Here is a 57671-nt window from a genome sequence, read left to right as displayed (position 1 = left end):
ATGCCTCCAAAGCAATGGCGGCCCTGGCAACCAACGAGGGGGATGTATGGGACTATATCAGCGGAGGCACCGGTAAGGGCAAGCCGCTGACAGCTGACCCCCTGCCCATCATCGCCATTACCACCACGGCGGGCACCGGCTCCGAGGTGGATGCCTGGGGCGTCATCACCAACGATGAGACCAATGAAAAGATCGGCTTCGGCGGGGATGACCGGCTCTTTCCTGTTCTGGCAATCGTGGACCCGGAACTGATGACCACCGTGCCGCCTGAGTTTACCGCCTACCAGGGCTTTGATGCACTCTTCCATTCCACCGAAGTGTATATCAGCAGCTTCCGAAACCTCATGGGTGACTTATTTGCAAAGGAAGCCATTGAGAATGTGGGCAAATATCTGAGCCGTGCCGTCAAGGACGGTAATGATATGGATGCCCGCACCGGTATGGCCTACGCCAACACTCTCTCCGGCTGGGCGATGGTAGTCAGCGTAACCACGGCACAGCATTCCATGGAGCATGCCATGAGCGCCTTTCATCAGGAACTTCCCCATGGTGCAGGCTTGATCATGCTCTCCAAAGCATTCAGCGAATTCTTTATTGAAAAGCATGCCTGCGATGACCGTTTTGTGGAAATGGCCCGGTTGTTAGGAATGAAGGATGCCGATAAACCGGAGGATTTCATCACCGCCCTGCTGAAGCTGCAGGAGGACTGCGGTGTAGGCGGCCTAAAAATGAGCGATTACGGAATCACCCGTGAAGAGCTCCCCACGTTGGCCCATAATGCCCGGGAGACTATGGGCGGCCTGTTTGCAGCCAACCCTTGTGAAATGACCCATGAGGATTGTATCACTATTTTTGAACGGGCTTATCGATAAAATATTCTGATGGCACAACAATCCTGGTAGCACAAGGAGGATAGAAATGAAAAAACGAATTGCAACTCTGTTGCTTGTATTTCTTTTGATTGCCATGGCCGGTTGCGGCAAAGCGTCCGGCCCCACTATTCCATCGGAAGATGTTCCATCCGCAGGGCCGTCCTCAGTACCATCCGTTCCGGATACCGCGCCGGACAACACAGCGGTTCCGTCTTTGCCTCCCTCTGAGGAAGCCTCCTCCCCCGGCGAAGATACCGTGGAAGCTTCCGTTATTCAGATCAGTGATGGGAAACATGTCATTTCCTTTCAGCTGAATGATTCAACTGCGGCAAAGGAGCTTTACGATCAGCTTCCCCTGTCCCTTGCGGTTGAAGATTACAGTAACAATGAAAAGATTTTCTACCCTCCGAAAGCACTGGATATCAGCGATACACCAAAGGCCGGAGGTGAGATAGGAACCCTGGCATATTATGCGCCCTGGGCCGATGTTGTCATGTTCTTCGGGAGCTATAGCCCTAATGGCAGCTTGTACGAGCTGGGGCAGGCGGTATCCGGCAGCGATCAGATTTCGTTGCTAGAGGGAACGATTACAATCGAGGCAGTCCCATGACTCGTATATATGTAAAAGGAGATGTAAATGAAGGTTAAAAAAATCCCCATGGCAGTTATTTTGATACTTCTAGGTCTGCTGTTTTCCTCAACAGTCCACGCTGCCGACCGCTTCACCGATGTAAAGCCCGGTGCATGGTACTACAATCACGTCAAATCCGCTGTAGAAAGCGGATATATGAAGGGTGCGGAAGCAAACAAGTTTAAACCCAATGACCCCATGACAAGAGCTGAGTTTGTTCAGCTTTTGACCAGGCTTACGGACGGATATGATGCGGATCAATACAAAAAAAGTCCGATTTTTAAGGATGTCAAAAAAAAGTCAAAATATGCGCCCGCTATAAATTGGGAATAGTTTCAAACCCGGGTGCCTGACACCGAATCTTTATGTGTTGACTTTTGAGAAAAGAAATGATATCATAATCCCTTATAATACATATATGACCTATATGTATTACAAGGGATTATATGAATGAAATCGAAAAGGGGACACTTCTCTATGACAATCCAAACTAAATACGAACGGTTAAAACAATATTTGCGCGAACTTGGCAGCATCGCCATCGCCTTTTCCAGCGGAGTTGATTCAACCTTTCTGCTTAAAACAGCTCATGATATTTTAGGCGATCGTGTCATCGCCGTGACCGCCCGTTCCTGTTCCTTTCCCGAACGGGAGCTGAAGGAGGCGGCTGACTTCTGTACAAAAGAAGGGATACGCCACTTTATCTGCGATTCAGAGGAATTGGACATTGAGGGCTTCTCGCAGAATCCTCTCAACCGATGTTACTTATGCAAAAACGAATTGTTTGAAAAGATATGGGCAGTGGCGCATGAACAGGGCATCGACCATGTGGCAGAGGGTTCCAACATGGACGACAACGGAGATTACCGTCCGGGACTGATCGCCGTGCGGGAGCAAAGCGTTAAAAGCCCTCTGCGCCATGCGGAGCTGAACAAACAGGAAATACGGGAGCTTTCCCGAGAGATCGGATTGTCCACATGGAATAAGCAATCTTTCGCCTGCCTCTCGTCACGGTTTCCTTATGGAGAAAGCATCACCGCCGAACGGCTTTCCATGATTGACAAGGCGGAACAATTGCTTCTGGATTCCGGTTTCCGACAGGTGCGAGTGCGCTATCACAAAGATTTAGCCCGCATCGAAACGGATCCGGATGGATTTCGGTTATTAGAGGATGACATCTTGCGCAAAAAGATTTATACTGAATTCAAGCAAATCGGGTTTACCTATATTGCTTTAGATTTACTGGGATACCGCACAGGCAGTATGAATGAAAATATAGACAAAACTCAATAAGGAGATGCAGAACATGGCACATTTAAAAAGAGTCGCAGCGATACACGATATCTCGGGAGTAGGCAAATGCTCCCTCACAGTAGCTTTGCCCATCATTTCTGCCGCAGGGGTGGAGTGCTCGGCTATGCCTACAGCGGTTTTATCCACACATACCGGCGGCTTTGAAGGCTTTACCTTCCGTGATCTGACCGATGATATGCGGCCGATTGCAGAACACTGGAAAAAAGAGAACATTAAGTTTGATTCCTTCTACAGCGGCTATCTTGGTTCTCTTGACCAGATCGATATAGTGAGGGATATTTTCGAGATGTTCCGGACGCCGGAAACCCTGATTATGGTTGATCCGGTCATGGCGGATCACGGCAAGCTGTACAGCCTCTTTACCTTAGACCATGTGAAGGGCATGGCAAAGCTCTGCGGGCATGCCGACGTCATTATCCCGAACTGCACGGAAGCCGCCTTTATGTTAGGGCGGGAATACAAGGACGGCCCCATGACAAAGGAAGAGGTGAAGGATCTTCTCTGTGCATTGGCCGGACTGGGAGCGAAGCAGGTGGTGCTGACCGGTGTATATTTCGGGGACGATGATCTGGGTGCCGCTTGCTATGACGCGAAAACCGGACAGATTGATTACATTATGAGTAAACGAATCGAAGGCATGTATCACGGAACCGGAGATGTGTTCGGCTCCTTCCTCCTGGGCGCGCTGTTGCGCGGGCGAAGCTTGTCCGATGCGGCAAGAATCGCTGTTGATTACACTTGTGAGGCGATCCGGCTGACAGCGGCTGACGGCACAGGCCCTCGCATGGGAGTTCGGTTTGAATCCATACTTGCCGATTACGGGAAGCTGTTTGACTGATAAAACTTGCGTGCCTGACACCACAGCGCGCGAGATAAAACTCACGCGCTTAACACCGTGCTTCTGACTGGTGGAAATCAATCCACCGGTCAGTGTTTTAACGGGTGTCTGACACCGCTTCTCCCGCTTCTCGATGAGCTGTAATAATGGTGTAGCTGTGAGCATTTACCGTGATCTTACATCCGTCTATATCCACGTACCAGTTCTTTCCCCTTCTGTTAATAACAGCAGATGCTTCCTGTATTTTATCACGGCAAACCTTCACTACATCCTCCGTATTTAATCTGAGATTGCTTTTGATTCGCTCCGCGCCCAGCTTTGTTGTATGCAGCTTATCTAAATTTTGCAGTAAATCGCAGGCATTCCCGTCCCATCCAGTTCTCTGCCGCTGCCATTCCTCTTTTAAAACAGCATATTCATAGGTATCCTGCCATATTGGACTATCATTTTCATCTTTAAAAAACCATATATTCTTCTTAAGATATCCTTCCCTGCGCAGTCCTAAACGTTCAAGAAGCTTCCAGGATGCCGTATTGAGGGGATTGCACATTGCAACAACCCGGTGAGCGTCATGATTTTCAAATGAATCTTCGATTAAAGCTTTGGCGGCTTCCGTTGCATAGCCATTTCCCTGGTAGTTCTTATTAAATACATAGCCTAATTCCCATGTGCCGAACTCCTGCTTTGCCAAATAAACATTGCCGATTAATCTGCCCGTATCCTGCAAGCACACTGCCCAAAAGTCCGGTCTTTCTGAACGGCGGATTGCTTCCTGCCGGGACTGCTCTTCGGTAAACACTTCATACGGCTCGTATTTTACGACCTCTTCCTGGGATAAATATTCGAATAAATCCTGCCAGTCATCCGGTAAAAACCTTCTTATTAACAAACGTTTTGTTCTCATCGTATCCCTTTCTGTTATGTTCCTTATTTACCACCTAAATACGCTGGATTTCCCCCAACATATCCGCATCAATTTTTCGTGTCATGGTATAAGAGTAGTTCGTGAAATACTTATCCCAGAAGCCGCGTGCATTGGGATTTATCGTGCCATGCGTTACAAACAGACGCCGGATACCGTCTTTCTTTAATTCATCGTTGGCAAAGCGCAGAAGCTCAGCAGCCACACCGGCGCCCCGGTAATCCGGCTTAACAAACACATCCCCCATGCACAAGGCTTTTGAAGCATTACTAAACATGGCAATGTCCACCGGCTCTGAATCAATCATTCCGACCAGCTTATCCCCCTCAAACGCAGCAAACAGCCGCAGATCTTCCGAGAGAAAATCATCAAACCGGTCTTCCACGGGAAGAAAGTATCTGCAATGATAAAACACAGGGCTGACACGCAAATGGTTTACCAGATCCCGATATAATTCTATAATGTCTGATTTGTATTTTAAGAGTTCCTTCTTTGATACCTCACGGTAAGTAAAGCCGTGAGCAGATGAGGAAACCATCGGCATGTCAGTGTCTTTTACAACCTCTGTTACATCCATGGCAAAAGAAGTCATGATATACATCCACAAAACCTTGGCATCATGGGCATACACATTGACACGAATGCTCTGAGTATAATTTCTGCACAGCTCTGCGGCAGTGTCCTGAAACAATCTCCCTATAATAACCTCCCGGTTTTCGCATCCGCCGCACCCGTGCCTGACACCGTATCCGAACAACGGGGATGTGGCGCCGTAAACACCTTCCTTGACGGGAAAGGCCTTTTCAAAAGCTAAAAATCCGGTTATCCGTCCCTTTTCTATTGCTATTCTGCCGGTTCCCGTTTCAATGATTGTGTGCAGCTGACGGCGGATATAATCCATATCGGGACTGTCGGGTAAAGCATTGCAGGATTGCCGTTCCAGATGAAAGTTTTCCAAAGCGATTTCAACAATAGTATCCAGGTCATCCATACACAGCGGTCTGATTTGCAAGGGCATATATTTGATCCTCCTTAGTCCTTCGGAGGGCTACCCATAGCTGCCCTGCTTATTTTATCTGCGGCAATTATGACAGGACCCTCATATATTTTAATCATCTGATTATAACAAATAATGCCGGGAGTTGATATGCCGGATACTATTATAATCGTTTTATCATCATGATGATGCCGAAGCGTTCCACGGTGTGCTTCAATGCTTTGGGGTTCATTATAAAATCAAATCATTTTACGAACTCAATCCCTTCTGCCATTTTAATAATTTCACTGCGTTCAATCTCTCCCTGAACAGTAAAGATATGATTTTCCCTCTCTAAAACTATAGTTGCCACAGGATCTTTTACAATTAATATCCCTTCATAACCGTTGATTTCAATCGTCTCCGCAAGGGATGCATTTTCTGTATCGATCAAAACGTCCATGCTCGCTTCATATTGTGAATAAATAATGGCGGAGTCCCCTGTCTGATTTGTAAAGACAATCTTTTTTACCGCATTCGAATAGGATATACTATCCACACCATACCCTTTCGGAACGTAGGCTGGTACATAGGCATTGGTCCAATTTATGATCAGCTTGCCATCCGCATCCTCTGTACTATTGTCATTTAATTGGAATGAAGTATATTGGGGTTCCACGCTAATCAGAAAATTTAACACTTGTCTCCGAAACGCCCGTGCCGTAACCATCGTAGCTGAAAATGCAATTACCAAAAATAATATTACAACGGAGGCACGATGTAAATTCCTCGAAAGAAAAGGAAGCTTCTTGCCTTTCTTTTTTATTTCTGCATCTAAGAGTTTTGAAAATCTTTTTATATTTTCTGAGGAAGGCAAACCGGGCATCTCTCTTTTCCCTTGTTCATTTTCCAGCTTTATTATTTCTCCCTCGTCCTTTGCCGCTTCGCTCATGGCGATACGGAAAAGAGCATCCTCGTACATCTCATTTAGTTTACTTATACTATCATAACCCTGCATCCGTCCCCTGCTCCTTTTCCATGAGTTTTTTGGCGTTACGTCTGGCCCTGGTTAAATACTGGCGGACACTGTCCGAGGAAATCCCAAATATCCCTGCAATCTCACGGTCACTCATTGCAAGCATATATTTATAATAGAGCAGATCCTTTTGATTTTGCGGTAATTGGGAAATGGCATTGCACAACGCCTTTAACTCCTCCTGCTGAACTAATTTCTCATTCATCTCCGCATCAGAATAGGACAAGTCCTCCTTTGTATCCATAGCTTCACTATAGCACACATATTTATTTTCAACCTGCTTATGTTTTATGTAATTAATTGCCACACTTTTGATTGTATAGAAAATGTAGGCAGTAATTCTTCCCTCATCAAAGGTGCGAAGCAGGCTTGTTTTCTCTATCAATTTTATAAAAACCTCGTCAATTAAATCTTCTATGTCATTGTTGCTATGCGTTATTTTGTAAATATTTTTTCTCGCCATATTATAATAATTTTTATACAAACGAAGTATGAAGGTTCTGTCATCATCGTCCAGCCGAGTAAGATAAAAAGCCAGCAATCCATTCTCTCCTTTCTTTTGTATCGATTGTTTTATATGTCCATGTTCTTCCATAATCAGTCAAATTTTATGATCCAATTATAGCATAGAAAATGAATTATATATAGTAAATTAAAGAAAGGGATTTGCCAGAGTAACGTCCGGTAATCACAAGAATTTAGTTTGGCAAATAAGAACAAATAAAGATTATGAAATTCTTTGTTGCATAACTCTTCCATGATTGTCTTTATTAGTAAGGGTATAAAACGATACAAAAAAATCATCATCATGGAGGTTTTACTATTTATGAAACAGTATTTATGCTTTATTACCGGGAGCAATGGAACAATCTATAAAAAGAGATCCTTTGGGAACGTACTGCTGGTAGCAATGTGTGTCCTTTGGCTGGCCGGATGTTCAGATAAAACCACAACACAGACAGCCGGGAAAATAAGTCCCGCAATTCCTGACAGCGCAGCAGATGAAGACCAAAGAAATACTCCTAAATCAGATTCTGTCTCCGCACCGCAGGAGGACCCTTCTATTCTTTCACACAATAACGGAAAAATCTCTACAGAGGATGGTTTCATTGTATATGATGTTATCACAAGACAGCAGGAAGACCTCAAATATGTCATTGATCTGACCTTCTATGATGATGCTTCAAACGAACTGCTGCAACAGATTTCCTATCCCCTTCGGGACGATTTTAAGCTTGAGACGGTAGAAAATGAAGCTCGGGCCGTTAATATCAATCAAATTAACGGAAAGGCTCCTGTTCCCGCTCTTATCCTTGACCTGGGCAGCTACGAAGAGACAAAGCACGCTGCTTGTTATGTCTATAATTCCGGACAGAAGGAATTTGTCCTTGTGGAGTATTTTGACGATTTACCAGCCCCTGTCTATGATAACGGAGATATCTATGAGCATTGGAAAGGCGATGAGGTGTATACTTTAAAAAAACTCTGGCTGGATGGAAAGGAGTTGTATCTGACCGCTATGCTGGACATTGACTATTCCGGCCCCGCTCCCCTTTATACAGAAGCTTTTGCTTTGATGGGGACGGCAGAACTCCTCACTTTAAAAGAAAAAGTGCCCGAAGAAGAGGTTCATATCGATAAATGGGGTACACAATGGCATGTTGTACAGGATAATATAGCTCGGGCAGAGAACTCCCAAGACACAAGCTCTGATTCAAATTATAAGGACCAGGAAAACCCCTCCTGGGCAAAAGCCACTGAAAAATATGGCATCCTTTATGAACACTTGAATCTGGACGGTGTCGGCGAAGCAGATGATACTATTTTTACCAGTACCCTTCGATGGGGCTCTCAATGTGAAGTTACCAGGGTAAGTGTAAAGCTTGGCACAGGAGAGATTTTCTCGAAACTATACGAGGGTTATTACTTTCCTTCTATATTAACAGGTCCTTTACAATCGAACAGCAGGGATACCATTGTTCTCGAACTCTTATATCGTGGCAGCAACTATCTGGGTACGCAGGTCCATTTCTTAGAGGTTATACCGGCATATAAGGATGATTTACACGAAAGCTTATTTTTAACCGATGAATTCTCTTCTGAGCCGTCACCTGCGACAAAATCCACAGATCACCTGCTTACCTCCGGAGTCGAAATCGTGGATACAGAAGGAAGTAATCTAAAAGCGCTGCGCGTTCCGCTGTTAAATCCCAATGACAGAGGTAACAATCTACATGTAACGGTAAAATGGCTCAACAATGAGTGGGTCATGGGAAATCCGGAATAAACGCTGAGAAAGGGTGCTGTTCCATTCTTTGCCTGATTATGATTATCCCTGCCATTCTTATCATAAGCCGCCTTCAAAAAAACAATGAAAAAGTCTGAATCCAGTCCTTCCGTCCAAAAAATGATAGCTTTTCTTCCCATGTTATAGTATTGTAGTAATGTTAAAGTTCGATTATTTTTGACGGAGGTTTTCTAACATGAATAAATTTACGATGGATTGGGACCGGTTCGCCCGCATTTCCAGGCAGGCGGCCGCAGAAGGCGCAGTATTGCTGAAAAATGAGGGACAGGCTCTGCCCATTCGCAAGGGCGAAGCCGTGTCGGTCTTTGGCAGAATTCAACTTGATTATTATAAAAGCGGCACCGGCTCCGGCGGTCTGGTAAATACCCGATATGTGGCAGGTATTCTGGATGCCTTGAAATCACATCCGGGTATCACTCTGGATCAGGAGCTGCTGTCCGTATACGAAGCCTGGACGAAGGAGCATCCCTTCCAGACAGGAGCCGGCTGGGCCGGGGAACCCTGGTCCCAGGAGGAAATGCCCCTAAGCGACAGCCTGGTATCGGAAGCTGCCGCACGCTCCGACCTTGCGCTGGTAATCATCGGGCGCACCGCCGGGGAGGATCGGGATAATATGGCCGAAAAGGGAAGCTATCTTCTCAGCGATCCGGAAGAAGACATGCTTCAGAAGGTTTGCCGCTATTTTAAGCGGGTTGCAGTTGTCCTCAACACCGGTAATATTATCGATATGAAATGGATGAACGTCTATCAGCCCTCCGCTGTTCTTTATGTATGGCACGGCGGGCAGGAGGGCGGCAATGCCGTCGTTGATGTTCTGACCGGCGAAGTAACTCCCTGCGGCAAGCTTACGGATACCATTGCCTTTGATATCGCGGATTATCCCTCCAGCGCCAACTTCGGCAGCAAGACCCGCAATGTGTATACAGAAGATATTTATGTAGGCTACCGGTTTTTTGAAACCTTTGCCCGGGATAAAGTGATGTATCCCTTCGGCTTCGGCCTTTCCTACACCTCCTTCCAGCTGGAGACCACCGCATTCCATATACCGGACACCGCTGATCTTACCGGGAAATCCGTTGAAATATCAGTTAAGGTGCGAAACACCGGCAGCGTCAAAGGAAAGGAAGTGGTTCAGGTCTATGTCAGCGCCCCCCAGGGGAAGCTGGGAAAGCCTGCCCGCGAGCTGAAAGCCTTTGCCAAAACCTCAGAACTGATGCCCGGCGAAAGCGAGCTTCTGACTTTGACCGTTCCTGTGGAAAGTCTGGCTTCCTATGATGACAGCGGTATCACCGGCCGCAAATCCTGTTATGTCCTGGAGGCCGGCAGCTATGTATTCTATGCCGGATCGGACGTCAGAACAGCGGTACAGGCAGGCGCCCTGGCCGTGGACAGCCTTCTTGTGACAGAACAGCTGGAAGAAGCCCTGGCCCCGGTGAGAGCCTTCCGTAGATTCCGTGCAGTGGATCAGAATGGAGCCTTGACTCTTGGAGAGGAAGATACTCCCCTTCGTTCCGTCAATCTGCAGGCCCGAATCAGGGAACGCCGTCCCACGGAGCTTCCCTTCACGGGAGATATGGGCTACCGGCTCGGAGATGTATATGACGGGAAGGTTTCCATGGAAGACTTTCTGGCACAGCTTTCCGATGAAGATTTCATCCATATGACCAGGGGTGAGGGCATGTGTTCCCCCAAGGTAACTCCCGGCACTGCCGGCGCCTTCGGCGGGCTGACGGACCGTCTGCTTCATTACGGCATTCCCGTAGGCTGCTGTGCCGACGGCCCTTCCGGAATTCGTATGGACTGCGGCTCCTATGCCTTCAGTCTGCCAAACGGCACCTGTCTGGCCTCCTCCTTCAACACGGAGCTGGTGAAGGAGCTGTATGTCATAGAAGGTCTGGAATTAAGAAAGAACCGCATTGACACCTTACTCGGGCCGGGAGTGAATATTCACCGGAATCCCTTAAACGGCCGTAATTTTGAATATTTCTCCGAAGATCCCCTTCTGACGGGCAAGATGGGCGCAGCCTGTCTTCTTGGAATGCACGAATACGGGGTGACGGGAACCGCAAAGCATTTTGCCGCCAACAACCAGGAGCTGGGCAGACACACCAGCGACAGCGTTGTTTCGGAACGGGCGCTGCGTGAAATCTATCTGAAGGGCTTTGAAATCCTGGTGAAGGAAGGAAATGCCCGCTCCATCATGTCCGCCTACGGTTCTATCAATGGAATCTGGGCCGCAGGAAATTACGATCTGATGACTACGGTTTTAAGGCGGGAATGGGGCTATAAAGGAATTGTCATGACGGACTGGTGGGCCGCGATAAATGAGGACGGCGAGAAAGTCCCCTCCACCGCCAACACCCACTATATGGTACGGGCCCAGAACGACATCTACATGGTGGTGGTGGATTCCCAGTCCAATTCTTCCGGAGATCTGACAGAGGAGGGCTTGAGAAAAGGGATCATCAGCCGCGGTGAGCTGGCCCGGAATGCCGCCAATATCTGCAATGCATTGATGAATCTCCCCGTCATGGACCGTTCCCTGGGACGGATGAGCGAGGACGAGAAGGCCGCCTCAGAGAAAGCGCAGCAGGAAGATCATCTTGCCTTTGATCTGCCTTACCAGGTTATAGGAAAGAATTCCACCCTGGATTTATCCGGCCTGAAAACGGACAAGGGGACTTCCGCGCTGTTTGCCCTGTCCTTTGCGGAGCGGGGTCATTACGATATCACCTTGAAAATGAAATGCAATGCCGGTGAGCTGGCACAAATACCCGTGACCCTTTTCCTGAACAGAAACCTCCTTGCTACCATTACCATCAACGGAACCGGCGGCAAATGGGTGGAGGAGACACGGGATCTGGGAAGGATATTCCTGCAAAACGCCTATCTTCAGCTGTATTTTGCCCAGAGCGGAATGGAAATAGAGGAAATCCGAATTTCCATGAGAGCTCCTTTTGATGAAGAGGCTTTTCGCCTGAGTATGACGGTAGCGGAGGAAGAATAAAGTTATGTCCTATCAGGATTTGCATACGTTTATAAAGCAGCTGGAGGACCGGCAGGAATTGAAGAGAATTCCTGTTCCGGTATCCTCCGACTTAGAGATCACAGAGATTGCAGACCGGGTGTCCAAGGCCCACGGGCCTGCCCTGCTGTTTGAGAAGGTGGAGGGCTCCGCCTATCCCCTGCTGATCAACGCCATGGGAAGCTACCGCCGGATGAGCCTGGGCCTGGGGGTTGGTGAGCTGGATGAGCTGGGGAAGCTGATTGCGCAGTACCTGGAGCTGGGGAATTACCTGTCGGTGAAAAAGCTGTTTCGCAGCATTCCCCGTCTGCTGAGGCTTCTCCATGCCCTGCCTGCCCGGTCCCGGAGACGGGGCAGGTGCCAGGAGGTCATAGAGCGGGAGGTGGACCTGGATACCCTGCCGGTGTTAAAATGCTGGCCCGGGGATGCGGGTAAGTTCATGACTTTGCCCCTGGTCTTTACAAAGGCTCTTGATTCCAAACGGCAGAATGTGGGCATGTACCGTTTGCAGATTCTGGATAAAACCAGCACGGGCATGCACTGGCACAAGCACAAGGACGGCTCCGAGATTTTTCAGAGCTATAAGAAGAGCGGGCAGCGGATGCCTGTCTCTGTGGCTCTGGGCTGTGACCCGGCTGTCACCTATGCGGCAACCGCCCCCCTGCCCTCCATGCTGGATGAAATGATGCTGGCGGGCTGGCTCCGCCGCTCCAGGGTGAGGCTGGTAAAATGCATTACCAATGATATCTATGTCCCTGCCAATGCGGAATTTGTTCTGGAGGGGTATGTGGACCCGACGGAAGAGCTCGTTCTGGAGGGTCCCTTTGGCGACCATACCGGCTATTATTCTCTTGCGGATTACTATCCCCGCTTCCATGTCACCTGCATCACCCACCGGAGGAATGCAATCTATCCGGCTACGGTGGTAGGAAAGCCCCCTATGGAGGACTGCTATATGGCGAAGGCTACGGAGCGGATTTTCCTTCCCATGCTGCGGATGATGATCCCGGAGCTGGTGGATGTCAACCTGCCTCTGGAGGGAGTCTTTCATAATTGCGCTATTTTATCCATTAAAGCTGCTTATCCCGGCGCCGCCGGCAAGGTTATGAACAGTGTATGGGGAATGGGGCAGATGATGTACACAAAAATGATTATTGTTGTGGATCATTCTGTGGATGTGCAGGATCTGGCCCAGGTGCGGGATGCCGTTTTGGGGAATACGGATGTGAACCGGGATCTGATTATCTCAGAAGGCCCCCTGGATGCTTTGGATCATTCCTCGAATCAGGCCCTCTACGGCAACCGCCTCGGCATTGATGCAACTGGAAGGAATATTCGGCTGGCTGGCAGGGATGAGATGCCGAAGACTGGGGCACAGAACACATCAGAGAGCGGAGCAAATAATACACCCCAGGCTGGAACACAGAACACGTCAGAGGCCGGAACAAATGATACACTCCAGGCCGGAACACAAAACACATCAGTGATCGGAACAACGGATGCACTAGAAATCAGAGCAGAGAATATACAGGGGAATCAAGCAGGGAACAAGTCGTTCGACACCACGGATACACCGCAAATCAGATCATTGAACACTCCAGAGATTAAAACAGAGAATGTATCAGCCGGTGTATCAACCAATCCGTCAGATAACAGCTCCCAGCCCTCCCCCTCTTACCATATCCTAACCGTCCAAAAGAAATTTCCTGGGCAGGCCAGGAAAGCCCTGGCTGAATACATGGAACAGCACCGTGACAAATTCGTCATCGCAGTAGATGCCGACGTATCGCCAAAGGACCTATCCACCGTGATGTGGAAGGTATTTAACAATATTGATGCCAAACGGGATCTTGTCATCTATGATGGTAAGCTGGGCATCGACGCTACAAAGAAATGGAAAGAAGAAGGTCTGACCAGGCCCTGGCCGGATGACATTGAAATGTCACCGGAAATAAAGCAGTTGGTAGAGGAAAGGTGGATACATTATGGTTTTGAAGAAAATCCTGCAAAAAATTAAGGCTTACGGTAAGCTGGTGATGTTCTCCCATACCATATTCTCCCTCAGCTTCGCCCTGGTAGCCATGCTTCTTGCCGCAGGCGGCCTCCCTAAGCTGCAGACCCTGTTCTGGATTCTGGTATGCTTTCTCGGCGCCCGGACCGGGGCAAATGCCATCAACCGGGTCATCGACGCGGAAATCGATGCCAGGAATCCCAGAACCGCCGGCCGGCAGCTTCCCCAAGGAGAGATCAAGAAAAAAGAGGTGGTTCTCTTCACCTCCCTTTGCTTCCTAGTCATGCTGGTCGGAGCCTGGAAGCTAAATCTGGTCTGCTTTCTGCTGTCTCCTGCCGCACTGTTTTTACTGATTATTTACTCTTACTGCAAGCGGTTTACCTACCTCTGCCATCTGGTTCTGGGCGTCACCTGTGCCTGTGCCCCGGTGGGCGCCTGGCTTGCCGTCACCGGCAGGCTGAGCCTAATTCCTCTGTTTATGGGAGCAGCCAATACCCTGTGGGTTGCCGGTTTTGATATTATCTACGGCTCCCAGGATTATGAATTTGACAAAGCCAACGGACTTCATTCCATTCCTGTAAAATTCGGAATAAAGAACGCCCTGCGGATTTCCCTGCTCTTTCACGTGATCACGGTAATCTGTCTTGTGATAATCGGACTTCTGGCTCCGCAGCTGGGTATTATCTATTTCCTCGGACTGGCAGTCATCATTATTTTATTCCTTGTGGAATACCGGCTGGTATCCCCCGCCAATCTGACCAATGTCAACATCGCCTCCTACAGCGTCAACCAGCTGGTCAGCATCGTCCTGTTAATCAGCGGTGTGCTGGACGCCCTGTTTTTATAAAAATCAAACCATCAAAAGGAAGATATTATTATGAAAAAAACTTTATCCTTACTGCTTATTTTTTGCATGACATTGCTGTTTTTTACCGGATGTAAATCCGACAACTCTTCTAAAACTACCCCAGAGAATTCTTCCGGGGAAAGCACTGTAATCCGCATCGGTATGATGTCCTCCTACGATGTCATTCCCTATGTTATGATGAACGAGCAGAAGCTGGCCCAGAAGTATAATCTGGATTTGCAGCTGGAGGTCTTCACCTCCGCTAAGGATCGGGATGCCGCCCTGATGGCAGGAGAGCTGGACGGGGTATTGACGGATTATATCGGAGTATGCATTTACCAGAATGCCGGCTTTGATGTGAAAATCACCGGGATCACCGACGGCGACTATGTGCTGGCGGCCGGAAAGAATACCGGCATTACCTCCATCGCACAGATATCCGGGAAAAGCATCGCCATTTCCGAAAATACGCTGATTGACTATACGCTGGATCAAATTCTGGCAGAAAACTCCCTTGCCTCGGATGCCGTGGTGAAGGAATTTATTCCCCGCATCCCCGACCGGGTGGAATTGCTCCGCAATGATAAAATCGATCTCGGCCTTATGCCGGAGCCCTTTGCCTCCATCGTGCTGAATGACGGCGCCGTGTATCTGGGCAGCGCCAATGACATCGGCCTGTATCCTGCCGTTTCTGCCTTTACCGGCGCCTTCCTGGAGCAGAACTCCGAGGCGGTGAAGAAGCTGTATCAGGCGTACAATGAGGCGGTTGCTTACCTCAACCAGACCGATATTTCCAGCTATGAGGATGTTGTGATTCAAGCCGTAGGCTATCCCGCGGAGATGAAGGGGCAGATCACCATAGAACCCTTCCGGGAAAGCAAGCTTCCTCCCAGAGAGGATGTGGAGAAGGCTGTCGCATGGGCAAGCAATAAGGAGCTGTGCAGTCCGGACCTAACCTATGAGCAGATGACCTATGATGCATATTCCAAATAAACCGTTATACAAATTATTATTAATACTGTTACATGAAAACGGCGGGGAGGCTCTTTTATAAAAACTGCTTCACCCCATCGCAAACCTTGTGTTTCACAAATCCATTGATTTGCAAGCTGTAAGAAAGGCATGGTTATTCATATGCTTATCATAAATGATTTATCTCTTCGTTATAAAACCAGACAAGCGGTTTACCCTGTCATTGACCGCCTTTCCTTCCAGTTGGAGGCAGGCAGGGCGCTGGCGGTTCTGGGCCCGTCCGGCTGCGGCAAATCCACCTTGATTCATGCCCTCTCCGGCTCCCTCCCCATTGCAGGGGGAACGGCAGAATTTATAACGGAGGATGGGCGGCTGCCTCTAAGCCCGAAGAGACACCGGATTGGTCTGATCCCTCAGAATTGCGGTCTGCTTCCCTGGAAAACCGTGCGGGAGAACTGTCTGCTGCCTCTGAAGCTTCGCAGGGAGTACCGGAGTGAGAAGCATTCCACAGATTTGCATCAGCTATGTGAGGCTCTGAACATCTCCTCCCTTCTGGAGAAATATCCAAGAGAGCTCAGCGGGGGAGAATTGCAGCGTGCCGCTATCGCCAGAGCCTTCCTTCAGCAGCCGGACCTCCTTCTGATGGATGAGCCCTTCTCCGCCCTGGATGAAATCATCCGGGAGGAAGCCAGAGCCTTGTTCCTGTCCCTGTGGAAGCAGCAGCGCCCCACTACCCTCCTGGTAACCCACAGCATCGAAGAGGCTCTTTATCTGGGAACGGATCTGCTGGTTATGGAAGCTCAGGGCGGAGGCATCCGCTATCAAAGCCCTAATCCATACTTCGGGATATCCAATCCCCAGGATGGGGATTATTTTGCAGCCAGACAACAGCTGCGCAGCCGCCTGACCGCAAATGAAAAGGAACCGGAAGGAAGTGAAGGACACAATTGAAGCGATTATGGAAGCATTGCCTTATGTTTATCCGCGGCTTTCTGTCAATCAATCTGATCTGGCTGATTGCCTACCTTCTGACGGATACCCCTGTCATTGCCAGTCCGCTGAAGGTATACCAAAGCTTTTCCCTCGTCCTGAAGGATCATATGCTGATCCATATTATATACAGCCTGCGCAGAGTCGGAGCCGGTCTGGTTCTCTCCCTGCTGATCGGCATTCCCATGGGCATCCTCCTTGCTTACTCCCAGCGGATGAACCGCCTTTTGTATCCTCTGATTTATTTCAGCTACCCCATTCCCAAGACAGCCCTGCTCCCCATCGCGATGCTGCTCCTTGGCATGAGGGACGGTTCGAAAATCGTAATCATGGTGCTGGTCATCGTATTCCAGGTCATCGTATCGGTCCGCGACAGCATCCGGGCCATCGACCCTTCCACCTACCAGGTGCTTAAAAGCCTAGGGGCCGGAAGAGCGGCCATCCTCCGCCACGTGACCCTGCCCGCCATCCTGCCCCAGCTCTTCACCAGCCTCCGGGTCTCCCTGGGCGCCGCCATGTCCATCCTCTTCTTCGTAGAAGGCTACGGCACCTCTTACGGAATGGGCTATTATATTCTGGATGCCTGGTCAAGAATCAACTATGTGGAAATGTATATCGGGATCATAACCATCGCTGTGGTGGGCTTTTTCCTGTTTGCCGCCATCGACGCCCTCGCCGGTCACATCGGCAAATGGAACCATACCCCGGAAGCCATTTTGTAACGGTGTCAGGCACCGTTAACATTACTTGGTGTCAGGCACCGCAAAGCCCCCCGCCACCCGCTGTTTTCTGCGGCATTAAGAAAGGAGATTCGTCTCATGGAACAAAACCTCTCGAATAATAAAAAACGGCTGGTCATCGGCATGAGCGGTGCCAGCGGCGCCGCCCTGACCATTCAGCTTCTTGAATTAATGGCATCCTGCCCCGATTGGGAGACTCATCTGGTCATATCAAAGGGCGCTGAGATGACCATCACCCAGGAAACAGACTATACTCCCGACCAAGTGAGAGCCATGGCAAATGTAAGCTATGATCTGCAGGACTACGGCGCAAAGATTGCCAGCGGCACCTACCAGACCGAGGGAATGCTCCTTCTTCCCTGCAGCATGAAGACTATGGCGGGAATCGCCTGCGGCTACAGCGATAACCTGCTTCTTCGGGCTGCCGATGTCACCCTGAAGGAACGGCGGACTCTGGTTCTGGTTCCGAGAGAAAGCCCCTTAAGCACCATTCATCTTAGGAATATGCTGACCCTTGCAGAAGCAGGCGCCTTCATCATGCCCCCGGTTCCGCCCTATTACAGCAATCCCTACAATCTGGAGGATATGAATCTGCAGATCATCGGCAAGCTGTTAGACCGGTTTCACATTTCGGTGCCGGGATTTTTACGCTGGGGAGAATAATCCCTTCTCCTCTGGAAGAAAATAGAATTAGATTTTCTCAATTTAGGTCTTGACAAAAACCTAGAATTTCGATAGGATATCTTAAGTTAGCATTAGCTAACAGGGACAATATATTATTCACTATCTGAAAAGAAAGGATATCATCATGAGACTTAAAAACTTCCACTTCTACGCAAAAGGGATACTGGCACTTGCCCTTGTTCTGTCAATCGCAGGCTGCTCCAATTCCACAAAAGGCACTTCCGACAATCCTACCGATGCAGCCGCACCCACAGATACAGCACCCGCAGAGACAACAACCGTTCCGGAAGACAATTCTTCCGATACTTCTTCCGGCTACCCGGTTACCATAAAACATGCCTTCGGAGAAACCGTGCTGACCAGTAAGCCGGAGCGCATTGCTACGATCTCCTGGGGTAACCAGGATGTTCCCCTGGCCCTGGGTGTGGTTCCCGTGGGTGTGTCCGAAGCAAACTACGGCGTTACCGACGGCAGCGGCCTTCTGCCCTGGACAGCGGCAAAATTCAAAGAGCTGGGTGTTGAGAATCCGGTCCTCTTTAACGACACCGACGGTCTGAACTACGAAGCAATCAATGATGTTCAGCCGGATGTCATTCTGGCTGCTTACTCCGGCATCACCCAGGAGGAATATGCGCTTTTAAGCCAGATCGCTCCGGTCGTGGCCTATCCTGCTCTTGCCTGGCAGACCTTATGGCGTGATCAGATTATCTTTGATGCGGCAGGAATGGGAAGACAGGCAGAAGGAGAAGATCTGGTCCGTCAATTAGAGGTGCTGATTGCAGAGAAAACAGCGCAGTATCCCCAGATCAAAGGAAAAAGCGCCGCCTTCTTTTATTTTGTCCCCTCTGATTTAGGCAAATTCTACATATACCTTCCCACGGATCCACGCGCGGCATATCTGACGGATCTGGGAATGGAAATACCGGAAAGCGTAGCCGCCATGGCCCAGGCTTCCGAAAGCTTTTCCATTGAACTGAGCGCTGAAAATGCCGATCAGCTGGCAGATATCGATATTGCTGTTGCTTACGGCGATCCGGCTTTATTGGAAGCCCTTCAGGCAGACCCTCTTGTAGGAACCATCCCTGCAATTCAAAGGGGCTCCGTAGTCATGATTGAAGACGGCACACCGCTTGCCGCCTCCGGAACCCCCAGTGCTCTTTCCATCCCCGCAACCATCGATGAATATCTGAGTTTATTCGGAGAGGCAGCTGATAAGGTACAATGAAACAGGTAAAAATAACCGTGCTGTCCTTCGGCAGCCTGGTCTGTCTTATCCTATGCGTGATTGCCTCTCTGGCCTTCGGTGCCCGTTATGTCCGTTTTTCCGAAGTAACGGATGCGTTACTGCATTTTGATCCGGCTTCCATAAGCCACCTTGTGGTTCGGGAGCGTATTCCAAGGACGGTTTTTGGTCTGATCGCGGGGGCCTCCCTTGGGGTATCCGGGGTTCTTATGCAGTCCATCACCCGCAATCCCATAGCAGATCCCAGCATTCTGGGCGTAAATACCGGTGCTTCTCTGTTCGTAGTGAGCGGCATTGCATTCTTCCAGATTAATACCGCCGGCCAATACATATGGTTTGCCTTGGCCGGCGCTGCCGTCACAGCCGTATTTGTCTATGGAGTTGGCTCCATGGGACAGGGCGGAGCGACACCCATTAAGCTTGCTTTGGCCGGCGCTGCCACCAGCGCCGCCCTCTCTTCCCTGGTCAGCGCTATTATTCTGCCCCGCACCGATGTCATGAACGCGTTCCGTTTCTGGCAGGTGGGCAGCATCAGCGGCGCAACCTGGAAGGGAATTGTTTCGGTGCTCCCCTTTCTGATTCTTGGATTGATCATCGGAATTCTCGCCTCTCCGGCCCTGAATGCCCTCGCCCTGGGAGATGATGTAGCCACCGGCTTGGGCGTGCGTACGGGGGTGGTGCGAATCGCCGGCGCACTGGCGGGTGTGCTTCTTTGCGGAGCGACGACGGCACTGGCCGGGCCCATCGGCTTTGTAGGCCTTATGGTTCCCCATACGGTCCGCCTCCTCTGCGGCCCAAATCTCCGTCTGATTATCCCCATGTCGGCAGTCGGCGGAGCAATTGTATTGACCCTGGCAGATGTTGCAGGAAGACTGATCGGAAGACCCAGTGAACTGGAATCCGGAATTGTTACCGCTTTTCTGGGCGCTCCCATCCTGATTATTATTGCCATGAGAACGAAGGTGCGATCATTATGACTATAAATCCTTTTGATACTCTTAAACAACGAACATCAGGCCCTGCCGGCAGCTCCGCCCAACCGCCCCAAAGAGCCGGCCGTCTGTCTTATGTTCAGTCAGGCTGCCGATCCAGGAGGCTTCGATGGTCTCTTGTGACGGTCTCCCTGGCAGCCCTTACTTTTCTGCTGTGCGCCGGCATGCTGCTTCTCGGCAACACCCTGTATTCTCCGGAGGTCGTTATCCGGGTGCTTCTGGGTGAACAGATCCAGGGTGCCTCCTTCGCGGTGGGCGTTCTGCGGCTTCCCCGGATGCTCTCCGGCCTCCTTGCCGGGATCGCCTTTGGTATGGCGGGCAGCACCTTTCAGACCATGCTCCGCAATCCTCTGGCCAGCCCGGATATCATCGGAATAAGCTCCGGCTCCAGCGCAGCGGCGGTTTTCTGCATCCTTATCCTTCGGGTAAGCGGGACTTTTGTATCGGTCGCCTCTATAATCGCAGGCCTTTGTGCAGCCGCACTTATTTACCTTCTCTCCCGGGGCGGAAGCTTCTCCGGGGGGCGGTTGATATTGATCGGCATCGGCATCCAGGCTATGCTCAATGCAGTCGTATCCTTCTTGCTGCTTAGGGCATCCCAATACGATGTTCCCGGCGCACTCCGGTGGCTCAGCGGCAGCTTAAACGGAATGCAGATGGGGGATGTTCCGGGCCTTTTTCTTGTTGTGATTTTCTTCGGTCTGGTTATCCTCCTGCTGGGAAGGCATTTGAAAATCCTGGAATTGGGGGAACAGTCCGCTATTACCCTGGGCTTGCGGGCCGACCGCTCCAGAATCCTTCTGGTTCTAAGCTCCGTTTTTTTGATCGCCTCTGCTACATCGGTCACCGGTCCCATTGCCTTTACAGCCTTTCTGGCAGGACCCATCGCCACCCGGCTGGTGGGAACCGGAGCTTCCAATGAACTGCCATCGGGACTGGTAGGCGCCATACTGGTACTCGGTGCGGATCTCATCGGGCAGTTTGCCTTTGATATCCGTTTCCCGGTAGGAATCATCACCGGTATTCTGGGCGCTCCCTATCTCCTGTTTTTACTTATTCGAATGAATCGAACCGGAGGGTCATCATGAAAACAGCACAGCAGCTAAAAGCAAATAATATTGTTGCGGGATATGATAATAAAGTCATTCTTCACGGAATTGATCTGGTCATTCCCGATCATAGGATCAGCGTAATCATCGGTGCAAATGCCTGCGGAAAATCCACCCTGCTTAAAACCCTGGCCCGTCTGATCAAGCCCTCCTCCGGGGATATCCTCCTGGGGGAGAAGAAGCTTAATGAGATTCCGCCTAAGCAGCTGGCCCGTGTCCTGGGGCTGCTTCCCCAGTCTCCTGTGGTGCCGGAGGGAATCGCCGTTGCCGATCTGGTAGGCCGGGGGCGATTTCCCTATCAAAGCTTCTTTAAGGGCTGGGGTAAGAAGGATTATGAAGCGGTGGAAGAAGCTCTGGAGATTATGGGCATCTCAGAGCTGGCAAACCGCAATATTGACGAGCTGTCCGGCGGGCAGCGCCAGCGGGTATGGATTGCGATGGCCCTGGCGCAGCAGACCGATATCCTGCTGCTGGATGAGCCTACCACCTTCCTTGATATCACATATCAGGTTGAGATTCTGGATCTGCTTACGGACCTGAATAAGAAACGCGGCACCACCATTGTTATGGTGCTCCACGACATTAATCTGTCCGCCAGATACGCCGATTATATCTTTGCTCTTCACAAGGGCAGGCTCATCCGTGAGGGAACTCCCCCAGAGGTTGTTACCGAGGATTTGATCAAGCAGGTGTTTGGGCTCGATTGCGCCGTAATCAAGGATCCGGTATCCGGCTCTCCCTTTATTGTTCCCAAGGGCAGGCATCATGTTCATCCCGGGGAGCTTCTATATTCCGGACAGATATAAGGGCTGCCGCAAAATGAATTGGTGATAGTAATTTATACAAAATAATCCTATTAATAGCACAAAAATGCGCCTTGAAACAGCTTTTGAAGCTTAGTCAAGACGCATTTTTTATGCACATTACAGGGCATTACAGGGGATATATGTAAGCCTTCATCTCTCCCTCGATATGAAGCGTTTCATATGGCCTTTCCGGATATACGGACATTGTGACGGGAATTAAGCCATCCTCGGCGAACAGCTCCAGCAGGGAGACATCAAAGATCAGCTCCAGGCGGTAATCGCCCTTCTGATATCTTGCCGCGCTGACCCTGCAAAACTCCGGCAGCCCGTACTTTTCATGGAAGTCCTTCCTCCCGGCCTTCGTGCGGTCAACAATGATCTCTTCGCCGGTAATCTCGATAATCAGCTCTTCATCTATGGCATTGGATAAAATTATCCTTCCCTGTCCGCTGCCTTCCGCCTCCAGGCCAAAGGACTGGGTTGCAAGCTCCGTCCGGTCTGCTGCCAAAACCCCTTTGCCCCTCAATTGCTCCAGCCCCAGAGGCCGGAATGCCGCCCGGTATCCCAGGGGCGTCTTTTTCAAGCTTATTTCACTGGCAAGGCTCATCTGTCCCCGGTAGCCTTCTGTGGGAACAGCTCCCCCATAGGCCCAATTATTCGCCCATCCCATTAACACCGGTCTGTCCATATTCTGAAAGGTGACTCCGGCATAATGATCCGGGCCGTAATTCAGCCACAGCGGGCCTTCGGCTTTTTCCGCTTCAATAAAGGTTCTTCCGTCAAAGGTGCCTATGAAATACTGGGTCTTATGTACATTAGCCATCTTATTCTCTGTCTCAATGATCATACTGATGATCAGAATCCATTTGATGCCTTCCTCCGTTTTTACCGGAAAGCAGTCGGGGCATTCACAGATGCCTTTGATTCCATTGTGCCCGATAAGGAATTCCCCTGTCTTCTCCCAGCTTTTCAGATCCCTGGAGCAATAAAAATTAACACGGTCCGTTGCCGCCAATACCATGCTCCAGCAATCCAATTCGGAGTTCCGGAATACCTTGGGATCTCTGAAGTCCTTTATGCCAGGGTTGGAGATAACCGGATTTTTGCGGTATTTTTCAAAATGAACATAATCCGTACTGTAAGCCATGCTTTGGTGTTCGGTCTGCGTTGTACCGTCATGGCTGGTATACAGGGCCACCAGCGGAGCCTTCCCTTCCGCTCCGAGGCCCGAGGTATTCTGATAATCATAGACACAGCTTCCGGAAAAAATATAACCCAGTTCATCCGGGTACAAGGCGATGGGCAGATGGTCCCAGTGCAGCAGATCTCCGGAGATTGCGTGTCCCCAATGCATGGGTCCCCAGACGGTGTCCTCCGGGTAGTGCTGATAGAACAGATGATAAACTCCATCCACATATACCATTCCATTGGGATCATTGATCCACATCGCAGGCGGTGTAAAATGCACTTTTGGCCTGTAATCTCGTTTCTCTTCTTTTTTCATATTATCCTTCTCCTATGACTTTCTTTCTATCCCTATATCTTTCTTTTTTTATCTTTTCCTTTATTTCTTATTTTCCATTTCTCTTTTATCTCTTTCTGTTTCCTGCCCTTTGCTTTTCACACCAGCTGATATAAGCTGTCCTGATAATTCTGTACATAATATCGGACGTTGCTTCTTCCGCGCCGAATAACAGTATGCCCTTCCTCCTCCAGCTTTTTCTTCTGAGCCTCTGCCCCTCCGGGATATTTGGGATTCAATTCGCCTTCCGCTTTCAGTGTTCTCCAATACGGTGTCTTTTCTTCCTCCCTTTGTTCACTGGCCCAGGCTGCTATGGAGACAAAGATTCCGGCTGTAATGGGATCTGTAAAATCAGCCTGATTTTCTATGGCAAAATAATCCCGGATCTGCCCCACTGTAATGACTTTGCCATAAGGGACCCTCTTCATCACATTGTCGTAATCCATGGGCGGGGCAAAATACATCCGTTCACCGCCGTATTTCTCAATGCTTTTCTCATCGGTAATGATCTGCACCTTAGGCATGTCCTTATTATTGCGCAGCATTGCGTTAAAATCCTTTTTCTGTTCATTTGCCATCTCAATGCACCTCCTTGAGTAGAGCATAAATTATTTTGTCTCCTTATGCAATGAGGCAGTTTATAAATTTTTATATTTTTATATCCTAATGGCTTTTTACTTCTATTGATGAACGGTTGAAATTTTTATTACATTGTATTAAACTTTATCTTAGTTCATTTTAAAGCAAGATATTATTTCAGAGCAGGGAAATGGGGCGGTAATAATGAATTCTGCATGGAACAAGAATAACCGGCGTGAGATTATGCACACCCTGGGACGCTATTTTGCAATTCTTATGATTATAGCTCTCGGTGTCGGCTTTTTCTCCGGGCTTAAGATCACCAAAGAAGCCATGATACAGACAGGGGATTCCTATATTTCCGAAAGCACCATGTACGACTACCGCCTGCTGTCCACTTTAGGGTTTACGGATGAGGATATTGAGTATTTCAACGGCCTGGACGGTATCAGCGCTGCGGAAGGAGCCGTCTTTGCTGATTTTATCGCCGAGTTCAATGACCACAAAGATATTATTCTTAAAGCACATTCCATAACCCAGAACGTGAATCAGCTCAGTATCATCGCAGGCCGGAGCCCCAGCGCAGATAACGAATGCCTGGCGGACGCTCTCAGCTTTACGGAGGAAGCCATCGGTAAGACAATCCTGCTTTCCGACAGCAATGAGGAAGACACACTCCGTTCCTTTTCCTATCAGGAATATACCATCGTAGGGTTATGCAATTCTGTCAGCTACCTGTACCGCAGTGACCGGGGCACCACCAAGCTTGCGGGAGGTTCGGTCAACGCCTTCCTCTATCTCCCGGAGGGCGGCTTTTCCGTTGATTATTATACGGAGCTCTATCTCAGTCTGGACATTCCCCGTTTCAAAATCTTCAGCGAGGACTATGAGGATGCCATATCCGCCATGAAGCAGTCTCTCACCGATGCGGGAAACCTCCGGGCCCAGCTGCGTTACCAGGATATTATAGAAAAAGCCAATCAGGAGATTGCCGATGCAGAAGAGGACTATCATTCCTCCTATACGGAGTATTTATCTCAAAAGACGGATGCAGAAAAAGAACTGGAAGCTGCATGGCAGGAGCTGGAGGATGCAAAGGCTGAAATCAGTCATAAGGAAACGCTGCTGGCAGACGGCAGACAGCAGCTGGAGGAGAAAGAGGAGCAATACCAAACCTCCCTGTCAGAGTACAACAATTCCAGAAAGAAATATGAGGCGAAAAAGGAAGAAACCCTTGCCGCTCTTGACGCAAAGCAGGCAGAACTGGATACCAGCCGTTCTCAGATAACTGCCGGCATGGAGCAGATCGAGAAAAGCGGTGTTCTTGACCAATACAAGGACTTACAGCAATTGAAAGCCGCACTGGAGGAAGCCCTTACCCTCCTCACGGACCAAAACAGCCCGGAGTATCAGACCGCTCTCGCACAATTGGAGCAGGTAAAGCAGGGGTTGGCACAGATCGAGGCGGCAGGAGCAGTGGAGCAATATCAGGCACTGACGGCTTCTCTGACCCAGGTCAACGCAGGGCAGACCCAGCTGGATGCGTCCAGGAAAACGGCCAATACCGAGCTCACCGCCGCAGCGAAGCAGCTGACTTCGGCGAAAGCACAGTTGGACACAGCCAAAGAGATCATAGAGGATTATAAAACACAGCTTACCGACGGCGGGAAAGCGCTGGCAGAGGCAAAAGAGCAGTACAGCGAGGGCTTAGAGAAATATAATACCGCCAAGGAGGAAACGGATACCTCCTTAGCCGATGCCGATAAGAAGCTGAAGGATGTGCTGGAGCAAATCCGTTCCGCCAGGGAAGAGGTGGCCCGGATGGATCAACCGTCCTGCTATGTGCTGGATCGGAGCACCAATATCGGCTATACCAGCTTTGAAAATGACTCCTCCGTGGTGGAGGGCATCGCCAAGATATTCCCTATCTTCTTCTTTCTGGTGGCCGCTCTGGTCTGCAGTACTACCATGACAAGGATGGTGGATGAGCAAAGGACTCAAATCGGCACTTTAAAGGCGTTGGGCTACAGCAACCGCTCCATCGCCCGGAAATATGTCTCCTACTCGGGAAGCGCCGCCGTTCTCGGCTGTATTCTGGGATACTTTGCAGGCACCAGGCTGTTTCCCTTTGCCATCTGGCAGGCTTACAAGATGCTTTATGGTTTTTCCGAAATCAAATATGTATTCAGCGGCTACCTGGCACTCCTTACCCTGCTGGTATCCCTGCTCTGCTCTGTGGGGGCCACCTATGCGGCCTGCCGGACGGAGCTGTCACAGATGCCGGCCCAGCTTATGCGCCCCAAGGCTCCCAAGGCGGGAAAACGCATTTTCCTGGAACGGCTTCCCTTCCTGTGGAGGAAGATCAACTTCCTTCACAAGGTATCCATCCGCAATATCTTACGGTATAAAAAGCGTCTCTTTATGATGCTTCTGGGCACCGGCGGCTGCAGTGCACTGCTGCTGGCCGGCCTGGGCTTAAAGGATTCCATCAGCAATATTGCCGACGACCAGTTTGGCTCTATTATGATGTATGACTACACCCTCACCTTTTCCGACCCTTTAACCGAAGAGGAGAGGAAGGCTTTTGACGAGGATACCTCCGGCCTGCTCTCCGAGTGCGTGTTTATCTGTACCGATACCTATGAGTTCTCGGATAAAAAGGGGAGCCAGAAGATCAATATTATCGCCAGCGATGACCCGGATATCACCAAGGTCATCGGCCTGCATCTGAATGGCCAAGCCGTGCCCTATCCGGATTACGGCTATGTTGCCGTCAGCGACCAGCTGGCTAAGGCCGCGGGAGTGGGAATCGGGGATACCATGACCATCAATCTCAATAATGCGGAGTATTACACGGTTCAGATCGGGGGCGTGTTTAAAAATTATGCCTTTCATTATATGTATATGAGCGCCGCCACCTACCAGAAGGTCTTCGGCGCAGACTGCACCTATAAGACAGCCTATGCCACCGCCGGCGCCGGTCAGCTCTATGATATTTCCGCCAGGCTCATGAACGATCACGGCGTAGCTAATGTCTTTGTTACGGAGGACACAAGAAACCGGGTAACCGATATGATGAACAGCCTTAATTATATCGTCTGGCTGGTCATTGCCTGTGCCTGCGCCCTTTCCTTTGTGGTTATGTATAATCTGAGCAATATCAATATTACGGAGCGTAACCGGGAGATCGCAACCATTAAGGTGCTGGGCTTCTTCCCCACGGAGACCTACAGCTATGTCTTCCGGGAGAATATCGTGATCACCCTCCTCAGCACGGCCCTTGGTCTGCCTGCGGGTATTCTGCTTCACCGCTTTGTTATGGAACAGATTAAAATTGAAGCCATCTCCTTTAATATTCAGATATTCCCTGCCAGCTATCTCTATGCGCTGGTTATAACCCTTGGCCTAACCGGATTAGTCAGCTTAATCCTGATCGGGAAAATCGACCGGATTCCCATGGCGGAATCCTTGAAATCCGTAGAGTAGAAGGAGGAAAATCGCTGTGACCAGTAAAAAATTCCATCTATCCCAGATGGCATGATAAAAATCGGGGGAGTTAAAATATCCTTCCTGATAGAGCAGCTTATCCTTTTCATAAAAGGCCCCCTCAAGGGCCTGGGCGTCTTTCTCCGTATCTCCTGCGGAGACCTCCGGCCTCACATAATAGGCTGCTTTTGTCCCTTCATTAAAATAATCTGTAAATGCCCGGTACAGATCCCTTGTTTTAATATAATAGGGCGTTACCATTTCACCGTTCCGATACTGTTCGATTGTTTTCTCTGTGGCAAAAGGAATTACAACCCTCCAGCCCCTCCGATATGTGGGCCAGCTGCGAAAGCCATAGATTTCATAAAGGTTTTTACTATTCTGATTTAATTTATCATTTAACTTATAATCATCATAGCAAAGGCTTCCCCCCGGAATGCGCGTGACTTCCCGGGCCAGAAGACTGGGCTTACTGTAATAGGTTAAGGTGCATCACCTACACATTAGGGCAATATTTTTGCCATCTTGCCGATCTATGGATTTCCCAGTATAATAGCAATAATAGTACGCCGTACCGCAGGTATCCCAGACAATCGGCGGCAGTACCATGGAAAGGACCGGACAATGAACACAGGATTAACCTCATTATTGCATACATTACAGGAGCCCCCGGAGGAGTTCTCTCCCATTCCCTTCTGGTTTATTAATGACGAACTCCATAAGGAAGAGCTTACACGTCAGCTGACAGATTTTAAAGAAAAGGGTGTAAATGGCGTAGTGGTACACCCCCGCATCGGTATCCCGAAAAGCATTCCTTATTTATCCGATATTTATTTTGATTTTATACATCATATTGTAGAGACTGCCGCCAGTCTGAATATGAAAATTGTGCTGTACGATGAGGCCATGTATCCCTCCGGCACGGCACACGGTGAAGTTGTGAATGCCAATCCTGCCTTCGCATCCATCGGCCTTTGTCTGATGGATAGAGATACAGCAGCGGGCTGTAATTTAATCTACCAGAATCCAGCTGACAAGAACGTAGTCGGCAAGGATGCGGCCGATAAAATCATGGCTTGCCGCAGTACGGCTGGCAGCACAGACAATCATAAGGTGATTGCACATTTTTCTGACGGCAGTATGCTGGTACAAAAACATTGCGGCGGCACAATCCGGGGCATTCATTTTGGCGAAGATGACGGCGAGCCTAATGCTCCTCCCTCAGCCGACATCCTGAATCCGGAAGCAGTCCGGCTATTTATCCGGCTCACCCATGATCAATATTATGAACATCTGAAAGAATATTTCGGCAATACTGTTATTGGATTTTTTACCGACGAGCCCGGTGTCTTAGGGCGGAATGCTCAGGGATATGCGGAATGGACCGATGGGCTGGAAGCAGAGATTCTTGCCGCCGGAGGCGATTTGCAGGAGCTGCGCGCCCTGTTTGAGAAAAAGGAGAATGCAACGACCCGCATTTACAGGCAGGTAGTAACAAAGCGCCTGTGTACCGCCTATTACCAGCAGCTCAGCGACTGGTGCGAGGCCCATGGAATTGCCCTTATGGGGCATCCGGAGAAAAGCAATGATATCGACGAGGAGACCTATTTCCACATTCCCGGACAGGATCTGATTCTGCGCCGGGTTGCACCGGAGAACGGCGGTATTACGGGAATGGACAGCGTGCAGGCCAAATGCTCGGCAGATGCCGCACGGCATACCGGCAAGCGCCGCAATTCCAATGAGTGCTTCGGTGTCTGCGGTCACGGTGCCTGGCACCTCCCCGCTTGCGACACGAAGTGGATGATTGACTGGCTTGGTGTGCGGGGTGTGAATTTATTTATTCCCCATGCCTTCTACTACAGCCTGCGGGATGCCCGTAAGGAGGAACGTCCGCCGGATGTGGGACCGAATAATATCTGGTGGAAGTATTACCGGCTGTTTTCAGATTATATCAAACGTCTCTCCTATCTCATGACCGACAGCAGGAATTGCGCGCAGATCGCCGTTCTCTGTGAGAGCGGCAATATGCCCTGGGAAGAGGCAGCCGAACTGTATGAGAACCAGATTGAATTCAACTATATGCCTGTTTCACTGCTTGAGGAAGCAGTTATAAAGGATAAGACCTTGAATATAAGGGACTATAGCTATACCCATTATATCCCCTGTCATGGCACAGAACTGCCCCTGCTCCGGGCTGATACGGCAAAAGCGGAAGACCTTCCAAGGGATCTCAAGACCGCCATACCCTGCAAGTCCCTGCGTGTGTCACATATCGTCCGGGACAATATACATATCTATCTCTGTGTCAACGAGGGGCTGGAAGCCATTGATCTTTTGGCCAGCGTGCCTGTCTGCGGCACCGTGATCCATTATGACCTGTGGAGGGATACCATATATGCCGTCGGCAATAACGAGAACTTCCGGCTGAAGCTGCATCCTTTTGAAAGTGCGGCGCTGATGTTAGACGAAACCGGCCGCGTTGCAGCACCCCCTCTGCCGGATTGGAAGGAAATTGATCTTCAGGAGCGGCTGACAGAGGTGGACCATGATGATACACAGCTTTGTAAAACCTACCGCACACAGCTCACCCTCCACGACCCTTCCGGTGACGAAGTACTTTGTCTTGAAGCGGAGGAAATGGCGGAGTGCTGGATCAACGGTCGTTTTTCCGGTGTAAGCTTTTGGAACAGGCACCGCTTTTTCTCCGCATCCCTGCTGAAGCCGGGCAGAAATGAGATCGAGATCAAGGTAACCGGCAGTATCTCCAACCGATACGATAAACCGATTCCTTATGGAATCATCAGCGGTGATATGATTGCAGAAACAGGAAAAAATATTTAAATGGCAGACCCATGGGAAGCCATAACCGCTCCCCATGGGTCTTTTAAACCATAGCTTTCCGCTTGTTTAGCCATATCCATATAGATCTCTTTCGCAAGCTGGCATAATTCAGATTATATCTTCAACCATAAAGCGGGACGGACACCTCCTGTACATCTGCCATCACTGATATTGCCTTTTAAAATATTGTTGCCCTGGATCCCTATATTACCGTCACCATGAATATATACGGCTTTTACATTAAAGCGGCCGGGCGACCGAAGCCACCACCACCAAATACCGCCTTTACCCTCAATTCTTGCTATTCGCTTACTGTTGTTCTCATCTTTTCTTTGAAACCAATATCTTTGATTCTTTCCCCGGTTTTGCAGCTTTGAGCTACTATCACCGAAATACTGGCAGACTACTTCCTCAATGCTTAATAAAAATATGCTGTCCCTTGTATCTGCTCCGCCTTTTGAACCATACCACTGATTGTCAGGATTTTTATTTATCACCGGAAGTATTCTGGATTTATCCGCTGCGTTAAATTTGTCATAGAATTCACCGTTTAGATAGTTTCGCAAGGAGCAATCCGCCCATGTTATATCTTTATAAGCATCATGGTAAGCGCGATGTTCTATAATGTTCTCGGTTATAATCAGAGCAGCATTGTTTTTTACATCGAGAACACGCCAGTTATAACCGCCGAAGGATATTACCCCTCCAATATTAATTTTCTCCATTCACCTTCTCCTTTTCCTTAATAGGGAATAATAAATCCAGCTGTAAATCCTCCATTTTACCGTTTTGGGTATAGTTATAAAAATTTAATGTTTCTTCAAAGCCCTGTCCCGCACTGGTTTCCGGCGATATCCATCGCGGAGAATCCCAGTCGTTATCGTACTTATCGCTGGCATTGACCCATTCCTTTAATAAACGCCAATCCTCAAAGTCCCATGTCCTCAATACATGCGCCGCATATAGCCCCCCGTTAAAGGTTCGCTTTACTAAAGGTGCGGGTATTTCCATGTCATCGGGAACAGATACCCACATTTCATAGGTGCGGGAGGGTTCTCCGATTCCTGTTGCTCCTATAGAGCAATCAAACCCAAAGCTCCGGGCATCCGGTTTGATTTTTAATAATCCGCTGTCTTTTACGAAGCGATTTATCATATCAAAGGTCTTGCCTTCGCAGTCTTCTCCCGATGCGTAGCCAGCTGCCACCGTCATGGGCGGAAGGTAAACAATCCTCACATCTTTGTCTTCCATCTTACTTAGTTTCTCACTTGCCTGATTAAGCTGTTCCATTGACTTTTCCTCCTTGAAATTAATTTTAGAGACAGTCAGGGAATCCACAATTTCTAATAAGCCTTCATCATCCGGGAGAGCGAATACCGCGCTTCCAAGGTTCAGATGCTCGATAAAGGCTTTAATAACGCTGCGAATGGTAGACAGGGCGGTAATTTCGTCCTCAATTTCAGTAAGGTTGCGCTCAAAGGCTTCGATTGCTACACGGGCATCCGCCCTTTGCAGTATCCCGGCAATCTGTTTAAGCGGTATCCTCAGCTTACGCAGAACAATAATCTGACGCAGACGTGTGATTGCTTCGATGTCATAGGTACGATAAGAGAAATCCTCCTTTTTCACAGATGTTATCAACCCGATTTGTTCGTAATATCTAAGGGTTCGGGTTGAGATTGAAAAATATTTAGATACTTGACTGATTGTTTGCAGTTCCATGACTAACCTCCCTTTCAAGTAAGAGTATACAAGTTGACGCGACGTTAAGGTCAAGAAGGAAATCATAAATTCGTTATAAAAACACACAGAAAATCAGGATTATCTAAATAATCGGGATCTAAGCGTTCCATCAAACCTACACCTTATCAATTAATGACCAGTATAGCATAATTCTTTAGCCAATCATAGAAACGAATCTAATTGACAAATATATCGTACTGCGATATAGTGTTTATATAGAGGTGCGATATATCGTGTCTCGATAGGAGGTGGGGCTATGAAAGAACGTATTAAAAGGATTTACTTGCCGATGACAGAAACCGGTTTTTATATTTTGTTCTGTCTGCAGGAAGAGATGCATGGATACAGCATCACACAGAGGGTGAAAGAAATGACAGGCGGAGAAGTCATAATCAGCGCCGGAACCATGTATGGAAGTTTATCCAAAATGGAACAGGATAACCTGATACGCTTTATCCGAGAGGAAGGAAAACGAAAATCATATCAAATTACCCCATTGGGAAAAGAAATTTTAGATATTGAGATAAAACGTATTAAAAGGGTGTATGAAAACATAAGGGGAGGTCAGCTGGATGAAAAAGAAAATTATTCGTAAACACTTTTTCTTATCCGACTTTTTAGAGGAACAGAAATTTTTACAGAAACAGCATCGTTTAGGCTGGAAGTTTGTAGAATTGAAAGGAACGAATAAATATATCTTTGAACAAGCAGAAGCCGAAGATTTTATTTATCAAATGGACGTTATTCCGGCTATCAAGGATGAAGAAGCCTATTTGCTCATGTTTAAGGACTACGGGTGGGAGTATGTAACAAAATACAATGCATGGTATTATTTTAGGAAGATAAAAAAATGTCCCACTGAAGATATCAGTATCTTCAGTGATGCAAGCTCTAAGCTTGACATGATTAAAAGGGGGCAGAATGTTCAAACGGCAACCTTGCTGTGCCTGTGCGTCTTATCAGCTTATTGGATATTTTCTTCTCCGTCCGTATTGGGTATCGTATTTTTCATTGTATGTATTGTTTGTGTCATAAGAAATTATATTAAATTCAAGAAGCTAAAAAATTCTATCAAGAACCCTATAACTGAAAAGTAATCCAAAAGAAAATAGAAGAGTGTATCACTCTGTCACCCTATTTTAGTGATTTTGCGGTACACTCATTTTTTATTTGCCGGCCATTTCCATCTTTCCGATAATTATGGTAACCGTTGTCCCGGCATTCGGCGCCGAAGTAATGCAAATTCTGCTGTTGTCACCATAATAGAGTTTAATACGTTCCTGAATATTAAACAGTCCGTAATGTTCTGATTGGTGTTCCAGCAGCCTGGCAACTTTATCCTGATCCATTCCAATACCATCATCCTGAATTGTGATATGAATTTCACTCTCCAGAATGATTGCTTCTATCGTAATATTTCCCGCCTTTTCCGGCTTTTTCATAATTCCATGAATAACAGCATTCTCTATTACCGGCTGCAGGGTGAGTTTGGGCATACAATACTTTGCGATCTCAGGAGATTTGTTGATTTTTAGCCGGATGGCGTTATCAAAACGTACATTTTGAATACTGAGATAGGTTTTCGCTAATTCTATCTCATCTTCGATACTGACGATAATCTTCCCCTTATTTAATGTCAGACGGAAATATCTTGCCAGGGTAGTGATGATACTGCTGATATCAGATGCATCTCTGCGAATTGCCATCCAATTAATACATTCCAATGTATTATAAAGAAAATGAGGATTAATCTGCGCCTGAAGCGCCATAAGCTGCGCCTTTCTCTCCTCCAGCCGGGTATTATAGTTCTCCTTAACCAATTCATTGCTGCGCTGTATAATATGATACACTTGATCTTCCACTTTTGCCAGGTGATTTTTGATCTTTGCTTCATGTTCACCGGACTCATTCTCCAGCCAAATCCCTTCCTTCTCAATTCTTTCTGCAATTCGATTCATCCTTAGACTAAATTCATGGGTAATATTATTGATGATGATAAAGGAGGCCGCTACAAACAGGAGAAGTATTAAAATGGAGAATATAATATAGCTTAAATCTCCCCAATAAGAATAATTCTCAAGCAGGAATTCTTCCGGAATACTGTCTATAATTTTCCACCCGGTTTCTTCCATCGTTGTATAGATAAAATATTCATTTCCATCCGAAATACTATTCTTTATAATACCCTGGTCTGCTTCCTTCATCCTTTCCAGAATATCTTTTGGTATACCCGGCTGACCTATCTGTGTTTTATCCAGACATGAGATCAGATACCCATTTTTATCAATGATAAATACACGCTCGCTTTTTCTCAAATGAATATCCTTAAAAAGGGAATATAGGGTTGTTTCTGCTACATCCACAGAAAGCATTCCGTCGTTGTCAAAAAAATTGTCACTGTGCTTTAAAATTCTCCGGCATGAAACAACCCAGGTATCCGGTTCTCCTGCAATATCTGTTACAGGATAGGCTTCCGACCAGACAACCGCACCATATTGGTCTGCAATATCCGCATACCATTCCTGATCATTAATTCTCTCTATAGGAAAGAAGTTCACATGTTCCGATGCCGCCATCTTTCTCCCGTCGACAAAAAATCTTATCTTAAAAATTCTGCTGTCCATTTCCATGGTATAAATCTGGTTTCGTAATTTTTTTAGCTGTTTAAGCTGCAAAGATAAATCATCATTGTTTTCCGTTTCGATAAATGCCTTTACTTCACTGCTGAAAAAAAGTGTATCCGATGACTGTTTCACGATTTGTAATGTGTTTTCTATAATATATCGGATCTGTATCAGGGTTTGCAGGGTGGACTGGTTGATATTTAGATGAGCCGATCTGGTTACCTGCTGATAATTGCTGTAACCCAGTCCAATGGTAGGCAATAATACCATGAGTATGAATATGACAACCAGCTTTTTCTTCATATGGATCCCTTCTTTTCATCAGACTCAGAGGCAATATCTTCAAGATTTTATGCTATTTCGTTCTGCGCAGACCGATCAGCATCTGCCGGTATTCTTTCGGCGTAAGAGCCGTATATTTTTTAAATATTTTACTGAAATAACTTGGTTCGATATAACCGACCAGGCAGCCGATATCCGCCAGCCTGACAGAGGAATCCTCCAGCATTCTTTTAGCTGCCTCAATCCTTATATGAGTGATATATTGATTGATCGTCTGCCCTGTTTCTTGCTTAAAAACTGCACATAAATAGGTGGGACTGAGAAAAATCCGATCCGCTATGGATTGAATGCTGATATTTTCACTATATTCCCTTTCAATAATCTCTTTTATCCTCTTGATGATCTCAGAATTATTATCCGTAACCTTCTCACGAATCACCTGGTTTAACCTCATACAAAATTCCAGTACGGTCCGTTTCATATCAGGTATGGTTTCCATCTTACGAAGTTTTTCATAACTGTTCATAATTTCATTTTCATCCAGCTTAAGTTCGCTGTGTAAAGCAGAAAAGGCCTCGTATGCAGCCGTCACAAGCATCCCGGAGCATTGAATTCCATAAACCACGTCAAGGTCAGGCGCCGCGGTAAGATTAAAATAAAAATTTTCAATTGCCCGGTAAAGTATCTGGGGATCGGCAACTGAAATTGCGGATCGCACCTCATCCAGGGACTTGAAAAGCAGATCCTTATTTCCCTGCTCCTTCTCATGTCTTTGAATGACCCTGTCACTGCCCAGGATCAGCCGTTTGTATACATTTTCACTTGCCTTCTCGAAGGATTTTGGCAGTTGTGACAGTTGATCCACGTAACTGCCTATCCCTATGGTTGCTCTGATATTGGATCCCTTTCGCAGAATACTCTGGATTGCATCCGACAATCCGTTCACCTGGGCCTCAAACAATTCCGGGTTAAAAGATTCTTCCTTGCTGTCATCATAAAGAATTAACACAAAATCCCCTTTGTCATATTCAAAAGCATAGCCATTGGAATGTATCTCGATCAGTTCCTCCATAAGATACTGCATTCCAAAATCCAGTACCTTTTCCGCGCTTCGGTTCATCCCGCCATAAGCTTCCTGCTTATTGTCCACGCTTACAATTAAGGTATTATAACGGCATTCTTTGGGCAGTGCAATGGCTAAGAATTGCAGCTTTTCTTCAAAATCAGGGGTATCCTGAGGTGTTCCATCCACAAGATCTATAAAAAACCTGGTTTTTAAAAAAGACAGATCTTTTTTCATCTGTTTCTGGGTTCTTTCTCTTTTCAGCCGTTCCTCATTTTCCGCATCCAGACGTTCTTTTACTTTATGAACCACAGCCTTCAGTTCCGCTGTGTCGATTGGTTTTAATATATAATCAAGGGCATTTACCCTGAAGGCCGATTTGAAATATTCTACGTCATCATAAGCACTCATAATGATAATAGAGGGGTTCCTTGAGAGCATGGCAAGGCGCTCGCACAAGGCAAATCCATCCATATCAGGCATTCTGATGTCCGTCAGCACAAGGTCCGGTGTTCGCTCGCTTGCCATGGACAATGCCGTCAGCCCTCCGTCAGCAACACCGACAACCTCAAATCCGCAGGGATTATTTTGAAAGAAGTATGCAATACCTTCCCTTGTTTGTTTTTCATCATCTGCGATCAATAATTTATACATCCCATCAGCTCCTCCGGCAACACCCTGACTCTATTTAAAGTATGCTCCGCTTTCACGAAGCTTATTTCTTAATTCCATGATATCTATACTCCTGACATCCGGGTAATGAAGGGCCAGTGCTGCTGCTGTTCCAGCAGCCTGTCCCGTTACCAGACATACCGGCATTACCCTGACGCTTCCCTGGACGCGGTGATCACAGGATATAATCCGGCCGGCCGCAAGAAGATTATCCGCATGGTTTACAATGAGGCTCCTGTAAGGAATTCCGTGAGATTCTCCCGCAGAATATGATTCCCAGCCCTCTTCGCCGTTATTTTCACCATTCATGATTTTATCCCGCTCTTCCTTTGTCTGGTGCACATCAAGAAAATAACAGTTTCTTCCTACCTCATCAGGAAAACTCTGCCGTTTCATATAATCCTGGATAGTAAGCTTATAGTCCCCCACAATTCTTCTTGTCTCTCTTGTCCCCAGTACGGATGCCGTCGCAGTTAAAAATGATGATCCATAGGCATCCGGAAGTAATTCCTTAAGCCCTCTGTGATACTGATCGGCAAGAAGCCGTCCCTTCATCAAAGCCTGGGATTCACTGAAAGGATCAAAGGGATCGATATCCCACAAATGTCCTGCATTAAATCCCACAGTCCTCGGACCGATCAAAGAATGGCAGATATGGGCATCCGTTATCAGGGGATATTCCTCCGATCTGGCTAAGGTATAGGCAGCACAGTCCGGATTGCTCATATGTAACAGGGATGAATTCATATAATGGTATTCGTCCACATTGGACAGAACAAAACAATGGGTTGCCGGCTGAACTTCATGGGTTAATTCATCTCCGAATTCATAAGGTAAATCCGCCATGGCAGACATATCCGCATCGCCGGTACAGTCTATATAATTCTTTCCCTGAAAAGCAAAAATCCCTCCCCTGCCAACCGCAACTACATGGTCAATCCTGCGGTTACTGAAACTGACCGATATTACCTGGGTATGAAAAAGCACACTGACTCCCGCTTCATAAACCATACGGTCATAAACTCTTTTCAGTGCCTCAGAATCAATCGGAACCCAGTCCGCATCTTCCTTTTTCACATGTCTCATGCCGGCTTTGGCCCTTTCAAGAACTTCCTGGGCAATTCCCCGGTATATGATATCCTGCCGATCAGAGAACGGACACCAGGCGGGTACCAGACCAATGGTTCCCATGCCGCCCAGAGAACCGCTTTCCTCAAGGAGGAGTACCTTGGCGCCCTGTCTGGCCGCGGCAATCGCCGCGGCGCATCCTGCCGGCCCGCCGCCAACTACAATCACTTCATAATCCTGATTTAATATAATTTCTTTTGTAAAACGAATACTTGGTTTTTCTTCTTTATTATACATCGAATCGCCCTCCTATTCCAATATATTGTCGGATTTTGTCCGTCAGGTTACGGCTGATCTCATAAAAGCCTGCTTCACTGGGATGAACCAAATCAGAACTTAATCCCTGCCATTGTGTCAGGAGTTCTTCTCCCGGGATATATTTTAGTCTAGGCAGCTTTAAATCCTGAACCTTAGCTTTGATGATCCGTTTAAATTCATAAAGTTTCATATCCTCTTTCCAATAGGCATCGTTTAAAAACAGATCGATGCAGAAAATCCATTTGTCCGGATTGGCGGCTGCAATCCTTTCAATAAAATAATCAATACGCTTCTGAAACTGTTCGGGAGTCCATCTTCCAAGAACATTTACTCCCATCTCCAGGGTAGCAAAGTCCCAGTCCTTCCTTTGGGCAATATAATCGGCAGCATCCGGTTCCATATGAGCACTGCCTGCAAATCCAAAATTAATCAGATCCGCCCCCAGCAGTCCTGCCGCCTGCATCGCGTAAGACCCTGCCGGACGTACAGTGCTTCCGCCATGAGTAATAGAGGAGCCGTAAGCCAGATATCTTCTGACCGGAACATAAAGATCTGGCGGCGGTGCAACGTCTCCTTCCACCCCTTCCAATACATTACCCGCATCATAGGGCAGAATGATACGAACTACCTCCGGATTGAAGCGCATCCCCTGTTTATAAGCAATTTCCTTTAACAGTTCCAGATTTTCCGCTTTTGGAACGGCTATTTCCGTAGTATCTTCCCCGATGTAACATGGGGTGATCTTATAATGGGCCTGAAAATCACCATAATAAACTTCTGCCACACCTGTTTTGCTGAGCAAATCAACGCTTTCCCGCCGAAGCCGTATGACTGCCTCATCCCCCTTTAAAACAAAACGGATTTCACAGCCGCAACAAAAATAGGCGGCCTTTTGGGCTCCTTCGTTTAATTTCCCGAACAGGCCATCCGGGATCCTGCAAAGCCGCACGCCATTTCCGTTTTGTGCCGGTACTGTCTCTTCGATGTTATATAACTCCACATTCTTATAAATCATATTTTTCACTTCCCATACCGAATGCCTCCCCGCGGCTTCTAAAATTGATTTGAACCATATGTTCTTTCCCGTCATGAAAAGCAGGAACCAGCTTTCCGTCCAGTATCTTTCCGTCAACGATCACAGAAAACTCACCGGAACCGTCCGCATTTGTATGATCGAAGTTAAAATGATAAACGGCCCCCCTGTAATGGCGTGTTGCACTAATTTTTTCCCATTCCTTCGGAAAGCATGGTTCAATGCTTAATCCGTTATATTCTGCTTTGATTCCCACGATCATCTCTGTAATACACCGGTATATCCAACCTGCTGCTCCGGTGATCCAGGCCATCAGTGATTCACCCGCGCGCAGGCTGTTCTCCGGACCAAGATACATATTTGTTATGGCATAAGGCTCCGCACCGGAATCAGAAGCCGGACTGTTCCGGGTTAAGGGGAGTATTTTCTGCAATGTCTTCCATGCATTATCAGCCCGCCCCAATTTGCAGTCCGCCGCGATTTTAAAAGCAACCCCGTGATTATAAACCGAACCGTTTTCATAACTTCCCGGCTGCATATAGGTAACACGGCCGATATGGTCATCTGGCTTCGTATAGCTCGGTTTCATCAGCACATACCCAAAAGAGCAGGACAACTCTTCTTCCACCAGATCCATCAGCCGATCCGCCTCATCTGCTTTGAGAGTCTCAGATAAAACCGCCCAGGACTGCATATTAAGAAAAATCTTTCCTTCTTCATTTTCATAAGCCCCGACTTTTTCATTCCAGTCATTATAGCCGCAGATAAAATGATCCGAATCCCAGGCATACCTGCGAAGATTTTCCCTCATCATCTCTGCCTTCTTTTTCCACCCCTGTGCTTCCCGGGTCTGTCCCAGCTGAACAAGGAGTTCTGCATATTCTTCCGCGGAGCATATGGCTGCCTCGGATAACCATACACTTTCTCCTATCCCTTGAAGCCCCGTATTATTAATGGAATCATTCCAGTCACCGCCGCCCCACAGGCAAAGGCCATGTTCCCCAAGACCGGTAAAGAGAAACTCCATTCCTCTGGTGCAATGGTCCAGTACGGTTCCGGCTTCTTTGCTTTCAAAATAGGGCACCTCGTTTGTCAGCAGGGAAAAATCTCCGCTTTCTTTTAAATACCTGGTTACTGCAGGCAGAATCCATGCCGCACCGTCACGATAGGGGTGGTAATCATTCCCTTCCCACTGTCTCAGCGTATTTCCATCCGGATATTGATGTGCCAGGCACAGCTTTATTTTCTCTGCTCCGGCCTCATAATTCAGCGGCATCAGCCCTGCACTGTCCTGCATAATATCACGGAAGCCTTTGGCATAAACCCTTCCCCATGTTTTCCCAAAATTCATTTGATGTTTCAGCCATAGGTTGGCCAGTCGGTTTAGATTCTCATCCGGTGTTTCTATCTGCATTCTGGCATATATCTGCTCATTTCGTTTACAAATCTGATCCAGTTCCTTTTCAAAACCTCCCTCCTTGAGCAGATCTCCTGCAATCTCAACTTCATCCGTTCCCTCAAGTATCGGGCCTAAGACAAACCGCAGTTCCCTGCTTTCTCCGGGGGCAAGGGTAATTCTATATTGCAGCGCGGCCATCATGGCAGAGTCAAAACTGCTTGCCTGACAGGATAAATTCCCTTCTTTTATAGCATCCGGGTGGGATATCCGGCCATATACTCCTTGAAACCTCCGGTTGCTGGTTTCATAATAATCTGGTTTCTCCTTCGCAGCAAAAAACACTCCCTGCATCTCCGTTTCCAGCTGAAACCCCTGATGATATAAGGCGATACCGAATAATTCCTCCTTATATTCCCCATGGCTGTATGCCGTATGCCCTGATATATCCGCCATTATATCGGCGTATGCAAATAAATCAAAGGATTTCTCCTCTGATCCTGTATTTTTTATCTGTAAGCGCCAGCATTCCGCAGCATGAATCGGCGGCACAAAAACCTCAAAGACAGTTTCCAGATCACGATACTTTGAAGTCACTGCAGACCTTCCCTGACCTACTCTTGTATAAAATGTTTCATGATCCAACTGATCAAAATTTCTGTTCGTACACCAGACCGTTTCTTTCTCCTTTACAAATATCAGCCGGCTGTCTCCCGTTCTGCACAGGGTCCGGCGTATTCCTCCGCTGTCCCGGTAAAAACTGTCCCCGCAGCAAAATTGGTTTACACGTGCCAAAACAGCTTCATTCCATATAAAATTATAAAGCAGTCTTCCCGGATACATATCCTGTATGATATATTCCTTTGTCCCGTCATTAAAATAACCTGTCTTTATTTTATCCATCATCCTTACTCCATAATATCTGTGTATTCTTCATGCATGAGAGAAGGGGAGGGATGCCTGCACGCATGCCACACCTCTCCCGCTTGACTTAGTTTGAATTAATTATTTTGACTGATACCAATTGTTATATGCAGCGATTAATTTCTCACCGCACTGGGATTTCCAATTGCTTTGGAATGTGCCAAAATCATCCTGTGTTACACCAAATACGATGGCATTTACGACAAATTCTTCTGTCAGACTCTTCGAATTTGTGATATCGGTTGAAATTTCAGTATAGACAGAACATGGAATATCACTTGCGGGATTTACATGCACAAAATCCCCATAGGTATAATTGAGCTGGGAATAAGCCGCAAATTGGTTCGCATCTTTACGTGCTCGGCAAAGCCAGTAATTACCGTAATCATCGTTGGTACCTGTCAGATAGTTCTGCGCGTTGCCGCGGTTGTTGAAGAAGGTCGGTAATACCGGAACATATTCTCCGTTTTCATCCACCGTATAATCCGTACCCTCCGTACCGATTACCATTTCTTTGAATACCTCAGGATCCAGTTTCTGATTTATGTAGTCCATGGTAGCTTCGACGTTTTTCGCATTTTTAGGAATTACTACATAGGTATCGATCTGGTTTTTTGAGTTTGTACCAGTGCCGGCCTGCCCGTCTTTCTCCAGAGGCTGAATGAATTCAACTTTTCCGTCCGGGTTAGTATTTTTGAAAGTGTCAACCAGGGAAGGAACTGACCAATATCCGTCCACACGGCATAACGCAAGATCTGTCGTAAATTTCTCCAAAACAGTTGCTGACTGATTGGTTGGCATCTCCGGATCCATCAAGCCCTTGGAATATAATTCATTCAGGTATACCAGATAATCATAAAATCCATCCTGTAACTGATAGGGAACCAATTCTCCATTTACATCCTTCCAGTCGGTATCAATACCAAAAGCACCTCCCACGGCACTGGTACGAAGTCCGTCCAAATCGCCAATGGTTAAGGAGAAAGGTACATTGGCACTGCCTTTTCCCTGAGGATCCTTATCCTTGAAGGCTTGAAGCATTGAAGTAAAATCATCCAGTGTAGCAGGCATGCTTAAACCGATTTTATTCAGAAGGTCTGTACGGATGATAATACCGAGATTTACATTAGCACTGTTTTCACGCCCGCTGGGTCCTGCATTCGGTATTGCATAATAGGTATCACCGACAGTACAGATATCAATTAAGGTCTGGTTTAAGCTGGATGCCACGTTGGGCGCATATTGCTCCACCAATGGCTTCATATCCATAAGGGCACCCTGGCTTGCATATTCCGCATAGCGGCTTTTATCATTGATGATAATAAAATCATAATCAGCGCCTGCTGCCATGATGGCGTTTAATTTGTCATTTGGATTATCAGCGGGCAGAATGTCATATTCTACTTTGTAACCGGTGATATCTGTCAGCCACTTCAGTACCGGGTTGGCTTCACCGTCATTCCAGGCCATTCCCCCGTTGTTGGGAACAAGCGCTTTCAGTGTAATGGTCTGCTTTTTCTCTGTGTCCTTACTATCCTTGCTTGTGCTGCTGTCACCGGTTGTCTGCGTATCCGGAGCTTTATTCCCGGTTTCATTGGTATCCTTTTTACACCCTGCCAGCATAGATACCAACAAACTCAGTGTTAATAGGACTGTTACAACTTTTTTGATTTTTTTCACTTCATTTTCCTCCTTGTAATTTTTGGTATATTGCTTCATCGGTTATTATCCCTTTGTTGAACCGATTGTCATACCCTTGATGAAATACCGCTGCATAAATGGATATACCAGTAATATGGGAACCGTAGCCGCAACAATGGCGGCAGATGTGATACTCTCCGGCGATATATCAACCAGCAGCGACGCTTTTGCCTGAATGTCCTGGGTTTTTGCAATCATATCCCTCAAATACAGAGGCAAGGTCTGTAAATTAGAATTTGTTACATACATCATTGCATTGAAATAATTATTCCACAAAAGAACGGAAGTAAATACGGTGATGGTTGCATAAACCGGTTTGCTAAGCGGAACAATGAATTTCAGGAATACTTTGAAATTATTGGCCCCATCCACTTTTGCCGACTCAATGATACTTTCCGGAATATCCTCATAAAAATTTTTGATAATGAGTAAGTGAAATACATTAATTAATCCTGGTAAGATCAGTGATGCCCTTGTATCCAGAATTCCATACATATTGTATAAAAGATAGGTCGGAATGATTCCTCCGCTGAAATACATGGTCAATACAAAGAACAGCAGAATTCCTTTCATATGGGGAAGATGCCTTACGGAAAGCGGATAAGCGGTAACAGCTGTCAATGCCAGCGTGCATAAAGTACCTGCGACAGTAATGAAAAGTGAATTCCCAAATGCAATCAGAAACTGCTTTGATTCCAGAATACTTTTCATTGCATTCGTCTGAAATCCGACAGGAAATATATTAACAGCACCCGAGCTGATTGCCCATTCTGCGCTGAACGCTTTGGATACCACATGCATCAGAGGGAATAATACGATTAATACAAGCAGTCCGATGAACAGATAAGAGATGGAAACTACAATCGTTTCCTCCGTATCCCTACGGATTTTTGTCGGTATCATCCCGCTGCTGTTTTTTTTCTGAACCATTACCAGATGCTCCTTCCTGTTGCTTTTTTACTGGTTAAATTTCCCACTAATACCAGAACCAGTCCTACCAGGGATTCAAATAGTCCGATTGCTGTCGCATAACTGTAATTCATCTGTGAGACACCAGTCCGGTATATGTAGGTACCCAATACATCCCCTGTCTTGTAGACCGTGGGATTATACATCAGCAGAATCTGTTCCGTATTGGCATTCAAGATACCGCCCAGCTGAAGGATAAACATCAGCAGAATGATGGAAGTCATTCCGGGAAGGGTAATATGCAGGATCTGCCTGATCTTTCCTGCTCCATCCACCTTGGCAGCTTCGTATAATTCAGGATTAATTCCGGTAATCGCCGCAATAAATACGATTGCACTGTAACCAATCTCCTTCCAAGCCTCCGATCCTACCACTGCTGTCCGAAACCAGCTGTTGTCCATCAAAAAGCTTATTGGCTTACCTCCGAGAGCTGTGACGGCGGTATTAATGATACCCGTTGACGGGGAGCAGGCCATGACGACAAGACCAGTTACGATGACCCATGACAGGAAATGGGGCATATATAAAATTGTCTGGGATATTTTTTTAAACATGGGATGACTGATTTCATTAATCATGATTGCGATTAATATAGACATCGGAAAGATGAAAGTCAATTTGCTAAAACTAATGATCAAGGTATTCTTCAACACCTTATAGAAAGCCGGAGACAGCATCAGTGCTTCAAAATGCTTAAATCCTATCCACGGACTTTTCAGGAGCCCCTGAAAAATATTGTAATCCTGAAAAGCTGTTATAATACCATACATGGGAATGTATCGAAAGGCGATGATGAATAGAATTCCCGGTATTAAGAACACATACAGCTCTTTATTCTTTTTTATCATCCGCCTGTTTGCTTGTCGTCTTTTCTCATCTAAAACTTTTTTATCCAGCATAATCAAATCCTTCTCTTAAGCATCATTTTATATGTTATGCTTGTATTTTAGCCAGATTAGGAATTTAATTCAATGTTCAAGCTTCTGCTCTCTGGTGTATTCTTATGATGTTCCTGTCTTGATTTTAAGATCTATCTTTCATAAAAATAACAGTGGATATCTCTTTTCCTATCCTCTTTACCTTTCTGATCCCTGAAAAGATTCGTCCGGCACTTATTACCGGATAAAGGAACGGATATTTTTTTAGAATCGGACGGCTCTCTTTTAACTTTGCCGGGCTTAGAAGCAGCCTGGCCGTTAAATATTGGACTTTTGCATTCCATAAGGTTCCCTGCAGGTTACGGTAACCCGTCAATTTATTTCTGATACTGTTCTCCTGTGTTCCATATGTGCCGCTTTGAAGAAGATAATTCAATTCTTTTTCATACAAGACAGCATTTTCTTCTCCCGTAAATAAAGAAAATGCAAGGGAAGATAATCTTTGTTCAAACTCCCTCAGCCCCAGTAAAGCCAATTCCTTTGTCACGTATTCCATATCCGGAGAATTCTTTGTTAAGTATACATAAATATCCGTTAAGGAACGCAGGCCGCATCCTCCTCCGCGATAATGCTTATTCATATGTGCCAGCAAATAAATATAAAAATCATCCCGGCTCATACGGTAACCGCAAAGACTTCCTTCTGCCTTCTCCGCCATTTCCCATATTTTATTATAATACCCGGCACTCGAATCTTCCTCCGGAAGCAGACCGGTGTGCAGTTCTATATTGTAATCGGGACTTTTCATAAAAACATGATGATGCCCATGCTCACCGTTATAGGCATAACCAATTTCCTCCATCCTATTCTTCAATAACCTTTGATCAGAACATTGAATCAGGATATCCATGTCTGCCATCTGCCGCATTCCGGCAGACGGATAATCATTTTTTAAAATGATTCCCTTCAGCGGCAAATAGGGAATTCCTTCCCGCTCAAATACAGAGAGAATCTTCTGCAGTTCTGAATGAAACCTCAGTTCCTTCGCTACTGATTTTCTGCTCATTTCCTGCCATCTGGCATACAGGTCCCGGTCCGGTTTCTTCTTGAGCTTGTCCATGCTGTGAAAGGATAGATTTGCCATGCTATGGTATCTGGAGAGGGCATAAACATCCTTCCATTCCACCTCTTCCGGAATTTCCTTCGGTTCTTCGCCATTTAGCGAACACCCGACCAAGGATATAAAATACTGTTCCGCTTTCATAGGATTCTTTTGTCACCCCGCTTCGCACCGATTTCTTCGCATCTTAGTTTCTTATTCTCCAGCCATACGATTTTATTACATATGGAAAAAACCGATTTTCTGTGTGTTATGATTATTACTGTTCTGTCTTTGAGACACCTTAGGTTTCTCAGCAGTCTTTCCTCTGTCACTTCATCCAAAGCGGAAGTCGCTTCATCCATGAGTAAAACCGGAGCACCGCTATAAATTGCCCTGGCTATGGCAAGCCTTTGAAGCTGACCCTCCGACAATCCGATGCCCCTTTCCCCCAGAACCGTATCATATCCATCCTGCAATTCATTGATAAAGGTGTCCGCACAGGCAAGCTTACAGGCTTCTTTTATCCGGCCCATCCGATACCCTTCGTACCTTTCGCCCCACTTTCCGGAGGTGTCAGTCCCTTTCATTTCCATAAAGGACACTGCCTCTGCGATAGTGCCTGACATCAATCTGCTTCCCTGGGGGACATAGGCAAATAATTTACGGTAACCTGCATTCATTCTGACCGGAAGGCAGCCGCAGGAATCAATCAGAATTTCTCCCGTATAATTCTCATAGACTGACAAAAGGAGTTTTAGCAAGGTACTCTTTCCAATACCGGAATCACCCGCAATGGCAATATAATCCCCACGTTCTATACCAAAGGAGGTATGCTCCAGAATATTTCCCCCCTCCGTTTCATAGGAAAAAGTAATATCATCCATGCGGATTCTATAAAATCCCCGGCATAGTTTATTTATTTCATCCTCCTCAATTGCCAATCCTTCCGCCGGTATTTCTTCCAGTTCCATCAAGCGCTCGGCTGATGCAATTAACCCATAATATCTTGATAAAGCACCTGGCATATTCGTAAACGGCTGCTGTATCTGACCAATCAATTGCTGTACTGCCACCAGTGTTCCAAGATTTAAGACTCCCATAAGAATTTGCCAGCCACACCATATCATACCTAAAAAATATCCCAGGTTTATCCCAAGTCCACCGCCCAATTGGGATAAAACAGCCATGCAGCTTCGTTTTATTCTGGTTTTTCTATGATCTTCCATAAAACCTGCCGCCTTACTGTCTATGATACTTTCTGCCTGAAAGCATTTGATAATCAGCAGGCTTTCCATCACTTCCTGCAGGAAGGAGCGCACAATCCCGTCCTTCTCCTGCACGGCTCTGTGCAAATTTTTCATGCGATCACGAAAGTAATATCCTGCTGCCGCTGCCACGCCTCCGTACACTGCAAACAGAACCGTTAAATGCCAATCAATATAAAGCATGCAGACCAAGGCTCCCAGCAATCTTGCAATCATCAGCACCAGAGCGGGGAGCAGAGCAATCATGCCGTCGCAGACCACAGATATATCACTTGTAATACGAAGCATCAGATCTCCGGAATGATACCGGGACAGGCAGGCATATTCCCTTTTCAAAATGGTATGCAGCATCCGCCCCCGCAGCACCTTTTCCAACTCTGCCTTTGCATACTCTTCCCAATAACGAAAGCTGGCGCGCAAAACAAGCTGGCCCGTTACAATTGCCAGGAGGATAGCTGCATTTTGTATAAATCCATTTTGCCTTCCTCCCACCGCATCATTAATCAGCCCGCGAAGGAGCAGCGCTGCACCGACGGAGCAGACTGCAATGATAGCATTAAGAAATACCAGACAAAAGAGATAGCTTTTTTCTTTGCGGGATACTTCTCTCAGCCAGCTGATTACGGCAGTATCCTTACTTCTGGTTTTATTGTTCATATTCTTTTACCCATTCCAGTAAAACAACTTTTTCCAGCCGCAAAAATTTTGCTTCTGATCCATAATACACCTGCCCGCGGGTAAAACAACCGGCAGCAGCAAAACAGGTATATCCGGTATCTCAGGCTATTGTTTGATAAAATCATCGCTCCCCGTCTGATTTCTTTCACCACCGCAATGACATCCCGTTCAAGAACGCCGTATTCTTTGATGTACTGATTATCTCCGCAAAGAACAAATCCATCCTTTTTTATATCCAGAATGCGGTGCAGGACATACCTTCCATTTGCTCTCTTATATAAAATGATATCGTATTTATGAAGAGATAGCGGTTTTGCGAGAATTACTGAATCCATGCCTGGACGAAGGAAAGGCAGCATACTGCTTCCTCCCGGATAGATACAAAATTCACCCTTCTCCTCAAGAACCCTTCGTACAAAGCCTTCATAATCGGATAACTTAAATTCTTTATTCAAGTACACCAGCTCCTGATAATTTAGCAATGAATTCTCTTACATCCTTCATCGCACAGTCTTTATCAACCTCATACCGGTCCAGAACGGCCTGAACCATTTCCTCTTCCGTTGTCTCATTAATCAGCTTCTCAAATAAAAACGATGCCGTATTGTTATAATACATCAGGCCGTGAAATGACTTTCCGGCTTCTCCTGCTGCAACTGCAACCCTCTCCTTACCTGCCTGGTGCAATATAAAACCTTCCTTTAATTTCATATAGAACGCCTCCTTATAAATAATAAAATCAACCACGTTTGCCGTTCATGCCCTCATATGCGATACGGGCTGCTTCAGTACTTAGATTACATCGCATATAATAGACCGGAATTTGTTTTATTAAGGTATCCGCCATCCCCAGTATCTGTTCCATCTGCTTTCTTCCGCCGGGTCTGTAGGTCTGATTTAGTATGACCTGATAAGCATCCCTTGATTTCATGGGTACAATCTCATTCGTTTGCGATTGCTGCAATACGCAGATTGCCGCAACCCTGGCTCTCATATTGGTACTGATCCGGTGTTTTCCGTCCCAGGGTGTCCCATACGCATAAATTCCATCCTCCAGGATTCGCAGCAAAGGCTTATCATCATTGATCACCTTTACCGAATCACCAAACCGTTCCTTCCACAATCCAGCGTGGGTCGATTTTCCCATACCGCTGGGTCCGGTAAAAAGATAGGCTTTATTATCAAAGGAGATTGCTGATGCATGAAACAGCATGATTTTAAAATCCAGAACTTTTTCACAAAACTTCCGGTATAATGCAATGCTCTCCAGATATTCCTCCGGCTGTTTTGTAATCGCTTTCTCCCTCTCTTTTATTACATCTTCTTTCGTAACATTTATTTTAAGATCCGGCTCCTGTTCCCCCTCATGCCGATAATCTCGAAGCAGCCTTCGGGAATAATCATACCGGCACTCTATTTCCGCAATGATATCCGCCAATCGGTATCGTTCCATATCTGCTCACTTTCCTGCAATGATCTGCTTAAATGATATCAGGCAGGAGGAATCCCGTTCCTCCTGCCTTAAAATGTTATCGGAATATTCCTCCCCAGCCATCCTCATCTCCTGTTCCATCAAATACGGACAGTCCGAAGCCGCTTGCTGTCATAATATCTTCGGTTTGAAAATTAATGATCTCTATCGTAGGCGTTTCATATACTTCCTTCATAATTCACCTCATTCCTGCGCCATACCGCGCATCTTGGTCTCTGTTGCTCCCATCCGCTTAATTCACGGTAATTGTCTTAATCTCCGTATAAGTGGTTGTACCGTCTTTTGTAACATATACTCTTACATAAAGCGGTGCCGCCTTCGTCTCATCCGATAAACCGGAAACAGTACATGCAATGATATACTCTCCTCCCAGCTCCTGTGCCGTGTATGCCGTACTGTCTGCCATGATAGACCTGTACACAATGTTAGAAGATACCTTATTAGAGTTCTCTATAACCGGATTGGTCTGAATATAGGAGTATACATATCCAACCTCATCCGCCTCAAGGGTATTAATTACTCCGAGGAGACGCAGGTCATAGGTGTTCCCTTCCCTGGTTCTGATCTGGTACCCGTAATAGGAAGCCGGGCAGTCGGAGGGCTTTGTATTGTTCATCAAATCAATCAGACTTTGGGCCGTCTCTTCCACTTCATTACTGTCGGCGGTAAAATCCCAGAAGATACGGTCAGCATCAAGAAGCGTGCTCTGCAACAGATTCCAGGTCTCCTGGGCGTAATTACCTTCAGCAAGTGAATTTGCAGCTTCCAGGGAAGCAAGAATACTTCTTCGGGCGTCTGAAAGCTCATACAGCTGAACATTATCCAGGTATCCTTTCCCGTCTCCTGATGGATCCATATTCTGTGCCAGGATGCCTACTGAGGATTTATCACTTCCCATTTTGAAAATGATGGAGAAACGGGTCCAATCCGTACTGGAGGAATATACCTTTTCATTTTCTATTACCGAGTCGTGATTGGAGTCAAAGTAACGCAAACCCACATAGAATTTTGTCACACCCGGATCGTTTCTCATATTCCCCAGAACGATATAATGCTTCCCGCTGGTCAATCCTGCTACCGTCTGGTTCAGATTACTTCCTGCTTTAAAGGCTGCAAAATAATTTCCCTCATATGCGGTTCCATAACCGCTTTCCTTATTATATACCACGGTATTGCTGGGCCACTGGCTCCAGCTTGTCAGATCTCCCGATTCAAAACCTCCGTTTGGAAGCAGCTGCGAAGCTGTGCCACCCCCTGTTTCCCCTATCTGTTCCACCTTATCGGGATCAAATTCTACCGCCGGACCATTGTAGGCACCACGGTTTGGAGCCTGTCCCGCCGGCACCGCATTGCCGTAATAATCCTGTCCCCCGTTGGCGGTCAATCCATTGAAGGTACGTCCCGAAGCCGTTTCAATTATTTTGCCTGATCCGATTGCCGGAGAGCCCTCCATCAGTTTATAGCCGTCCAGCCCCGGTGCCGCATACGCTCCGCCAACTGCTGTATTGGTGGTTCCGGTTCCCGGATCAGCCAGCAGCGGATTATCCGTTAATTTATGAGCGTCTTGAGGTTCCCCGCTGGAATGAATTCCGTATATCGTATTATAGTCAAACACCATCCCCTGCATGGATACACCGGAAGAGGAGTAATTCCAGCTGCCGGCGCTTGCCAGATAAAAGATATTATTATAAAAGCTTACAGAAGTGGGATATGTCGTATTCCATGCCCAGAAATTAATGGGGCTTGCATTAATTCCTCTTCCCTGATACAAGGTATTATTATAAATCACGGTTCCGTCGGAATAGCCGCTGAACATAAAGATTCTGTTCCGGTCATTCTGGCTGATATTGTACCGGATGATACCATTCTGACATTTGACTCCGTATCCGGGTGCATTTACATCATTTCCCTGTCCGGGGGAGCATACGAGAATAAATCCGCCGTCATTATCGTGGGAATAATTATACTGATAGATGGTTCCGGTCTGACCGTAATCTATGTCATATCCCTGTCCGTCCTGCGTCGTTTTGCCTCCGAATGCCTCATTATATTGAAATACCGTATCATCTGCATTCCAGGCCCAGATTCCGCAGCTGGCTCCGCCGCTTCTTTGGTTAAAACCGTCAACCGTGTTATACTCTACAATCGCATCCGTACATACCTGAACCAGGATGCCATCTCCGGCAATATCCTTTACATAGTTATTACGCACCTGTACATCAGTACTTGGGTACCAGGGAGATATTCCTTTGCTGATTGCGCCTTGAAGCTCACCGGTATGATCCATGTCTTCTCTCAAATTCTGGCGGGAGTTTGTCACAATACCCTGTCTGTTAGTATTGCGTACATAATTTCCTTCGATTAGAATACCTTCATAATTGGAGCCATGGGCTTCCTCCCCCTTAAGCATAACGGTATAATTGATACCGGCTCCTCCCCAGTATGCTTTACTTGATTTATCTCCCAGAACATCATGGACATAAGTGTTCTTCACTGCAATATCATGAAGTGTGCCTGCTCCGTCATTCATTATCATAATACCGTTTCGCAGTTTTCCATCTCCGCCGGCGTTGGTGTAACCTGCCGAACGGTTACTCACTTCGATATCCTCAATGGTCCAATATTCCTGATTATAAAGATATACGGTGGCATAGAAGGTCTGTGTGCCCGGTGTCCGTTGGCTGTTCTCTACCTTGGTAAAGTTATTGATGTTCATGGTGATGGAAGCATCTTCCGCGTTAAAATACGGCTTTTCGGCAGCAACACCGTATCTTCCCAACACGATGGGATTGCCCGGCACACCGCTTCCCAGAGGATGCAGTATGGTTCCGGTCCAGCTATCGCCTGACCTGAACAAAATATTGTCACCCGCTGCATAGGTACCTGCATTCACCTTATCGACTGTCTTCCACGGGCGTTCCGGTGACAGCCCGTCATTATTGTCACTTCCTTGCGAGCTTGAAACATAATAGGTGATGTTTCCGGGAGAAGTAAAGCTCTCCGGAGGTATCGCTTCCTGCAAGCCGGTTATGGAAGCCTGAAGCTGATTTAGAGCGCTTTCCAGTTCGCTGTCGGATGCGGCAGGATCACTTAACTTCGCCTCCGCCTGTGCAAGAGCTGCAGCAAAAACACTCCAGGTAGCTTCTGTATAATCTCTTTCTGCCAGAGTCTTTGCCTGTCCCACTGCTGCGGACAGATCGGCAAAGGACTGTGTTACCGCAGTAATTGACAGATCGTCTATATAGCCAAATCCGGCAGCGGAATTGTTGACCGCTAAAATCCCTGCCTGCGTATTCGTTGGTCCTGTCATAAAGGTAATCTTAAAATATGTCCAGGCCTGGCTATTGGAAATCACCTTATATTCGCTTGTTACATTGGCATGCTCTGGGTCAAAATACCTGACCCCTACAGAAAAGGCCGAACTGCCGGCCTCATTTTTTATGTAACCGGAAATCACATAATAGGTAGATGGTGACAATCCGGTAATGGTCTGCCGGATACTGGCATAGGTACTGGTCCCGGCAGGAATGGCTGCAAATTTCGTTCCTTCATGAGCATTTCCATGTCTTGCATCACCGCTGCTGACAATTACAGGTGCTGCATAATTGCTTGCTGCCCCAATCCAGTTCAAACTCTCATCACCAGCCGTAGAAAATGACGTCATATTTTCAAAACCGGCATTCGTGATTATACCGGCAGCATAAGCTGTTGATACGGGAGTCATAATCACTGCAATCATGCAAAATGCAATGATAAAAAATACGCTTAACCATTTACTGATTAATTTTTTCATAATGAAATCCTCCATAGTTTCATTTGTTACCCTGGCGGAAAAGCAGGATTGACTTATTGACCGCCTTATCATTGAACTCTATTCTTGCCTTGCCATAAAGCTCTTCCAGATATTTTTCATAAATTATCTCCTTATACCTGATTTCAATTTCGTCTTTTACCTCTTCATAATCATAGTAACCTGATGTTTCAGTCACAGCACAGTGAAGAATCAGCAATCCTCCGGAAAGATCATCTGCTACAAAGCAGGTTTCCTGATCATTCAAGGAATAAATGGCATCATATAAGCTGTTGTCATATTTTTTCAAATAATACGCCTTGTCTTCATCCACTCTCATACGCTTGGCCTCAATCAGGTATCCGGGTGCCCCTTCGGGATCCTCATAACGATGGTACAGGTCTGTAAAATGACCGGATGTGTCAAGTTCACCAAATATTTTATCAACTTCCTCCATCCCCTCCTCCGTGGCAGTAAAACGCAGCATATACACCTCCTTTGCGTCATCTTTTCGGGCATATTGATCCTTTGTCTCTTCATAAAACCTGTATAATTCTTTTGGATCAATGCCCAGCTTTCCTTCCTTCTCTAACTCATTTTCCAGATTATTTTTGATGTTACTGATGAAATAGGTATAATAAATCGGCGGACTATAGGTTTGAATTCCATAGATCACCTGATTGTCCGCCACTTTTTTTTTGCGGATTTCATTTTCTTCTTCCAGTTTTGCCATCAAGTCTTCATAGGATATGATGTCTGTCAATCCTTTGTGATAGGCTTCTGCCTGGATTAATTTATTCAGCAGTATTTTCTGAAGGGCTTCCTTCCGCAGGGTTTCATCCTGCACATTGACGGAGTAGGCCTGGGTATATAAAAGAAATTCTTCCGAGGTTATGACCCATCCATTGACCGAGGCGATTTCATTCTCTGACAATTCCCTCGATTCTTTTTTGAAACCTTCTGTATCTTTCGGCCTTAAGAGAAGGATTATAATTAGAACTGCGGCGAGAATTATAATCGGACCCGCGGTCTGAAGCAGGAATTTCTTTTTAAAATTGGTATACTTTATTTTTCGCTTCATGCCTTTCCCCAATCTCTTATCAGCTATCATTTCCATTGCCTAAACCAGCATACAGATAATAACGGCAACTGTAACTTTTTAACATTATGCATAAATTTGTAATTCTTTTCTCTTTTACTCTGGTAAAAATTAATTCTTTTATCAAAGGATTATAACAAATCTCCGTCAGAATGCTATATTCAAACTTATCATTACTGGTCGAATCTTATTGTCTTTTAACAGAAATTCCGAATATCAGCAAAAATCTTGCTTCTGAATTGGAATAGCGGCAGATATGCCTGACAATATATAAAAATGACATTATCAAATAACCGCTCTTGATAATGTCATTTTTTGCAATTAAAGAAGTATCATCCGAAAGTTTATCTCATATTGAATATCCGCGGCTTATTCTTCATTCACATTATGCAGCATGACCGCCTCTCCTTCTCTTGCACTGACGGACACATTTTTCAGATGAAGACCGTCAATATTATAGGCTTTCATTCCCGTCTTCCCCAATGCCGTCACATTCTCCAGCGTGATATTTTCCAGGGGAGCCTCCGGCAGACCGGCGAGGAAGATGGCATTGCCGGTCGCGGTATCCAGTACAATATTGCGGAAGGTGATATTGCGGATCACCGGAGTTCCCTCCGTAACCGGATGGCTTTCATCGGGATCAAAGGTCTCCAGATGGTAGTACTGGTCCACATAGATTGCCCCCCGGAACCAGCGGGTATCCCTATGCTCTCCATAGTTGGAGATGCGGCAGTCGGCATAGGTAATATTTTCAATGACACCGCCCCGGTACAAGGGTGCCTTCACCGAACCGACACTGTATGCATCCTCAAATACACAGTCCTGTACCAGCACATTGCGGATTCCTCCCGACATCTCGCTTCCCATGGCAACGCCGAAGCCGCTGAGGAAGGTGCAATTGGTGATTCGAATATTTTCGCTGGGTACACCCCGTTTGCGCCCGTCTTCGTCCCTGCCGGATTTCACGGCAATGCAGTCATCCTGGCTGGCGATCAGCGAGTGGAAGATAACTACATCCCTGCAGCTCTCCGGGTCAATTCCGTCCCCATTGAATATGTCCTTATAACGGTTTCCAAATTCGTCTTCCCTGGTGTACACCTTGATGTGATTCATGCTGACATCCGTACACAGGACGGGATGAATGCACCAGGACGGTGACTGGCGGACTGTGATATCCTTAAGATACAGGCCGTCCACATGGCTGGCATAGAGGGCTCTGCCCCGCTTTCCTGCCTGTTCCTCCATCTCTGCATGAAACAGGCGCATTCCATTGGCATCGATTGTGCCTTCCCCTGCTATGGTAATGTTGCAATACCGCTGTTCCTTTTCATGGGCATTGAGCAGACTGGTATAGCATAGATGCTTTCTGCCCTCCCACAGGTATTCTGTCAGGGGATAATCCGCCGGGTCGGCGCTTCCCAGCAATCTTCCCAGCTTTTCTATAAAGAGCGTCATATTGCTTTTCAAATGCAAAGCTCCGGTTAGAAAGACTCCTTCCGGTATATAGACGATACCCTCCTCACTGCAGGCATTGATTGCCGCCTGAATTGCTTCCGTATTGAGGGTAATTCCGTCTCCCTTCGCACCAAAGTCCCTGATATCAAATAACTCACCCTGTCTCTTCGTAGAAGCTGCAAGGGTATTGCTCTGTGCCAGCAGCTTGCCATCCCGGGCAACAGCACGAACCTCACAGATATAGGAAGTCTCCGGCCTCAACTGCTCGGCAGTGTAGTCTGTACAAGCAGCAATTCCCTCCATCCTGCCGTTTAACAGCACCTGATAGCACTCCGCCCCCGGTACCTTGTCCCACACCAGTGCAAGGCTTGTGGCAGTCCGGGCACCGGACGGGTGATAAAGCATCAACTGATCCATGGTATTTTCCTTCCCTTCTATTGTTTTACCGGTACTGCACCGGTCTGTTCTACATAATATACTCCGATTACAGGAACACCGATTATGTTCCTGCAATATAAATCCTATCTATAGAATACCAGCAAATCAAAGATTATAAAAGACTGCAAAAATTTTATACAGAAAAAACAGCCCCCTGCAGGAATCCATCTATAAGGACTGCTTGCAGAGCGGCTGTTTTTCCTTCTATCTCATACCATTAAACTACTTCTTTCATAATAATCAGTCTGTCGCCTTCCTTTACCTTGCCCTCTTCCATCTCATTCAATGCCATAATGTTATCCACCGTAGTGTAATATTTCTTTGCAATATTCCACAGAGTGTCATCCCTTTTCACCACATAACCGATTATCCCGGGCATTGCCTGAAGTTTTTCCATATCCAGAGGGTTCACAACCACATCCGTGATGACAGGCTCTGTGATCACATCGAATACGATGGTATTCAGATTGATTACTGCCTTAACCTCTATCTCTTCCCCATCCAGCATCATGACACTGAGCTGGTCAAGGCAGGGCTTCACCTCATAATTGCTGCCGGGCTTCATGCCCTTCAGTTCAATTATCTGGGAGAAGGGGATCATGGCCTTCAGAGAGTTCATCGGCCTCCGGTCCTCCTCCGAGATATACAGGATGCTTACTTCAATCACACCCTCCACGGTCAGCTCCGTACTCTCCGCCAGAACATCATCGATCCGGATCTCCCCGCTGGCATGGCACACCTGCAAGATCCTGGGCTGGTCATCCGGAACCCGGATCCGGTCAGAAATCCGGTACTTGCTGTTGTTCTTGATTACCAGATTCTCATAATCCGCATTTCGGATGATGGGTGTGATTTCCTTCTTTGGACTGTAAATGTCACAGAGAATCTCCGGTTCCACTGTTTCATATACCTTAATGCCCAGCTCCAGAATAAC

General features: G+C 47.0%; 48 protein-coding genes (2 of these 48 running past the window's edge). 21 read left to right on the top strand and 27 right to left on the bottom strand.

What is annotated here, in order from left to right:
• The 5 genes from HNQ56_RS14350 to HNQ56_RS14330 all read left to right on the top strand — a co-directional run.
• Positions 1–872: the 3' portion of an iron-containing alcohol dehydrogenase gene (locus tag HNQ56_RS14350; RefSeq protein WP_429147461.1), read on the top strand. Its footprint begins 307 nt before the window's first position; the window shows 872 of its 1179 coding nt (coding positions 308–1179); the start codon falls outside the window, past its left edge; its stop codon occupies positions 870–872.
• A 46-nt stretch (positions 873–918) separates the two neighbouring features.
• Complete coding sequence (locus tag HNQ56_RS14345; protein ID WP_429147458.1) at positions 919–1482, top strand: cyclophilin-like fold protein; 564 nt, start codon at positions 919–921, stop codon at positions 1480–1482.
• A 27-nt stretch (positions 1483–1509) separates the two neighbouring features.
• Entirely contained in the window at positions 1510–1836 is a 327-nt protein-coding gene (locus HNQ56_RS14340) for an S-layer homology domain-containing protein (protein ID WP_429147455.1), read from the top strand.
• Positions 1837–1980: 144 nt separating this feature from the next.
• Positions 1981–2796, top strand: a complete 816-nt coding sequence (larE, locus tag HNQ56_RS14335) for an ATP-dependent sacrificial sulfur transferase LarE (RefSeq protein ID WP_429147453.1) — start codon at positions 1981–1983, stop codon at positions 2794–2796.
• 13 nt (positions 2797–2809) lie between these two features.
• Positions 2810–3655 (top strand): pyridoxamine kinase, encoded by an 846-nt coding sequence (locus HNQ56_RS14330; protein ID WP_429147450.1) that lies wholly within the window; start codon positions 2810–2812, stop codon positions 3653–3655.
• 97 nt (positions 3656–3752) lie between these two features.
• On the opposite strand, the gene HNQ56_RS14325 is transcribed toward HNQ56_RS14330, so the two are convergent.
• The 4 genes from HNQ56_RS14325 to HNQ56_RS14310 all read right to left on the bottom strand — a co-directional run bounded on the left by HNQ56_RS14325 (position 3753) and on the right by HNQ56_RS14310 (position 7130).
• Positions 3753–4559, bottom strand: coding sequence for a GNAT family N-acetyltransferase (locus tag HNQ56_RS14325; protein WP_429147447.1), 807 nt, complete (start codon positions 4557–4559; stop codon positions 3753–3755).
• Positions 4560–4593: 34 nt separating this feature from the next.
• On the bottom strand, positions 4594–5595 hold the full coding sequence (locus HNQ56_RS14320) for a GNAT family N-acetyltransferase (protein WP_429147445.1): 1002 nt from the start codon (positions 5593–5595) through the stop codon (positions 4594–4596).
• A 223-nt stretch (positions 5596–5818) separates the two neighbouring features.
• Complete coding sequence (locus tag HNQ56_RS14315) at positions 5819–6571, bottom strand: DUF4367 domain-containing protein (protein ID WP_429147442.1); 753 nt, start codon at positions 6569–6571, stop codon at positions 5819–5821.
• On the bottom strand, positions 6558–7130 hold the full coding sequence (locus HNQ56_RS14310) for an RNA polymerase sigma factor (RefSeq protein WP_429147439.1): 573 nt from the start codon (positions 7128–7130) through the stop codon (positions 6558–6560). The genes HNQ56_RS14315 and HNQ56_RS14310 overlap by 14 nt, the downstream gene beginning before the upstream one ends.
• 285 nt (positions 7131–7415) lie before the next feature.
• Between HNQ56_RS14310 and HNQ56_RS14305 the strand changes: the two genes are divergently transcribed.
• The 12 genes from HNQ56_RS14305 to HNQ56_RS14250 all read left to right on the top strand — a co-directional run bounded on the left by HNQ56_RS14305 (position 7416) and on the right by HNQ56_RS14250 (position 22316).
• Complete coding sequence (locus HNQ56_RS14305; protein ID WP_429147436.1) at positions 7416–8876, top strand: hypothetical protein; 1461 nt, start codon at positions 7416–7418, stop codon at positions 8874–8876.
• A gap of 196 nt (positions 8877–9072) precedes the next feature.
• On the top strand, positions 9073–11904 hold the full coding sequence (locus HNQ56_RS14300; protein ID WP_429147433.1) for a glycoside hydrolase family 3 protein: 2832 nt from the start codon (positions 9073–9075) through the stop codon (positions 11902–11904).
• Between the two features lie 4 nt (positions 11905–11908).
• Positions 11909–13939: a menaquinone biosynthesis decarboxylase gene (locus HNQ56_RS14295; protein ID WP_429147431.1), complete on the top strand. Its 2031-nt coding sequence runs from the start codon at positions 11909–11911 to the stop codon at positions 13937–13939.
• Positions 13908–14780 (top strand): UbiA-like polyprenyltransferase, encoded by an 873-nt coding sequence (locus tag HNQ56_RS14290; RefSeq protein ID WP_429147428.1) that lies wholly within the window; start codon positions 13908–13910, stop codon positions 14778–14780. Before HNQ56_RS14295 ends, HNQ56_RS14290 begins: the two co-directional genes overlap by 32 nt.
• Before the next feature lie 30 nt (positions 14781–14810).
• Positions 14811–15773, top strand: coding sequence for an ABC transporter substrate-binding protein (locus HNQ56_RS14285; protein WP_429147425.1), 963 nt, complete (start codon positions 14811–14813; stop codon positions 15771–15773).
• A gap of 141 nt (positions 15774–15914) precedes the next feature.
• Positions 15915–16703 (top strand): ABC transporter ATP-binding protein, encoded by a 789-nt coding sequence (locus tag HNQ56_RS14280; RefSeq protein ID WP_429147422.1) that lies wholly within the window; start codon positions 15915–15917, stop codon positions 16701–16703.
• A complete protein-coding gene (locus HNQ56_RS14275; protein WP_429147420.1) occupies positions 16700–17464 on the top strand; it encodes an ABC transporter permease in 765 nt (254 codons plus the stop codon). Before HNQ56_RS14280 ends, HNQ56_RS14275 begins: the two co-directional genes overlap by 4 nt.
• A gap of 96 nt (positions 17465–17560) precedes the next feature.
• Positions 17561–18145 carry a UbiX family flavin prenyltransferase gene (locus HNQ56_RS14270; protein ID WP_429147417.1) on the top strand — a complete coding sequence of 195 codons (585 nt, stop codon included), beginning with the start codon at positions 17561–17563 and terminating at the stop codon, positions 18143–18145.
• A 145-nt stretch (positions 18146–18290) separates the two neighbouring features.
• The gene (locus tag HNQ56_RS14265) at positions 18291–19391 is read left to right on the top strand and encodes an iron-siderophore ABC transporter substrate-binding protein (RefSeq protein WP_429147414.1); all 1101 of its coding nucleotides are present in this window, start codon (positions 18291–18293) and stop codon (positions 19389–19391) included.
• Positions 19388–20386, top strand: a complete 999-nt coding sequence (locus HNQ56_RS14260) for a FecCD family ABC transporter permease (RefSeq protein WP_429147411.1) — start codon at positions 19388–19390, stop codon at positions 20384–20386. The genes HNQ56_RS14265 and HNQ56_RS14260 overlap by 4 nt, the downstream gene beginning before the upstream one ends.
• On the top strand, positions 20383–21489 hold the full coding sequence (locus HNQ56_RS14255; protein WP_429147408.1) for a FecCD family ABC transporter permease: 1107 nt from the start codon (positions 20383–20385) through the stop codon (positions 21487–21489). Before HNQ56_RS14260 ends, HNQ56_RS14255 begins: the two co-directional genes overlap by 4 nt.
• Positions 21486–22316 carry an ABC transporter ATP-binding protein gene (locus HNQ56_RS14250; RefSeq protein ID WP_429147406.1) on the top strand — a complete coding sequence of 277 codons (831 nt, stop codon included), beginning with the start codon at positions 21486–21488 and terminating at the stop codon, positions 22314–22316. The genes HNQ56_RS14255 and HNQ56_RS14250 overlap by 4 nt, the downstream gene beginning before the upstream one ends.
• Before the next feature lie 127 nt (positions 22317–22443).
• On the opposite strand, the gene HNQ56_RS14245 is transcribed toward HNQ56_RS14250, so the two are convergent.
• Positions 22444–23820: a glycoside hydrolase family 32 protein gene (locus HNQ56_RS14245; RefSeq protein WP_429147403.1), complete on the bottom strand. Its 1377-nt coding sequence runs from the start codon at positions 23818–23820 to the stop codon at positions 22444–22446.
• Between the two features lie 116 nt (positions 23821–23936).
• A complete protein-coding gene (locus tag HNQ56_RS14240; RefSeq protein ID WP_429147400.1) occupies positions 23937–24416 on the bottom strand; it encodes an MGMT family protein in 480 nt (159 codons plus the stop codon).
• A 205-nt stretch (positions 24417–24621) separates the two neighbouring features.
• On the opposite strand from HNQ56_RS14240, the gene HNQ56_RS14235 reads away from it, so the two are divergent.
• On the top strand, positions 24622–27903 hold the full coding sequence (locus HNQ56_RS14235; RefSeq protein WP_429147398.1) for an ABC transporter permease: 3282 nt from the start codon (positions 24622–24624) through the stop codon (positions 27901–27903).
• Here HNQ56_RS14235 and HNQ56_RS14230 read toward each other — a convergent pair.
• Positions 27841–28164 carry a hypothetical protein gene (locus HNQ56_RS14230; RefSeq protein WP_429147395.1) on the bottom strand — a complete coding sequence of 108 codons (324 nt, stop codon included), beginning with the start codon at positions 28162–28164 and terminating at the stop codon, positions 27841–27843. The two genes, HNQ56_RS14235 and HNQ56_RS14230, sit on opposite strands and share 63 nt — an antisense overlap.
• Positions 28165–28527: 363 nt before the next feature.
• Between HNQ56_RS14230 and HNQ56_RS14225 the strand changes: the two genes are divergently transcribed.
• The gene (locus tag HNQ56_RS14225) at positions 28528–30747 is read left to right on the top strand and encodes a glycosyl hydrolase family 2 protein (protein ID WP_429147393.1); all 2220 of its coding nucleotides are present in this window, start codon (positions 28528–28530) and stop codon (positions 30745–30747) included.
• A gap of 113 nt (positions 30748–30860) precedes the next feature.
• Here HNQ56_RS14225 and HNQ56_RS14220 read toward each other — a convergent pair whose 3' ends face one another.
• Positions 30861–31472 (bottom strand): DUF6273 domain-containing protein, encoded by a 612-nt coding sequence (locus HNQ56_RS14220; protein WP_429147390.1) that lies wholly within the window; start codon positions 31470–31472, stop codon positions 30861–30863.
• Complete coding sequence (locus tag HNQ56_RS14215; RefSeq protein ID WP_429147387.1) at positions 31459–32469, bottom strand: MerR family transcriptional regulator; 1011 nt, start codon at positions 32467–32469, stop codon at positions 31459–31461. Before HNQ56_RS14215 ends, HNQ56_RS14220 begins: the two co-directional genes overlap by 14 nt.
• A 277-nt stretch (positions 32470–32746) precedes the next feature.
• Here HNQ56_RS14215 and HNQ56_RS14210 point away from each other — a divergent pair, with 277 nt between their 5' ends.
• Entirely contained in the window at positions 32747–33085 is a 339-nt protein-coding gene (locus HNQ56_RS14210) for a PadR family transcriptional regulator (RefSeq protein ID WP_429147384.1), read from the top strand.
• On the top strand, positions 33063–33587 hold the full coding sequence (locus HNQ56_RS14205) for a DUF2812 domain-containing protein (RefSeq protein WP_429147381.1): 525 nt from the start codon (positions 33063–33065) through the stop codon (positions 33585–33587). Before HNQ56_RS14210 ends, HNQ56_RS14205 begins: the two co-directional genes overlap by 23 nt.
• Positions 33588–33656: 69 nt before the next feature.
• Here HNQ56_RS14205 and HNQ56_RS14200 read toward each other — a convergent pair whose 3' ends face one another.
• The 18 genes from HNQ56_RS14200 to HNQ56_RS14115 all read right to left on the bottom strand — a co-directional run.
• Positions 33657–35417, bottom strand: a complete 1761-nt coding sequence (locus tag HNQ56_RS14200) for a cache domain-containing sensor histidine kinase (protein WP_429147378.1) — start codon at positions 35415–35417, stop codon at positions 33657–33659.
• 52 nt (positions 35418–35469) lie between these two features.
• Positions 35470–37113: a response regulator transcription factor gene (locus tag HNQ56_RS14195; protein WP_429147376.1), complete on the bottom strand. Its 1644-nt coding sequence runs from the start codon at positions 37111–37113 to the stop codon at positions 35470–35472.
• A gap of 30 nt (positions 37114–37143) precedes the next feature.
• Positions 37144–38496 carry an FAD-dependent oxidoreductase gene (locus HNQ56_RS14190; protein ID WP_429147374.1) on the bottom strand — a complete coding sequence of 451 codons (1353 nt, stop codon included), beginning with the start codon at positions 38494–38496 and terminating at the stop codon, positions 37144–37146.
• On the bottom strand, positions 38489–39532 hold the full coding sequence (locus HNQ56_RS14185; protein WP_429147371.1) for a GDSL-type esterase/lipase family protein: 1044 nt from the start codon (positions 39530–39532) through the stop codon (positions 38489–38491). Before HNQ56_RS14185 ends, HNQ56_RS14190 begins: the two co-directional genes overlap by 8 nt.
• Complete coding sequence (locus tag HNQ56_RS14180; RefSeq protein WP_429147369.1) at positions 39522–41849, bottom strand: GH36-type glycosyl hydrolase domain-containing protein; 2328 nt, start codon at positions 41847–41849, stop codon at positions 39522–39524. Before HNQ56_RS14180 ends, HNQ56_RS14185 begins: the two co-directional genes overlap by 11 nt.
• Before the next feature lie 102 nt (positions 41850–41951).
• Complete coding sequence (locus HNQ56_RS14175; RefSeq protein WP_429147366.1) at positions 41952–43550, bottom strand: extracellular solute-binding protein; 1599 nt, start codon at positions 43548–43550, stop codon at positions 41952–41954.
• A gap of 45 nt (positions 43551–43595) precedes the next feature.
• Positions 43596–44501 carry a carbohydrate ABC transporter permease gene (locus HNQ56_RS14170; protein ID WP_429147363.1) on the bottom strand — a complete coding sequence of 302 codons (906 nt, stop codon included), beginning with the start codon at positions 44499–44501 and terminating at the stop codon, positions 43596–43598.
• On the bottom strand, positions 44501–45388 hold the full coding sequence (locus HNQ56_RS14165; RefSeq protein ID WP_429147361.1) for an ABC transporter permease: 888 nt from the start codon (positions 45386–45388) through the stop codon (positions 44501–44503). The genes HNQ56_RS14170 and HNQ56_RS14165 overlap by 1 nt, the downstream gene beginning before the upstream one ends.
• A gap of 175 nt (positions 45389–45563) precedes the next feature.
• Positions 45564–46682, bottom strand: coding sequence for a nucleotidyltransferase domain-containing protein (locus tag HNQ56_RS14160; protein ID WP_429147357.1), 1119 nt, complete (start codon positions 46680–46682; stop codon positions 45564–45566).
• A complete protein-coding gene (locus HNQ56_RS14155) occupies positions 46679–48442 on the bottom strand; it encodes an ABC transporter ATP-binding protein (protein ID WP_429147355.1) in 1764 nt (587 codons plus the stop codon). The genes HNQ56_RS14160 and HNQ56_RS14155 overlap by 4 nt, the downstream gene beginning before the upstream one ends.
• Entirely contained in the window at positions 48439–48918 is a 480-nt protein-coding gene (locus HNQ56_RS14150) for a S24/S26 family peptidase (protein ID WP_429147352.1), read from the bottom strand. The genes HNQ56_RS14155 and HNQ56_RS14150 overlap by 4 nt, the downstream gene beginning before the upstream one ends.
• Positions 48911–49174, bottom strand: a complete 264-nt coding sequence (locus tag HNQ56_RS14145; RefSeq protein WP_429147349.1) for a PqqD family protein — start codon at positions 49172–49174, stop codon at positions 48911–48913. The genes HNQ56_RS14150 and HNQ56_RS14145 overlap by 8 nt, the downstream gene beginning before the upstream one ends.
• A 28-nt stretch (positions 49175–49202) precedes the next feature.
• Positions 49203–49916 (bottom strand): hypothetical protein, encoded by a 714-nt coding sequence (locus tag HNQ56_RS14140; RefSeq protein WP_429147347.1) that lies wholly within the window; start codon positions 49914–49916, stop codon positions 49203–49205.
• A gap of 76 nt (positions 49917–49992) precedes the next feature.
• Positions 49993–50130: a hypothetical protein gene (locus HNQ56_RS14135; protein WP_429147344.1), complete on the bottom strand. Its 138-nt coding sequence runs from the start codon at positions 50128–50130 to the stop codon at positions 49993–49995.
• Between the two features lie 57 nt (positions 50131–50187).
• Positions 50188–53748 carry a carbohydrate binding domain-containing protein gene (locus HNQ56_RS14130; protein ID WP_429147342.1) on the bottom strand — a complete coding sequence of 1187 codons (3561 nt, stop codon included), beginning with the start codon at positions 53746–53748 and terminating at the stop codon, positions 50188–50190.
• A gap of 19 nt (positions 53749–53767) precedes the next feature.
• Positions 53768–54826: a hypothetical protein gene (locus tag HNQ56_RS14125; RefSeq protein WP_429147339.1), complete on the bottom strand. Its 1059-nt coding sequence runs from the start codon at positions 54824–54826 to the stop codon at positions 53768–53770.
• Between the two features lie 387 nt (positions 54827–55213).
• The gene (locus tag HNQ56_RS14120; protein WP_429147336.1) at positions 55214–56716 is read right to left on the bottom strand and encodes a glycoside hydrolase family 28 protein; all 1503 of its coding nucleotides are present in this window, start codon (positions 56714–56716) and stop codon (positions 55214–55216) included.
• A 238-nt stretch (positions 56717–56954) separates the two neighbouring features.
• Positions 56955–57671, bottom strand: the 3' portion of a protein-coding gene (locus HNQ56_RS14115; RefSeq protein ID WP_429147333.1) for a DUF3794 and LysM peptidoglycan-binding domain-containing protein. The gene runs 843 nt beyond the window's last position; 717 of the gene's 1560 nt are visible here — the last part of the coding sequence; its start codon lies off the right edge, out of view — the gene reads right to left on this strand; it ends in the stop codon at positions 56955–56957.

Source organism: Anaerotaenia torta, assembly GCF_050433395.1.
Classification (GTDB): domain Bacteria; phylum Bacillota; class Clostridia; order Lachnospirales; family Lachnospiraceae; genus Mobilitalea; species Mobilitalea torta.
This window is presented reverse-complemented; position numbering and strand designations above follow the sequence as displayed.

Coding starts and splice junctions, on each gene's coding strand:
- HNQ56_RS14225 (WP_429147393.1), top strand. CDS start 28,528: ATGAACACAGGATTAACCTCATTATTGCATACATTACAGGAGCCCCCG.
- HNQ56_RS14140 (WP_429147347.1), bottom strand. CDS start 49,916: ATGGAACGATACCGATTGGCGGATATCATTGCGGAAATAGAGTGCCGG.
- HNQ56_RS14215 (WP_429147387.1), bottom strand. CDS start 32,469: ATGGAACTGCAAACAATCAGTCAAGTATCTAAATATTTTTCAATCTCA.
- HNQ56_RS14205 (WP_429147381.1), top strand. CDS start 33,063: ATGAAAAAGAAAATTATTCGTAAACACTTTTTCTTATCCGACTTTTTA.
- HNQ56_RS14250 (WP_429147406.1), top strand. CDS start 21,486: ATGAAAACAGCACAGCAGCTAAAAGCAAATAATATTGTTGCGGGATAT.
- HNQ56_RS14135 (WP_429147344.1), bottom strand. CDS start 50,130: ATGAAGGAAGTATATGAAACGCCTACGATAGAGATCATTAATTTTCAA.
- HNQ56_RS14220 (WP_429147390.1), bottom strand. CDS start 31,472: ATGGAGAAAATTAATATTGGAGGGGTAATATCCTTCGGCGGTTATAAC.
- HNQ56_RS14160 (WP_429147357.1), bottom strand. CDS start 46,682: ATGAAAGCGGAACAGTATTTTATATCCTTGGTCGGGTGTTCGCTAAAT.
- HNQ56_RS14260 (WP_429147411.1), top strand. CDS start 19,388: ATGAAACAGGTAAAAATAACCGTGCTGTCCTTCGGCAGCCTGGTCTGT.
- HNQ56_RS14245 (WP_429147403.1), bottom strand. CDS start 23,820: ATGAAAAAAGAAGAGAAACGAGATTACAGGCCAAAAGTGCATTTTACA.
- HNQ56_RS14240 (WP_429147400.1), bottom strand. CDS start 24,416: ATGGCAAATGAACAGAAAAAGGATTTTAACGCAATGCTGCGCAATAAT.
- HNQ56_RS14120 (WP_429147336.1), bottom strand. CDS start 56,716: ATGGATCAGTTGATGCTTTATCACCCGTCCGGTGCCCGGACTGCCACA.
- HNQ56_RS14320 (WP_429147445.1), bottom strand. CDS start 5,595: ATGCCCTTGCAAATCAGACCGCTGTGTATGGATGACCTGGATACTATT.
- HNQ56_RS14125 (WP_429147339.1), bottom strand. CDS start 54,826: ATGAAGCGAAAAATAAAGTATACCAATTTTAAAAAGAAATTCCTGCTT.
- HNQ56_RS14185 (WP_429147371.1), bottom strand. CDS start 39,532: ATGATTTATAAGAATGTGGAGTTATATAACATCGAAGAGACAGTACCG.
- HNQ56_RS14290 (WP_429147428.1), top strand. CDS start 13,908: ATGGTTTTGAAGAAAATCCTGCAAAAAATTAAGGCTTACGGTAAGCTG.
- HNQ56_RS14300 (WP_429147433.1), top strand. CDS start 9,073: ATGAATAAATTTACGATGGATTGGGACCGGTTCGCCCGCATTTCCAGG.
- HNQ56_RS14280 (WP_429147422.1), top strand. CDS start 15,915: ATGCTTATCATAAATGATTTATCTCTTCGTTATAAAACCAGACAAGCG.
- HNQ56_RS14265 (WP_429147414.1), top strand. CDS start 18,291: ATGAGACTTAAAAACTTCCACTTCTACGCAAAAGGGATACTGGCACTT.
- HNQ56_RS14190 (WP_429147374.1), bottom strand. CDS start 38,496: ATGTATAATAAAGAAGAAAAACCAAGTATTCGTTTTACAAAAGAAATT.
- HNQ56_RS14330 (WP_429147450.1), top strand. CDS start 2,810: ATGGCACATTTAAAAAGAGTCGCAGCGATACACGATATCTCGGGAGTA.
- HNQ56_RS14270 (WP_429147417.1), top strand. CDS start 17,561: ATGGAACAAAACCTCTCGAATAATAAAAAACGGCTGGTCATCGGCATG.
- HNQ56_RS14235 (WP_429147398.1), top strand. CDS start 24,622: ATGAATTCTGCATGGAACAAGAATAACCGGCGTGAGATTATGCACACC.
- HNQ56_RS14255 (WP_429147408.1), top strand. CDS start 20,383: ATGACTATAAATCCTTTTGATACTCTTAAACAACGAACATCAGGCCCT.
- HNQ56_RS14295 (WP_429147431.1), top strand. CDS start 11,909: ATGTCCTATCAGGATTTGCATACGTTTATAAAGCAGCTGGAGGACCGG.
- HNQ56_RS14195 (WP_429147376.1), bottom strand. CDS start 37,113: ATGTATAAATTATTGATCGCAGATGATGAAAAACAAACAAGGGAAGGT.
- HNQ56_RS14285 (WP_429147425.1), top strand. CDS start 14,811: ATGAAAAAAACTTTATCCTTACTGCTTATTTTTTGCATGACATTGCTG.
- HNQ56_RS14145 (WP_429147349.1), bottom strand. CDS start 49,174: ATGAAATTAAAGGAAGGTTTTATATTGCACCAGGCAGGTAAGGAGAGG.
- HNQ56_RS14130 (WP_429147342.1), bottom strand. CDS start 53,748: ATGAAAAAATTAATCAGTAAATGGTTAAGCGTATTTTTTATCATTGCA.
- HNQ56_RS14340 (WP_429147455.1), top strand. CDS start 1,510: ATGAAGGTTAAAAAAATCCCCATGGCAGTTATTTTGATACTTCTAGGT.
- HNQ56_RS14170 (WP_429147363.1), bottom strand. CDS start 44,501: ATGGTTCAGAAAAAAAACAGCAGCGGGATGATACCGACAAAAATCCGT.
- HNQ56_RS14165 (WP_429147361.1), bottom strand. CDS start 45,388: ATGATAAAAAAGAATAAAGAGCTGTATGTGTTCTTAATACCGGGAATT.
- HNQ56_RS14345 (WP_429147458.1), top strand. CDS start 919: ATGAAAAAACGAATTGCAACTCTGTTGCTTGTATTTCTTTTGATTGCC.
- HNQ56_RS14305 (WP_429147436.1), top strand. CDS start 7,416: ATGAAACAGTATTTATGCTTTATTACCGGGAGCAATGGAACAATCTAT.
- HNQ56_RS14200 (WP_429147378.1), bottom strand. CDS start 35,417: ATGAAGAAAAAGCTGGTTGTCATATTCATACTCATGGTATTATTGCCT.
- HNQ56_RS14325 (WP_429147447.1), bottom strand. CDS start 4,559: ATGAGAACAAAACGTTTGTTAATAAGAAGGTTTTTACCGGATGACTGG.
- larE (WP_429147453.1), top strand. CDS start 1,981: ATGACAATCCAAACTAAATACGAACGGTTAAAACAATATTTGCGCGAA.
- HNQ56_RS14315 (WP_429147442.1), bottom strand. CDS start 6,571: ATGCAGGGTTATGATAGTATAAGTAAACTAAATGAGATGTACGAGGAT.
- HNQ56_RS14180 (WP_429147369.1), bottom strand. CDS start 41,849: ATGGATAAAATAAAGACAGGTTATTTTAATGACGGGACAAAGGAATAT.
- HNQ56_RS14155 (WP_429147355.1), bottom strand. CDS start 48,442: ATGAACAATAAAACCAGAAGTAAGGATACTGCCGTAATCAGCTGGCTG.
- HNQ56_RS14210 (WP_429147384.1), top strand. CDS start 32,747: ATGAAAGAACGTATTAAAAGGATTTACTTGCCGATGACAGAAACCGGT.
- HNQ56_RS14230 (WP_429147395.1), bottom strand. CDS start 28,164: ATGGTAACGCCCTATTATATTAAAACAAGGGATCTGTACCGGGCATTT.